This is a genomic window from Colwellia echini (assembly GCF_002843355.2).
GTDB classification, from domain to species: Bacteria; Pseudomonadota; Gammaproteobacteria; order Enterobacterales; family Alteromonadaceae; genus Colwellia; species Colwellia echini.
The window spans coordinates 57,672-115,342 of the sequence record NZ_PJAI02000011.1 but is presented as its reverse complement, the minus strand read 5'-3'; the positions used below and the strand labels follow the sequence as shown (position 1 = coordinate 115,342).

Sequence of the window (57,671 nt, the reverse complement as noted above, 5' to 3'; positions counted from 1 at the left end):
GCGGTGTCTTTGAGTTTATTAATTACTATAAGCTGGATTACGCCAACACAAGCAAATGAAAAAAATAACAGCACGGTTGATGTCGATGTTGAAAGGCGAGACGTACTTGAAGATATTCTTGATAATGAGAATTTTGAAGTAGGTGTGCAAATAGGCATCATGTCCATTGAAGACTTTGGCACTAACACGTGGGTGAGTGCTCACTTTAGTTATCACATTACAGAGTTTTTTTACGCTAAAGCACTTTACGGGCAGTCTGAAGCAGGCACAACTAGCTTTGAAAACTTGGTCAATGTACCGCCGCTACTTACAGATGAGCAACGTAAATTAAGCTATTACGGTTTAAATATAGGCTACAATTTAATGCCAGGCGAAGTGTTTTTGGGTAGAGACTTTGCGCTTAATAGCGTTTTCTCAATTGAGTTAGGTGGCGGCACAACAACGTTTGCAGGTGATGAAAAATTCACTGTTAACTTTGGCGTGAACCAACGGTTGTTTCTTAACGACTGGATTGCTTGGGACATTGGTATGAGTGATTATATTTTTGATACTGATATTGCTGGCGAAAATAAAACAACTCATAACTTAAACTTTACCACCGGCTTTGCTTTTTACTTTTAATTGCTGACTTATACGGCACTAAGTTTTCAATATTTAAGCATTGAATAGCTTAAATCACTTTGAAGGATATAAATTTAATGATGTCATTTTCTAAAACAAAAATATTGGTTTTAAATAGCTTACTTGCCTGTGTACTCTTTCTTGCAAGTACGGCTAATGCCCTAGAAATAGGAAAACCAGCTCCCGATTTTACCTTAAAAAGTTTAACTGGCGAAAACCTTAAATTAACTGAACAGCGCGGTAAAATTATTGTGCTTAACTTTTGGGCTTCATGGTGTGGTCCTTGTCGTGTCGAAATGCCAGTTTTACAAGACTTCTACGTAAAATACCAAGATCTAGGTGTATCTGTTTGGGGGGTTAATGTTGAACAAGAAAACCAAGCAGGACGTGATTTTTTAAAAGGGTTAGAGCTAACTTTCCCAATTCTGTTTGATAGCAGTAATACCATTTCTGATGTGTATGATGTTGAAGCCATGCCTACTACCGTTATTGTCGACAGAGATGGCGTAGTTAGATACGTGTATCAAGGCTATAAAGCAGGTTACGAAAAAAAATATGCTAAAGCTATTAAAAAACTAATCCGAGAATAAACCGTGTTTACTTGTCATAAATCATCTAATAAACCGCACAAACAGATATTCACCTCTATTTTTGCTGTTGTGTCTTTAATTAGCTTATCGGCATGTTCAAGTTTAAGTATTGAGCCTTGGGTGAAACCTTATGAACGTCAGAATTTGGCTGATCCTATTATGAGTAATGGTCGTCATCCAATCGCCGATAAACATGTTTCTCATGTATATGAAGCGCGGGAATCGTCACGCGGTGCAGAAGGTACTGGTGGCGGTGGTTGTGGTTGTAATTAATATGCGCTTATTTTTTCTGATAATGGTGGCAATCTTTATTAGCATAGCAACTCAAAGTGCTCATGCTGCAGTGTTGCAAGATGATAGAGTTGATGTGCTTTATCATGGCTATAACGGCGGCGGCATGGATATAAATGGGCCGGCAATTTTATTGCGTAAAAAAGCCACTGAATCCATTGCCGTACAAGCTTATTATTATGTTGATAGTATCTCATCAGCATCCGTTGACGTAATGAGTACCGCAAGCCCGTATGAAGAAGAGCGTAAAGAAGTACAGTTAGCCTTTGAATATTTACATAATAAAACCATTATTGATGTGAATGTCAGGCGTAGTGCAGAAGATGATTTTTTAGGTAACTCTATTAGTCTCAACATCTCTCAAGATACTTTTGGTGACCTAACTAATATCAGCATGGGATTAGCCTATGGTGCTAATGAAATTAGCCGCAACGGCGATGAGTTTTTTGCTGAAGAGAGTAAACAATACAGTTTAAATTTTGCCTTAAGTCAAATCTTAACGCGAAACTTAACCATGACTTTAAATGTCGCCGCCATAGCTGATGAAGGGTATTTAAATAACCCGTATCGAACTGTTCGTTATGTTGATAATAGTCAACCGTCTGGTGTTGGTTATCAAAGCGAAGTTTATCCAAATACACGTAACTCATTTTCAACCAAAATTTCTGCTAGTTATTTTTTATTTTACCGAGCCGCGCTGTTTGCCAATTATCGTTATTTTAGTGACAGTTGGGGAATTGATGCCTCTGATGTCGAACTTGCTTACAGACACCCTATTGGTGAGTCGTTTGAACTTGAATTAAATGTTCGATATTACCAACAAACCGAAGCCAGTTTTTATAGTGATTTATTCCCATACAAAGATGCACAAAACTATTTAGCACGTGATAAAGAGCTAAGTACTTTTAACGATACAACGCTAGGTTTTAGCGTTACTTACTTGGTGCCACAGCAATATTCTTTTGGTGATTTACGCTCTGAAGCCTCCATTCAGTGGGATCATCTTATATTTGATTATGAAAACTTTAGAGACCCCACGGCAGAAGGTGGTGTAGGTAATGAACCTTTGTATGGTTTCTCTGCCAATGTTATTCGCGTTTTATATAGTCTGTATTTTTAAACTGAGCTCAAACAAGACTTTATTGTTATTTTTAGGTAATTAAGAAACATGAACAAATTTAATAGTGTAAAAGCAGTTACAACTTTCGTTAGGGTATTCATTGGTGCGCTATTACTGGCCATTAGTTTTACCAGTATTGCGGAACAGTCAGCGACGATTAATAACGAAACTAATACTGCATCCGATACTGAGTTGGCACTACAGCTTGAACATTTAAAGTCTCAAGTACTGCAACTTAATCGAGAGTTGTTTATTTTAGAGGAAGATTTACTGTTTCCTGCGAGTACGCAAATCGCTATTTTTATTTCGGTTGATACAGGTCAGTTTTTTGCCATAGATAGCGTGGAAGTTAAAATTGACAATAAAGAAGTCGCGGGATTTTTATATACCGATCGACAACGTAAAGCGTTAGAGCAAGGTGGCATTCAAAAGCTTTATTTAGGCAATTTAAAAGTGGGTGAGTATCAGTTAACCGCTATTTTTACAGGTATAGATCCTGAAGGCCGAACCGTTAAAAGAGCGGCTAGTTATGATTTTGAAAAAGATGACGATGCCCAAATGATTGAGCTTAAGGTTGTTGATGATACCAGTACCTACAGAAGCAAAGTAGTTGTTGAAGAGTGGGTTTTATAATTAACTATGCGTATTAATGTAAGCCTTTCATCTTTTCTTAAAACTTTATTGCTGACGCTAATGTGTCTAACAACTACTGTCTATGGGGAAAGTAGTACGGAAGATGAGCAAGATAAAAATAAACAAAATAAGCCAGTTATTAAAACTGACTTACAAGATAAATATTATCGCCAAGCGCTTTATTATTACTTTCAAGGCTATCCTGCTCAAGCACTAACCCAAGTAGAGCAAAGTAAGGCTAAACTAACGCAGCTAGACAGTCGGTCTGCTTTATTTGAAGCGGGTTTACAACTGTCAGCGGGTTTATTACAGCCTGCAAAAGAAACCTTAATTAATTTTGAAACGTTTTTGGAGCAAGAAAGAATAGCCGCTGAAAAAGCCAACCTTGAAGATGATAATGATGAGCACACTGAAAAACATCAAAAAAGAGCGGTGAAAGCCAAAGAATTACGCTTAATCGCGTTATTATCGCTCACCGATCAATATCTAGCACAAGGTGACATTAGCCAAGCAAAAGATACTTTAACTAAAATAACTACAGTGCCGGCTGTATATTATCCAGAGTATTATGTGCTTAATCAGCTTGCTTATTGGCCTGAGAAAAATAAAAACCTACTGGCTAAACCAGAAGATAGTACTAATGAAAACTCTCCTTATATTCAGTTAAATGAAGCATTACGCTTAATCGAATTAGCTCAAGCAGATGCAACACATTACGATTTGGCTATTAGCGCTTTACAGCAAATTAAAGTTACTCCATGGCATGAAGAAGAATCTAGTTTTTGGAAAACCTTATTCATTGATGATGCAAAACTAACGTCACCAGCAGAGAAGCTACAAATTGCTAAGTTACAAAGCCAAGCTATTCAAGATTATGCAAAGTTATTACTCGCACAAATATATATCAGCCAACAGCAGTACGATTTAGCTTTTGTTGAATTAAAAACATTCCCAGGGGAAAGCCCTTATCAAGAGTCAGCGCTATTTTTATTCGCTTTTGCTAGCCAACAAGTTAAACAATATACAATATCCCTTAATTTACTTAACTTATTGATTAAAGATTATCCTTACTCGCCGTTAAGTTGGCAGTCAGCTGAATTGATGGCAGCGCAAGTAAGTGAACAGCAATCTTTAGCCCAAGGAGTTAGCGCTTACCAAAGTGTAGAAAGCTTTTTCGTACAACGTCAGCAAGATTTGAGTGATTTTTCTCGTGAATTTAATCAAAGTCATAATTTACTGACATTTTCAGTTTCACAGCTATCTAATTTACAGTTATCAAATGAAGTATTGCTTGAACCAGCAATGCAGCACCCCCCTAACCAAGAAGTAATAAACATAGGTGACAGAGTTGATGTGGTTAATACAGTTGAATATTTTCCAAAATCAGTTTGGTTGCAGCAGGCGCTAGCGGATGTTGAATTGGCCAATTTATATCAAAGTTTAATAGATATTGATCAGCAAACAGCTAACTTACAATTATTAAAAGACAAAACGGCTTGGCTAGCGCAGATCATTACTCTTAATCAACAACGTAAAGCAAAGATTGTTACCAGTAAAAAACTACGTGAAGAGCAAGGCACTTTTGCTCTATTGAATAATGAACGGGATCGTTTGGCTGCAATACACGCACAGCAATTAGCTAATGAAGATAAAGCAGCCTTTGCCAATGAAGTAGAAAGAGAGTGGCTTAGCAGAATAGAAAACAGTTACAAGGCGCTAAATGCTATTGGCTCCCAGAAAAATACCGAAGAATATAAAGAGCGATTAGCGAGAGTTGAAGGTGTATTAGCATGGCAATTAGCACAGCAATTCCCGCAACGCTCTTGGGCTCAAACTAAGCAATTACAGCAACTAAATAAGGCTATTGATGAGGCGACAGCAAAACAAAAAAATATCGAGAGAATATCTAATACGCAAGACGCTATAGACCTGAGTATTAATAAACATAACCAAAGTGAAACTCAGCTTATCTCGTTATTATCACAGCTGGCGCAGTTACGAGAACAAATCAGTATAAAAATAAAAGCCAAGGTGAACGCTTATATCGAGGAACAAAATGTTACTTTAGCCGAGCATGTACTCACTACTCGCCAAAGTATGGCTAATGTTTTAGAGCGCATGGCAGTTGCCGACAAAAGACTTTCAAGTCAATTAATAACTTCTCCTGAAAAAACGTCAGCTGAAAAAGATTTTTCACAGCCGCCTTCTACAATGAAGGAGACTGATTAATGCCTTCATTTCTTAATTTATTGGTCAAGGAGCTAACTGCTAAGTTAATGGCTAAGTTAACAGTTAATCAAATTGCGCCATGCTTAAAAACCAACAACCTTATTATTTGTTTAATCGCCTTAGCAGGATTAGTTGGCTGTCAAAGCACCACCGATAATGAACAATCAAACCGCAAAACCTTGGCTGATTTAGCGAATGAACAAGGCAATATCGAAATTGAGAGTATTACCCTAAGCCAATCGCAACGAGCAACAAAATTAGCACAATTATATAGAACGATACTAACTTTAGAGCCGGATGAAGAGGTGAGGGCGCAAATAGAATATAGGTTAGTGCAAATGAATACCCAAGCCTATGAATTGATGGATGGGGAGCCGTTAAACGACGCTCAAAGTTTACAGAAATCAGATGAGGCATTGGCTGCTTTAGTGGTATCTTATCAAGATTTAATCACTCGATTTCCTGATCGTAGTGATAATGAGCTGATGCAATACCAACTAGCTAAAGCACTAGATCTTCAAGGTAAATCTAAACAGAGTTTAGTGCAAATGGAAGCACTCTTGGCTCAATACCCTAATAGCCAATATAGCGCAGAGCTGAACTTTAGACGTGGCGATATTTATTATAACTTTCAGCAGTATCCTCAAGCCTTAGCAGCTTATAACGAAGTTAGTTCAGTAAAAAATAATGACGCTTACTATGTAAATAGCCGTTATATGTCAGCTTGGGTATTATTTAAACTTAACCGTTTAGAAGAAGCAGATATTGAATTTATTGCATTACTTGATTATTTAGTTGGCCAAGAGTACAAGCAAAACAGTCAACATGATTTTACTTTTGCTCAACTAGACCCACGCTATGCCAGTCTGGTAACTGATATACAACGAGTGTTAAGTATCTCGTTAAGTCAGCAGCAACAATCTGAAACTTTAGTTGCGTTAACGGTTAAGCAAAAATCATTGCCGCATTTATCACTTTATCGACATATTTTATTTAAGAACTTAGCCGACTTTTTAGTTAATAATGAGCTGAAATATGATGCAGAGCTAACGTATCAAGCGTATATAAAAATGGAGCCTAATAATATTTGGGCGGCGCGATACTCTTTAATTTTGCTCGATTTACTTGAACAACAAGGTAAGTACACGGCAAGCAGAACGTTAAAACAAAACTACGTAAAGCAATTTGGTATTCATAGTCAATTTTGGTTACAGGCACATAAATCGAACAGTTCAGAACGCTTAACCGCTGACGAAATTAATCGTGAAATATTACCTAATTTATTACGCTTTAGTTATCAGCACAGTCGTCGACTCTATGCACATGCTCAGCAATTAAAAGCAGGTAAAGAAAGGCGTAAAGCATTTGCAGACACTAGTACCGCTTTAGCGACTTATCTTGAATTGGCTAATCTACCACAAAGTAATTATGAAAAAAACAAACCTAAATTGAGTAAAAGTTTGTTAGCTGATGAGTTACTTTTTGCTGATGCTAATTTTGAAGCAGAGCAATATGAAGAAGCATTAAATGCTTATGAATTAATTGCTTATAATAAGATTTTTGATGTTTCGTTAACTGATAAACTAATCTTGTTATCGCCGTCTGCAGTATCTAGTCTAACAAAGCAACCAACATTACAAATAAGCTCTGAATTAACGTATAAATTACGTTTAGAAGCCGCTTATGCAACCACATTAACGGCAAGGGCGATGTTAAAAGCGGCTAAGGTTAAAGCAACTGATTCGTTAAATAGCACTAGCTTAACGGATAGCCAAAAAACATTGTTACGCACCCGTAATCAGTTAGATCAATTGTTTGTTCAAACTTACCCCTATGACAGTCGTGTGCTTACCTTAGCTACTCAAGCCGCACAATACGCTTATTACGCCCAGGATTATTCGGCGGTTAACTATTACAGTAACTTTATTTTACAGCGACATTTGGTGATTAGGGAAACTAATGATAAACCTGCAACAGCAACAGACTCAAACGCTGATTCGGGTTTAAGTTCAGCTAACGGAATATCAAGTTTTGTGCCTGTTCAATTAAGTAAATTGTCACCACTTGCTTTGAAACAAGTACAAATTGCCAGTCAATTACAAGCCAATAGTTGGTATCAGCAAAAAGATTATGTACAGGCAGAAAGCGCTTATCAATTAGCGTTAGCTTATGTGCCACTAACAAGCAAAGCTAGAGCACAAACTAAAGCACAAACCAAAGCACAAGCTAAAAAGCGCAACGAAATGCGTGAGCTATTAGCATCATGTATCTACTTTCAAGCGCAAGGCTTAGTAAAAGAGCAACCGTTAATGGCGGTACAACATTATTTACGTGTCGGACAAGTTGTACCTGAGTCAACCTATCGACTTAATGCCGAGTTTGATGCAGGTAATATTTTGCTTGAGCAGCAACAATGGCAGCAAGGCATAGAAGTATTGTCTGCTTTTAAACTACGTTATCCAACACATGAATACAGTAAATCTATTTCAGCCAAATTAGCTAAAGCTTATGAAAATACCCAGCAATGGTCGTTAGCTGCTGCGCAATTGTTAGCGATGATTAATGGCCCTGAAGCGGCAAAATATTCAGAAGAGTTAAAACGTGAAGCACAATACACAGCCGCAGAATATTATCAAAAGGCAGGTGATACCGATAAAGCATTAAGTGCTTATCGAACCTACGCTCATAAATACCCTGTACCGTTTGTGGTAGCGCAAGAAGTTAGATTAAAATTAAGTGATTTTTACTTACAGAAAAAAGAAACCAATAAGCAATATTTTTGGTATCGAAAAATTGTGAAATATCATGATATTGAACTAAGGAATTCATCGAGCAATATTACTAACAGAGCTGAATACCTAGCATCTTATGCTGCGTTAGGCTTAGGTAAAGCACATCAGCAAACCTTTACTTGGACTAAGTTAACCTTACCGCTAGCGAAAAGCTTGAAACGTAAGCAAGAAGCGTTGAAGTTGGCGGTTGGTTATTATCAAAAAGTATTGTCGTATCAAATGGCTGAATTTGTACCGCAGGCGTCATATAACTTAGCAACAATGTATAGTCAATTAGCGAAAGATATTATGACTTCAGAGCGACCTAACGATCTTGATGAACTAGAGCTAGAAGAATATCAATTTGTACTTGAAGACATTGCTATACCTTTTGAAGATAAGGCCATAGAAATACATACCAATAACGCTCAACGTGCTTGGCAAGATGTTTACGATGATTGGGTTGAGCAAAGCTTTAGTGCGCTGGCGGAATTAAACCCAGCACAATACAATAAACAGGAGAGAGCAAGCGATGCTATTCAAGCAATTTACTAAAGCGGCTATTCTCGCAATAATCTTATCATTATGGCTAAGTGGCTGTTCTTCAAAGCCTGCTGTAGAAAGCACTGATGACATAGAAAACAGCAACTCTACAGCAAATGCAACTACAAACGCTGCGAAAAATAACACAACTGACGATGCAGATACGTTGCAAACAGATGCGGTGAAAGTAGGGCAAGATCCGGTAGAAGTAGGTAAGGCAGCTAAAGTTAAAGTTAAGCATATTCCGGCGATAAATCTATATGAAGAGCAACAAGCTAAAACGCCAGTAATTGTTCCAGATAAAGTGCTTGAAGATTATCAACAAGCAATTGCTTTGATGAAAGTTAAAAAGTGGCAGCAAGCGGACGCTTTATTAGATCAAGTGATCCTCGCGCAACCTAACTTATCAGGCAGTTATGTTAATAAAGCACTTATTGCACAGCAGCAAGGTGAGTTGGTTGAAGCGCAAGCATTACTCGATAAAGCGATTAGTATAAATAACCTCAACTTGTATGCTCATCATTTACAGGGACAAATTTATCGTTTACAGGGACAATTTAATAAAGCTGAACAAAGTTACTTAGCCGCACTCGCTATTTGGCCAGATTTCAACGATGCTCAAGTGAGTATGGCTATTCTATTAGAGCTTTATCGAGGTCGATTAATTGATGCACATGGTTATTATACTTCTTATTTAACACTCAATAGCGATGATGAAGAAGTTAAACGCTGGCAAGCGGGTTTAGAAATAAAAATAACTCGTGCAGGCTTAGAAATTCCAGTTGTTGAAGACGCAGCGACAGAAGATGTGATGACAGAGAGTGTCATTGATATAGAAACGGATTCAGTAGATGATCAACTAGATGAATCTGCAACTGTTACAGTAAATGAGCCAGGAAATATAAATACGGAGGCGGAAAATAATGAATAACTTACCGGTGCGTTATATTCAAACTGCTTTAAAACCTTTTTTATTATTTTTTACCGGATTGTTTACAGTATTATTTTTATTGTCTCAAATTGCGTACTCAGCAAAGGTAAGCTCAGCAGAAGTAGACACTGCAGAATCAGCACCGTTAATTATCCAAAGCCAAGTAAAAGGCTCACAAGAACAACCAAATGTGATTTATATTATGCCGTGGCAAGGGGTTGAACAAATTATAGAAGTGAAAGGTAAAGAGCGAACCATTAAATTACCAAAATTTTCGCCTATTCATCCAAAAGCATTTAAGCAGCAAGTACAGTTTTTTGCTAATAAACAATTAGCTGCGAAAACTGAGGTGGTTGAGATAGCGGAATAAAATAATTCAAACTGAGAAATTAAAGATACAAAATATAGCTAAAAAAATAACAAGAATACATAACAAAAAACTTTATCAATTTATATCAACATAGAAATTTAAAAGGAAAACGACATGGGTATCATCGACAGCATCATCACTTTTTTACAAACGGGTGGAACATTCATTTACCCAATCGCCTTAGTACTAGTCATAGGTTTAGCTATCAGTCTTGAGCGTTGGATTTACCTCAATTCAGCATTAAGAACTAACCGTAAAGCGTTTGCTTTATTAAAAGATTCACTTAAAAAAGGTGATATCGACACCATCAGTAAATACGCACAAACAAACTCAGCGCCAGTGCTAGATGTATTGCAATCAGGTATCGCGCGTTTATCATCAGTAAAACGTAGAGAAGACGTAGAATACGCCATGGAAGAAACCATGATGGAATATATGTTACGTCTTGAAAAACGTACGCCATTTTTAGCCGTGTTAGCTAACATTGCCACCTTACTTGGTTTATTGGGTACTATCATGGGCTTAATCGCTGCGTTCTCTGCGGTTGCAAATGCCGATCCTGCGGAAAAAGCCAACTTATTATCTTCAAGTATTTCAGTAGCAATGAACACCACAGCTTTTGGTTTGATTACCGCTATTCCGTTGATATTACTGCACACCAGTTTAATGGGTAAAACAGCTGCTATTGCTGACTCGTTAGAAATGGCGGGTATTAAATTATTAAACTCGCTTTCTTTTGGTCAGTCGTCTGACGAACACCGAGGCTAAGCAAATGAGACGTCGTCGTCGCGTAAATCCGCCAGAGGCAGAGCTCGACATCACCTCATTTATGAATTTGATGATAGTGCTAGTGCCGGTATTACTATTGAGCTTGGTGTTCTCTCAGGTGCGTATTTTAAATTTACAGCTGCCTGTTGGATCGCAAGCGGCTAGTGATCCTAATGATCAACCTAAAGTGTTGGAATTAGTTATTGATCAAACGGGCTTTGAATTGAATTATCCTGCGGGAGTTTTATTAAAGCGTTTTGATAAAACAGCCGAAGGTTATCAATTTGCTAATTTGTCTACTTACTTACAAGATTTAAAGCTAACCTTCCAGCAAGGTGAGCCAGAGAACCAAGACAAAAAAGATATTGTTTTATTGCTAACACCAGAGATTGATTATCAAACTATTGTTACCACAATGGACACGGTACGGTCATTTAAAGCCGTTGTTGCTGCAAACTTAGTTGATGCTGAGCTTTTTCCACAAATCTCTTTAGGTGATGCGCCAGAAGCTCAAGCAGACAATAATGTAGGAGCTAAGCAATGAAACAGTCATTTAAAGCAAAACGTTTAGCTAAACATCATAAACGCTTTAGTGCAGGCTCTAAATTGAACCTAGTTTCACTAATGGATATTTTCACTATTTTAGTGTTCTTTCTTATTGTTAACCAATCAGAAGTGCGCGTATTGCAAAACACTAAAGACATGAATATTCCTATTTCAATCGCCGAAGAGCTACCAGCTGAAAACATATTAATTAGCGTGTTACCGAACAGCATAATGATACAAGATCGTGTTATTTGGCAACAACAAAGCTCATTAACCGAGCTGAATGTTGTTATTGACTCAGGTCTAATTAAAGCGATAAATACAGAATTAACTTACCTTGCAGCTAAGCGCCCGGTTTTAACCGAAAGTGAATTAGAAAATGGCCGAGCAGTTACCATTATTGGTGATGCAACAGTACCTTATCAAGTATTAAAACAAATCATGGCAGCTTGTGCTGACAGTGATTATCGAAATATTTCATTAGCTGTTGAACAGGTAGCTAAAAGTAAAATTAAAGGAGGCTAAAGATGACATCAACACATTTAGCTTCTGGTTCGGCTTATGGCGCTTCGTCATCTAAAAAAGATGATAGCAATATATTTCAAGATACCGCGCAAGATCAAAAATTCACTCGAATTTTACAGATACTTATCGCGCTTTTTATAGTGGTTTCTGTGATAGTGCCGCTTATTGAACAAGTTGAAGTACCACGTGAAATAAAAGAAAAGGTACCAGTACAGCTAGCCAAAATAATGCTCAAAGAAAAAAAGCTACCTGAGCCTGAAAAACCGAAAGAAATACCCAAAGAAGAGAAAAAGCCAGAAGAGGTGAAAGACGAACCAAAGAAAAAACCTGAGCCACCTAAAACAAAGCGACAAGAAGCTAAACAAAAAGCACAAACGTCAGGGCTTGCAGCCATGAAAGATGAGCTGTTTGCTATGCGCGATGCGTTTGAAGTACAGCCGGCGAGTACAACTAAGTTAAATAAAGCCAATGCGACTGAAACAAAAGTTCAACGCAAATTACTGGCAAGTACTGCGAATACCCAAAGCGCAAAGCTTGCTGCGGCTAATACTACGCAAACAGTAGCAAGTGACGAGTTAAGTACGCGTGATACGCAACAAGTGCGTTTATCAGAAGAAGAGGTGTTAGCAAGTACTGACACGGCTGAAGCTGAATCGTTAGCTGCACAAAAATCAGGGCAACGTTCAGAGGTAGCCTTAAGACGAACACTTGAAGCGAACAAATCTCGCCTTTATTCTCGTTATAATCGTGCTTTACGCAAAGACCCATTCTTAAAAGGTAAAGTGTTATTTGAAATAGAAATTTTACCTTCAGGTAAGGTTAATAAGGTAATTATTAAATCAAGTGAGTTAAATAATCCGCAGTTAGAACGACAACTGGTTATTATTTTAAACGCCATTGAGTTTAGTGCTGAGCAAGTTGATACGGTTACCACTATTTGGGCAATAGACTTTTTGCCGAGTTAGTTTAAATCATTTAAGTTAATTGAAATAATTTATTAGCTATAGCTCTAATCCTAGCGTTAGAGCAATACAGACTATTTTCTTGGTCTATGCATGGCTTGAATAAGGTTAACAGGTAGAAAACACAAAAGGCCTTAGTTAATTAAAATTAGCTAGGGCCTTTTTATTATCTGAAAGTTGATTGATATTTTACTTCTTGAATTCAAGTATTAATAGTTCATAAAATTCAAATTAACTAGCTGGATTATGAACCTAATAAATCTATGATCTGATGGTCGCCAAGGTGATATTAACCTTAAAATTACAGGGGATTTGATTAGGTTTATGTCTTTTTCGTTTTAAAATATTGAGTTAAGAAATAACAATGTGTTTAATTAATAGCGAGATCTATATCTGTATAGCATGCGAAAAACATTAGATAAATACGTGAGTGTTATGTGTTTCTCTTAGTTACTTTAATACTACACCAATTGTAATTAATGATGATTATATTCATGAGGAACACTAATATATAAATAAAAATAATTATCATTCGTGGTTGTGAGTGGTATTATAATACTGTCTTATTTTGTTGCAACTTATTTAACCTGAGTTCGGGATAATGAAAGTGAGTAGAATAATAATATCAATCACTTAGGATTTTACCTTTACAATAGTTTTAATTATTCGTAGTACAAGGCAGGAAAGCGAAGCCAATAACGGGTTATTGGGAGCTTTCATAACGAAGTAATACGGGTCATTAAGGCTGTTGTAGCATTTTGCTTATCCCGAACTCAGGTTATTTAGCTTTAAATTGATAACGAATTTGGTTAAACAGATTTTCCACTAGGTAAATAACAAAGAGTAGACTTAATCACTCCAGTATTTAAACTCGATTTTAAGTAAGTATTTATGTCTAAATTTACAATATTATTAATTGAAGATGATAAAGTTTTAAACTGTCAACTCAACGACTTACTTATCGCTAAGGGATATAAAGTTGAACAATGCTTTGATGGTGAGCAAGGACTTATTCGTGCTTCATCACAACAGCATCATTTGATTTTATTAGATGTTATGCTACCAGAACGAGATGGATTTTCACTGTTAAAAGTGTTACGAAAATCATGTCAAACTCCCGTTATCATGGTGACAGCGAAAGATGCAGAACAAGAAAAAATATTAGGATTTAGCCATGGCGCTGATGACTATGTAGCTAAACCGTTTAATCCCACAGAGCTGTTATTTAGAATTGAAGCCATTCTACGTCGCAGCCATGATCGTAATACAGAAATAGTCAGTCAAGAGGTTAATATTGATGGTTTAACCATTAATTACCAACAACAATTGGCCTTTATCAAAGATGATGTTTTAGACTTAACGCCAATACAGCTTAAATTATTATGGGAATTAGCCATTAATAAAGGAGAAGTGCTGAGTAAAGCTTATTTATATCAACGGGTACTAAACCGAAATATTGGCGCTTACGATAGAAGTTTAGATATGCATTTAAGCCGAGTAAGGCGTCGCTTAAATGAAGCTAACTGGCAAGGAGAGCGTTTACAAACAAGTCATGGCAAAGGTTATTGCTTAGTATGACACATAGACTCTTCTATAAACTCTGCATCATTATTGCATCAGGCATAGTTGCACTTTTTTATATTTTAAATTTATTAATGTCTCACACAGAAGATGGTATGAGCCATTTATCTACCGACGATAGAGATACCCTAATTCAATGGGGAAAAGAAGCTGAAGCTATATACTCAACGGGTGATACTCTTGCGCTTGAAAAATATTTACAGCAACTAAAGCAGCAAGAAGAAACTTGGGTCGCCGTTGCTCGTTATAATATTAATCAAGTGGCAGGAGAGCCACTGGGAAGTCGTTTTTATGATGGCTACCACTTTGGCAGAAATGTTAATTGGAAAATTCATTTATACTTTGCCAACAACCCCACAATGGAAGTTCCTTTTGAAAATAAACAAGTAAGTTTTCTTATTCAATTACCCGATAGAATGAGGCCTGGCGTTTATTTTAAATATACAGAAGTGACAATGCAGATTATTTTGCCCAGTATTATATTGATGTTACTTTCTTACTTGCTCTATCGATATATTACGAAGCCTCTAGGACAACTTCAACTTGCTACCCGTGAATTTAGTAAAGGTAATTTTGAGGTGAGGGCGAGCTTATTGATGGGAAAGCGTAAGGATGAATTCTCAGAGTTGGCTATGTCTTTTGATCAAATGGCGATACGATTAAGTGAGCAACTTATTAACCAGCGTCAGCTTATTGCCGACTTATCTCATGAATTACGAACACCTTTAACACGTTTAGATATTGCTTTAGCCGAAGAAGAAACTAATCAAAACCCAAGTAAAAATATTCAACGCATTAATCGTGAATCTAAACATATACGTAAGCTGGTAGAAGACGTATTAAACCTTGCTTGGCTGGAGAATGAAAAGCCTAGTTTACAGCAGGAATCGTTAGAGTTAATCGACTTACTTGATGTGCTTATTGCTGATGCAGAGTTTGAATTTCCAGATCGGATAATTGAATGCCATTTGCCTAATAATGCGCTTATTCAACATTCTAGCCATCGTGCGGCAGCACAAGCGTTAGAAAATATATTGCGTAATGCACTGCGTTATACTCCAGCAGGACAAAAAGTCTTTATTTTTATTGAAGAAACAATCACTCATTTTATTCTACATATTGACGATCAGGGACCTGGTGTTCCACCTGAATATTTGGAGATGATTTTTAAGCCGTTCTTTAGAGTAGATAAAGCTAGAAAAGCAAATAGCGATAGTTTCGGTTTAGGTCTCGCATTAGCGCAAAGGCAATTATTTGCTATTCGATCAACTGTTAGTGCACACAATGTTAGTGGTGGTGGTTTATCTATGAGAATCTCTTTTCCAAAAACTTAATATTACCGTTTTTTATTATATTCAGTATTTACAAATTACAGTCGATTGATACGAATAAAATCAGATAGCCTTGATATAAAAATGAAATGTAACAATTGTAAAAATGCTATCAATCACTCATCCTTTAAATGATAATGATTTCTATTAAGCTTTCATTCAACATTTAGAGAATAATTATTAATGTCATCATTAAATGTAAAACACACATTATCACCCATTGCTTTGGCAATTTCTTTATCAATCACTACTTCCTATGTGCAAGCTGCAGAAATAGTAAATGTTGATACCGAAGTAAAAAAAGTAGAAGAAACAGAAAAAAAAATAAAATCAATTGAATCAATAGTAGTAGTAGGCCAAACCACTAACTCGGTTATTTTGCCTGAAGAATTAGAAAAATATCAAGCTAACGACTTAGCAGACGTATTCAGACTAGTACCTTCCGTAACGGTGGGTGGCTCTATTGGTATTGCTCAAAAAGTATATATTCGAGGTATGGAAGATACACTGTTTAATGTAACAGTTGATGGCGCGCCTCAAACAGGTACTTTATTTCATCATATTGGCCGAGTATCTATTGAACCAGAATTACTCCAAGAAGTAGATGTACAGGCCGGTGCTGGTGAAGCAACAAGTGGCTCTGGCGCCATTGGTGGAGCGTTACGCTTTAAAACTAAGAATGTTGATGATTTATTGACTGCTGGCGATAGATTTGGTGGTACTTTGCAAGCAGGTTATTTTACTAATGCGGGCTATAAAACAAGTGGAACATTTTATGGTGCATTAACTGATGACTGGGGGCTTCTTGGCTCTTACACCTATATAGACCGCGATGATATGGTTGATGGTGACGGTAACGATTTATATGGCACGGCAGCTAAACAAAGTTTAGGTTTCTTTAAACTAAACGGTAATTTAACTGACAATCAATCTATAACGCTAAGTTACGAAGATCGAAACGAAAACGGCGACTTTTCTCAACGTCCTAATTGGCCTGCATTGGAAGCAGACACACTTTTTCCTTTAGAAGCTGAGCGTCAAACTATAATTTTTAATCATCATTATGCAGGTGGCGATTTAGTACAGTTAGAAACAACACTTTATCAAACTAAATCAAGTGTTGAGCAAGACGTTTTTACTCGCTGGGGACGTTATGGCGGTGATATGAAGACTATTGGTTTTGATATCCGTAATTCGACAATAATTGATAACCATGGACTCACTTACGGTATTGAATATCGTCAAGACGAAGTAACGGCGCAATCGCTAGAAATAGATGCAGATCCTGCAATTTCTGAAAAAGGAACGGTTGGCGGGATTTACTTTCAAGATCATTGGCAGTTATCTGCAGACTTATTGCTAAGTTTTGGTTTACGTTATGATCAATATGACCTTAAACAAGTTACTTTTGGTTTGGAAACTGATAGTGATGGTTTTAGCCCTAATGTAGGCTTAACTTATGATATTAATAACAATTGGCAACTGAATGTGGGCTACGCCCAAGCAATGCGTGGTAAAGAAGTCGGTGATTCATTTACTATTGAATCAGGTGATGGCGCTATCGATCCTAACTTAAAACCTGAAGAAGTTGAAAACACCGAAGTTGCGTTAACATACCATAATGAAAAATGGCATCTAGTAGCTACTATTTATCAAAGTGATGTTGATAATGTTGTATTTGATCAAATAGGCCAAGGTGTTTATTTTGAAAATATTGGCACTTTAGCGACAAAAGGCTTTGAACTAAAAGCCGGCTATAGTTTTGAAAACTTAACAGTTTTAGCTAATTACACCAATAATACCTCTGAACTAAATGGAGATACGGTTGAAGGGTATGAACATAATGGTTTAGCAAATGAACGCGGTGATACCTTTGGTTTTAATCTTAATTATACGCTATCTGACAATATAGAGCTCGGTTGGAATTATACTTATGTTGCTGAATTAAATGATATTGAGGTATTACAACGAGCAGTAGATATTGGCTGGATAGATCAAACTTACACTATCGATAAACCAAGTTATCAGCTAAATGATATTTACGTGCAGTGGCAACCATTAAACTCAGATACATTAACACTTAACTTAACGGTTCAAAATGCATTTAATGAGCAGTATCGAGACCATTCAAGTGTTGGAGATTATGGCGACATTCCTGGCTGGGAAGGTATAGCAGGTTTATACGAAGCAGGCAGAGATATTCGTATTGGGGCAAGTTATAAGTTTTAAATAGTAACCATGCAATCAATACAATGATTTTATGGTACTTAGTGCAAGTAGATAATGGCAGTGATTGTTGCCAGATCAAATAAAGCCTGAATTTTTGCTGTTTTTATATTCAACGTATAATAACAGCAAGGGTTTAGGCTTTTTTACAACAGAACACTTTTGGGCTAACTAATTGGCTAGACCCTGTAACAGATATTGTTACAGGGTCGGTTGTATTATGATCTACTGAAATGTTCTTCACACAAAGAGTACCCTAAGTGAATCATTTCATCAGCCCTATCAAACTCCAACGTACCACAAGCATTACGGGCTATTTCTATTAATATATCCGGTGGATATGCTGCTAACTTTTGTCTTGATATACTACTTTGCATAGCGTCAAATGCTTGGTTGGCAATATCATAACCGCCCCATTTTTCATTTAAATTATTTTGAGTCGACTTATTAAAGCTATCGATAAATTCACCTATTTTGGTAGAAAATCTTGAATCTATCGTTTTTTTCTTAAATTTTATTTGTGGATCATTAGTGGGTATATTGGGACCACCAAGGTTTACGGCGATAGTCATGTATGTAGAATCACCAAAAGTTGGTGCTATTGGTACAGGGTTTAATACCCCACCATCTATTAATTGAATGCCATTGTGATTGTACGGAGTAAAAAATAAAGGTAGGGATATTGACGCTCTAATCGCATCAAATAGCCTGCCAGAATTTATCCATACTTCTTTCTCATTTTTAATATCTGCCGCAACTGCAGTGAAATTAATAGGCAGGTCTTCGATAGCTATATCACCTACAATTTCTGTCAGTGTATTTATTATTTTATCGCCTTTTACTAAACCACTACTTTGCCATGAAAGATCGAGTAAATTTACAATATCTACTTTGGTTATGGCTCTGATCCATCGTTCAAATTCATTAAGTTTGCCTGCAGCATATATTCCTCCAATTAAGGCGCCTATAGAGCAGCCCGAAATAGATGAAATGACATAATTATGTTCTTCTAACCAATGAATTACACCTATATGTGCTAAACCTCTAGCGCCACCACTTCCAAGTACTAAAGATATGTTTTTTTTATCTGTTAACGGCATAATAAATAAACCTACTTGAATAAAAAATTATTAACACTCACCTATCGCGTGAAACAAACAATATATGGTATCTGATATTGCCTCAATAATTATGAGTGATGCCCGCTTTACTTTACTTCCTTATTCCAATCCCAGGTTATTTATTTTTATCTATTAAAACACTCTGTTGCCATTCGCTGGGTTTTTTATCAGTTCTATGAATGCAACCGACCCAACAACATGGGCGTTTCTTTCCCTCGAGTAAGGCTTCTGCAGCCCTTGTAATTCGTTTTACTCTAGTTTTACTTTGTTTGGCGTCTTCAATCCAACATATAAATTCGTTACGCGCTATAGGGGTTAAATTCTCCCAAAGCTCTATTATATTGCTTTCAGTTAATGTTCTAGATAGATCTGCTGGTAATTCGTGTACAAGTCCGCCAGAAATTTTAAATGTCATACTGAGATGCCTATTTTAAAACGTATATATTAAGAAAATGTTATCGACAAATGATGTGAGCTGAAATTCAAACCTTTATTTAAATATAAGCGATGTGCAAAATGTCGTGCATAACCAGTATCTAAGTGAACTCCTTGTAATCCTAAGCTTTTGGCTTTATTAATTATTTGATCAAGTAGTTTACCGGCATAGCCTTTACCTCTAACCTCTTCAGCAGTAGATAAATCATCAATGTATATTATTTCTCCCCAAGCTAAAAATTCACTCTGCCTGTAACCGATAATACTTTGAACAATACCATTATCACTGAGCGCTAGTATTTTATATCCTTGGGCTTGCTGCCTTTTAACTTGAGGGACAAAATTTTCCACTGTCAGATGTGGTCTTAAAGCTTTAAATACAGAGAAACAATTTGCAATTTCATCTTCAGTTTTAGCTTCGTAAATATTAATCATGCGCGACTTTTCCTTTATTCGCCTAATGCTTCATTATGATGCAAAGAATAAAATTTAAAATAAACGACGATAGTACAAAAGCCAACTGTTATTTTTATTTATTCTGAAATGACTTATTGAACAGAATAATTCCTTATTACCATTATTCATATATTGTATTAGAGCAAATTTTCAGGGGCTTAGACTAAAAAATCATATTGAAAAGGCTAAAATAGTTTGCGAAGTATATTGCTTTGAGCTAAAAATATTTTTAGAATCTTTTTTTTTATTTTAGAGTTCGCCGAATGACTACTTTAACAGAATCAGCTATCAGTTTTGCTACTGACCGTCAGTTTTATGACGACAAAAACTATCCACGAGGCTTGGCTAAGTCTGGTGATTTTACCCTAAAAGAATCGCAAATTATGGAGCAATACGGCGTTGCATTGAGAGCATTGGCTGACCAGTCAAGAGCGCCAGTAACAGATGAAGAAATACAATTTGTTGAAGTATGTATCAATCAACTTGACCCTGTTACCCCAATTGAAAAAGCGTGGGTGAAATACCAAAATAAAACGTTAACACCTAAACACTTCCATACCTTATTTGGTAGAAGCAAAGTTGAAACGGATGATGAAGACGACGAAGTTGATCCGGATGATACTGATTTAGATTAAGCATCTTTTAAATTAAGATTAAAAAAAACGCAGTTAACTTATGTTATCTGCGTTTTTTATTTATATGATTTGGCGGTGAAATATTACTGCCAAACTATATTCTTACTAAAGATTATTACTGCCAAATTATATGGACAGATTTTTGGGTGCTAATTTTTAACCTTCAATTTCTTCGGCTACTATCTCAGCTTGTTTACAAATTTCAATAAAATGATTTGGATCTAAGCTAGCCCCACCTACTAATAAACCGTCAATATCTTCTTGGTTCATTAATTCACGCGCATTACTTTTATTAACACTACCACCATATAAAATATGTATTTTTTCAGCGCGCTCAACGCCGTAAATAACGCAAAGCTCTTGACGAATAAAGCCATGAACCGCTTGCGCATCTTCTGGTGATGCAGCTTGACCAGTACCTATAGCCCAGACCGGTTCATAAGCGATACAAATTTCTTTGTTTGTAATATCAGTATCCGCTAAAGCATCGTGCATTTGTCTAAATAATACATCGTTAGTAATACCTGCTTCACGTTGTTGGGCATTTTCACCAATACATAATACAGGCATCAGATCACTTGCTAGTGCTTGGTTAACCTTAATTTGACAACTTCCGTCATTTTCATTAAACATTTGACGACGTTCTGAATGACCGATTAAACATAAGCCAGCGCCTACATCTTTCAGCATTTGTGCTGACGTTTCACCAGTATAAGCACCAGAGCCAAACTTACTAACGTTTTGGCTACCAACGATGATTTCTGAATGCTGTAAAAAATTAAGCATATCTCGCATATAAATATAAGGAGGGCAAATCGCTATTTTGGTTGAAAAATGTTTACCAATAAAAGCGGCAACCGAGGCACAAAGTAGGTCAATGCCGCCGTTTAATTTCCAATTAGCGACAACGATAGGAATGCGTTTACTCATGTTTTTAATACCTTTTAAAAAGAACGTCTTGAGGAAAGGATAAACACCATTAAAGATTTAAGCAAGCACTAGTCATTGCGTAGATAAAACAAAATGAAAATTGTATAAAAAATAAGGCGTTTAAACTGTTTAAGGGGTTATTTACCAGTAAATAGTTCATTTAATTCGGTGCGGAGCTGATTCGTTATTTGTCTTTTAGTTTTAAGCGATATTTGATCAACATTAGTATTAAATAAATGATGTTGTAAATCGATAGATTGTCTGACTAATTTACAATGAAACAAATTATGGGTTGCCATTACACTGTCTTTTATTTGGTATGTTTGGTGTGTGTTAGAGCTTAAATGTTCACTTATTTGGTTGATATTATGATCACTAAAGTGTTTATTGCCTTGTTGATCACGGGTCATGCCGCGTATTCGATAATCTATATCGATTACATCTGCTGAAAAAGTGTCAATCACGTAATCTAATACCTCTAACGGTGAAATAACACCACAGGTTGATAATTCAATATCAGCCCTAAAAATAGCAATAGCTTGCTGAGGAGCCTCTTCAGGATAAGTGTGAATACACAGGTGGCTTTTGTCTATATGCGCAACTAATGATTCTGGTTTGGCTTCTTCTGAAATCATTAAGGTAACACTAGCGCCTTGTGGGGTGTAATCTTGGCTAGCAATATTTAATACATTCCCACCAATAGCATGGCAAATTTTAGTCAGTAGTAGTTCAAGCTGTTCGCTACTGTAGGCCTGATTAATGTAGCTATGATAATGCTCTTGGCATTGTCTATTCAACGTAGCGCTGTGCTCGCTATTGTCAGTAGTCTGCTTAGTGTGTAAATAATGCACACGATATAGCGAAAAACTTAAACTCTTTGTTAAGTTATTAAAGCCATAAAGTGGAATTTTATTTTTGGAGGACATCTACAACAACGCTTATTTATATCTTTTTATTGCCACCTACATGGTAACAATAAATTAATCGAGACAATTTTATCTTAAACTACTTATCCCGAGCTCAGGTAACTTAACAATTTACCGTAAGTTGATAGTTTAGTCTGCATTAATAACACTATCGAATAGATTTTTAATTAAAGCTGCAAACTCAATAATAAAGGCATGTTGTGCGGCGTTTACTGGGTTATCCATAATGCCAGAGAATAGTTCTTGTAAATCACAAAGAATGGCATCAACTTCACGAATAATAGCGTTACGCTGATTAAACGTTAAATTTTTATTTTGACTACACACACTAATGATTTGTTCGCCTAATTCTATTTCAATAACAGACATGACTGTTTCGTTAGATTGCGCAGGCGCGGTCGAATTTTCAAATAAACTAAGGTGCTCTGTAAGATATTCAATAATGTGAATATAACCGTCAGTATCTGTAACCATAATTGATTTATCGACCCTTGCTGATGATTGAGTTGTAGGATTTTTTGAGTATAGCATTTAGATTTAGTATTATTTTAAAATTTTTAGTTTAAGTAATCTGAGTTCAGGATAATTAAGGCTGTTGTAGAAGAAAACTTACTTTGAGAGAATTATTAAAGTTAATTAAGCCCATAGGTGAGTTAATACCTATAGGCTAATTTAATATTAGTTGTATTTTTTATTGCTGAGTGAAGTTCGCAATAGCTTTTTCAAAGCGTACTAAACCTAATGCAATATCTTCATCAGGAATAACTAATGACGGCGCAAAACGTATAACGCTTGCACCAGCAACGAGTACTAATAAACCTTCGGCCATGGCTGCATTTAAAAAGGCTACCGCTTTACCTTGGTATTGCTGGCCTAATTCAGCGCCAATTAATAAGCCTTTACCACGAATTTCAGTAAATACATTATATTTAGCGTTAATTGCGTTTAAACCATCAATAAATAATTGCGACTTTTTATTGATATCTGCTAATACAGTTTCAGTGTTAACAATATCAAACACCGCTTCTGCAACAGCACAAGCTAATGGGTTTCCGCCATAAGTGCTACCGTGCGTACCTACGGTTAAATGTTTCGCAATGTTGGTTTTAGTTAGCATTGCACCAATAGGAAAACCACCACCTAAACCTTTAGCCGACGTTAAAATATCAGGCGTAACACCTAGCCCCATATAGGCATAAAATTCACCTAAACGACCAAAACCGGTTTGCACTTCATCAAATATTAATAAGGCATTATGTTGGTCACATAACTCACGTACACCTTTAATAAATTCAGCATCAGCAGGTACAACACCGCCTTCACCTTGTAGTGGCTCAATCATTACCGCACAAGTATTGTCAGAAATTAATGCTTTTAAGCTTTCAAGGTTATTGTATTCTGCATGGGTAATATTACCTGGTTTAGGGCCAAAACCATCTGAATAAGCGGTTTGTCCGCCAACAGTTACGGTAAAAAATGTACGGCCATGAAACCCTTGCTTAAAAGCAATAATTTGAGACTTATGTTCGCCATGAACCTCAAGCGCCCAACGACGTGCTAGTTTTAATGCGGCTTCATTCGCTTCCGCGCCTGAGTTACAAAAATAAACTTTTTCAGCAAAGGTACTATCAACTAATTTTTTAGCTAAACGTAGGGCTGGCTCATTGGTTAATAAATTTGATACATGCCAAATTTTCTCACCTTGATCTTTAAGTGCGCTAACCAAAGCAGGGTGACAATGGCCTAAAGAGCTAACCGCAATACCACCGGCAAAATCAATGTATTCATTGTCTTGTTGATCCCACACTCGAGAGCCTTGACCGCGAACGGGTATAACCGCTGAAGGTGAATAGTTTGGTACCATCACGTCATCAAATAAGCCGCGTTCAACTGAAAAGTGTTCTGACATTTTCTTTATCCTAATTTATGTGGGTAACGTTTTTAAATAGCTTACTGCAAAAGCAGATAAAGCTTAATGAAAATTTTTTGTATTGTAAAAATAATATTTATTTTAGTGGTGAGCATTAATATTAAGGCGAATTAAAAGCAATAAATAAATGTACGACAACACATTAATTAAAGTTTAGTTTAATGTGGTCAATATCACTTTTTTTCAATAAGGCAATTTCGTCAGCAGTTAATTGTACAGCACCGAGTAATTGTTGAGCTTCTTCGGTATTGATTAATGATTCTTTATCTAAGGCTCGATATGCCACATAAGCTTTAGCTTTGGCCACTACCTGAGCAATGGGATGCATTTGTTCGAAACTTGTCGCGTAAGCTAAATCAAAAACAGGCTCTGTGATATTAAGTCGCTTAAAATTCATTTGTTCAATTAAATCGGCTGATAACTGTGAACTACGCATTACTAATTGCTCAAGCAGTATTTCTTCATTAGCCTCTATTTTTGATAATACGTTATGCAAACGCTTATCTTTTTTATCAAAAGCGTCTCGTAATTCTTTTTTATACATGTCACTAAAAATGTTTAAATAACAGCGAGTAACGGCAAGTCGACCAATATTCGATAACATTCCATTAGTAAACGCGGTAAATTCATCAAGGCCGTGCTCTTTACCTAAAACACGAGAGGCGAGGGCAATAGATAAACTATCGTTCCATAACTTTCGTTTCATTAAACCATAGGGAGCTGTACTGGTTGGCAGCCAATGCTTAAGCGTAAAGGTTGGCATAACCAGTTTTAAATTATCTAAACCAATGTAGCTTAACGCTAATTTAGCATCAGTAACTTGTACGTCGGCACGTTTTCGATATTGCGGTTTATTCACTAAACTGATCAGATCAATACTTAACCATGATAGTGAAGCGGCAAGCTCTTTAATTTGGTTCACCGAAGCTGCACGGGCAGATAAAATGTCTATAATCGCGGGACAAGCATCTTCAATACCCAGTACGTTGTGGTATAGATGTTCTTTATTGTCAAAGTCGCTGTTAACTTTAGTGCGAACACGATTAAAGAAACTTTGCTTTGTTTGATTTCGAAAATGCTCTTCACCATGTTCGGCAATTATTTTTTCTTGCTGCGCTTTAACTTCGACAGATAATAGCTCTCGGCGACGATTTTCTTGCTCGCTACCTTGATGACTTACCGTCGGGATTTTACCGCATTGCTTTTCGGCAAAATCTTTACTGATAGAAAGACTAATAGCGCGTTGATATAATATTGCGGCTGCTTGATTGTTTTCAAAAATTTGCATAAAAAGTTTATTGCTTATCTGAGATATAAAGTGAGTATCGAATTCGTTAATTCAGGTTTTCACTGAACGGCTATTTTCTAGATAAAGTAAACACCTACTTTATAGGGCTTTAAACTAAAAAGCTTCTATTTTAGAGCGCTCTTTTTAAATTCTGTATTCTTATTTTTTACATTTAATGTAGAGGGAAATTATTATATTGCTTAATAAAATTAGCTAATAAGTCTTGCCCTTGCTCAGTCATAATCGATTCAGGATGAAATTGTACACTAGTTATAGGTAATGTTTTATGTTCAAGCGCCATAATTTCATCAATACCTCCTTGTACATCTTCACTCCAGGCCGTTATAGTTAACTCTGCAGGTAATGACGATTTATTTACAATTAATGAATGGTAGCGCGTAACCTGTAATGGTGAATTCAGTCCAGTGAATAATCCTTGCTGAGTATGACGAATCAGTGTTGTTTTACCATGCATAACTTTTTTGGCTTTTTCTACCTTAGCGCCAAAGTGCTGGGCAATACATTGATGGCCTAAACAAACGCCTAGTAATGGAACTTTACCCGCAAATTCTTTAATTACAGCAAGTGATATACCTGCAGCATTAGGATCACAAGGGCCTGGTGAAATCACAATATATTGCGGAGATAGCCGCGAAATGTCAGCTAAATTAATTTCATCATTTCTAAAAACAACTACTTCTTGACCTAATGCTTGAAAATAGTGCACTAAGTTAAAAGTAAAAGAGTCGTAATTGTCGATCATTAATAACAAAAAGTTTCGCCTAACAACTAAAGAAATTCGCCGCTATTCTAATGCTTTTATTGTAGCGGAGCAATGCGCGGGAAGATAAATGCATTAAACCCAATGAATTAAAGAATTAATCAAAACGTAATGGGTATAATACATTTAGCTAAGTTGTGATAACAAAGTAAAGCTCCCTACAATTACCTTTATTGATACTATTATTTTTTAATTAAAAAAATAACCTGTTTACCCAGAGATAGTAGCATTTAACTAATGCGAACCGTCAATACCATTATTCAATATATGAGAGTAGAAAAAAATGAAAAAAGTAGTTTTATATACCATGGATAAGTGTCCGCACTGTCAAACCGCTAAACGTTATCTTGAACAACAAGGTATTGCGTTTAGATTGTGCAATATTAAAACCCCTAAAGGTCAGAAAGAATTTGCAAGCACGCGCTTGCGTGGTGTGCCAGTATTGAAAATTGGCGACCAGTTACTTAATGGTTTTTCAATTAAAGGCTTTACTGAAATGTATAAAAGCTAACAAATACATTCTCATATCGCGGTGAATTATCAACTTAAGTGTTAGTGAACACACGGCCGTTGCACCAGATATTTACAGTTGCCCAGCTTTGTGCGCTAAAAAGGTGCATAGTAAAGGGTGGTAAAATACGCACATCAGTTAAGTTGTTGTTTTAATTGTTTAAATAATTTTGGCATGTGAATTGTATTATCGAAGTTAATATAATTTTAAAACCACAACTAGGGGTTAACATGAAACTGATAAGCGTAATTATAAAACCATTTAAATTAGATGATGTCAGAGAGGCCATTTCTGAAATTGGCGTTGAAGGTATCACGGTAAGTGAAGTAAAAGGTTTTGGTCGTCAAAAAGGTCATACTGAGCTATACCGCGGTGCGGAATATCAAGTAGACTTTTTACCTAAGGTAAAATTAGAGATTGCAGTAAACGACGATATCGTTGAGCGTTTAGTTGAAACAATTACTAAAGCGGCTTACACCGGTAAAATTGGTGACGGTAAAATATTCGTTTACAACCTAGAGCAAGCGGTACGTATTCGTACTGGTGAACTTGATTCTGAAGCTTTATAAGGGGCAACTATTATGGAACAAAATATATTTCAACTTCAATATGCGATGGACACATTTTATTTCTTAATTTGTGGTGCATTAGTAATGTGGATGGCTGCGGGTTTCTCAATGTTAGAAGCTGGCTTAGTTCGTGCTAAAAACACAACTGAAATTTTAACTAAAAACATCGCACTTTATTCAATTGCTTGTGTAATGTACTTAGTGATTGGTTATGACATCATGTACGGTGGTGGTGTATTTTTAAATGGTATCGGTCTTGATGGTGCTTCTGACGCTGAAGCGCTTGTTGGTGCAGTATTAGCAGAGTCTGCTGAAGCTGGATTTGACGGCGGTGCAGTTTATTCAAACGCTTCTGACTTCTTCTTCCAAGTAGTATTTGTTGCAACGGCTATGTCTATTGTTTCAGGTGCGGTTGCTGAACGCATGAAGCTTTGGTCTTTCCTAGCATTTACTGTTGTTTTAACTGGTTTCATCTACCCAATGGAAGGTAGCTGGACTTGGAATGGCGATGCTGTATTTGGTTTATACACACTAGGTGACCTTGGTTTCTCTGATTTCGCTGGTTCTGGTATTGTTCACATGGCAGGGGCTTCTGCAGCATTAGCTGGTGTTTTATTACTAGGTGCTCGTAAAGGTAAATACACTAAAGATGGTAAAGTAAATGCTATCCCAGGTGCTAACTTACCAATGGCTACTTTAGGTACATTTATTTTATGGATGGGTTGGTTTGGTTTTAACGGTGGTTCTGTATTGAAACTTTCCGATATCAACAGCGCTAACTCAGTTGCAATGGTATTTTTAAATACTAACGCAGCAGCAGCAGCGGGTGCAATTGCAGCACTTATTTTTGCTAAAATCTTATTTAAGAAAGCGGATTTAACAATGACTTTAAACGGTGCGTTAGCTGGTCTTGTAGCAATTACAGCTGAGCCTTCTACACCATCTCCATTACAAGCAACTATCTTTGGTGCAATTGCAGGTATTATCGTTGTGTTATCTATCTTAGCGTTAGATAAAGTTAAGATTGATGATCCAGTAGGTGCTATCTCTGTTCACGGTGTTGTTGGTTTCTTTGGCTTAATGATTGTTCCAATCACTAACTCTGGTTCTAGCTTCAGTGGTCAGTTAATTGGTGCTGCAACTATCTTTGTATGGGTATTCTCAACTAGTTTCGTAGTTTGGTATGTACTTAAGAAAGTTGTTGGTATTCGTGTTAGCGAAGAAGATGAGTACGAAGGTGGCGATATCACTGATTGTGGTATGGAAGCTTACCCTGAGTTCACTCGCGGTTAATCTTAGTATTAGTACCTAGTATTCTAGAATTTAGAAGCTAGGTATGAAATTAATACCTTTATTTATACTTCATTAAATATAAATTGATGACAAAAAAAGCAGTTAATCATTAAATGATTAACTGCTTTTTTTATTACTTGTTGTTGTTGTTTGAACTCTAGATTATTGTTAATTCATTTGGCGTTAAAACCTAATACCTAGCCCTCAAAGCTAAAGAATATTAACCTTTACTAAAGCGTCTTCTTAATGCTAATAACGAAAGAGCAACAAGTGAAAATAAGGTCGTTGAACCGCCATCATCTTCATCATCAACAGGATCAGCTTCTGATTTATCAGGATCGCTTGGGAAAGCATCATTAATATCTTTTACGCCATCACCATCACTGTCTGGATATTTAGTGAGTAGAGGGTTTAAATCGCTATCGGTTACTTCTGAGCTATCAAAAATAACAACTTGCTCAATAGTCACAAAATTTTCAACACCTGGTGCTGACATATCTGAACACACCTGATCTTCGTCCATTACCATCGGGATACCGGTTAAACTTTGATAAGTACAAAGTTTCAGTTGCGCTATTTTATTAATGATATCCATACCGTCACCAATAACTTGACCAAAGACAGTGAAACCACCATTTTGAAGGTCTAAGTTTTCACTGTTATCTGCTAAATTAAAGAACCATTGATCGGTTGCGCTATTAACGTCACCGCCTACTTTTGCCATGGCGATGGTACCAGTAACATTCGAATATACAGGCTCATTAATTACTGCGGCATTTGGCGAAAGACGAGTTAACGGCCATGCATCTTCAAATTCATAACCACCGGCTTGAACAACAAAGTCTGTTGCTACGCGATGTACAACAGTATTGGTATAATACCCATCGTTAACATAACTGAGAAAGTTTTCAACCGTTTTAGGCGTGGTTTGATCGAATAAATTTACTTGGAAATTACCTTGTGAAGTTTGAAACTCAACAATTGTGGCACTAGCTGTATTGGTAAAAGCTAAGCTAGTTGTTGCCAACGCGATAAGAGATAACATCGCAGTGGTATTTTTTTTGGTTATTTTTTGAAACATGAAAAACCTACTTTGCATAAATTGCTTGAAAAATGTGCTTCATAGTAAATGCTGTAGCAATGCTAAACAAGTAGTTGTAACACTTTAGTAAAAGCTGCAAGTTATAAAAATTAAAGTAGTCGGTATTACTTTTTCGAGATTTTAATGCAACATAATGAAAAATATATTGTTTTATGTTTTTTCGATGAAGTAGCCTGTGGCGATCATCTTTTTATTTATAATAAATTGTTACTTTAAAGTTAAGTTAGAAGCACTTCAGTGCTAAGTAAAAGCTAGGTTGATAATTAGTATTTATCTATGCCAACACTTGCTTTACAGTTGATAACAATTACAATGGCGGCGTTTAACTACAACCCTTTCTAATATTAAGGAATAGAAATGAAAAAAGTCTTTTTAGTAAGCATTTTGATGGTATTAGTATCACTGTCTAGTTTCGCACAAGCTAAGCCTAAAGTAGGTGTTGCGATAGATATGGGTTTAAGTATTGTAGCTGAAGTTGATCGTTACAATATTGTGTTGGGCGATACAGGTGTTGCGGTTGATTATAAAATTGTTACAGGTAAGTTTGATGATACTACACCATTAACTTGGTATGTTGCAGGCGGCGGTTGGGCTGGTTGGGACCATGGCTTTGGTCTACGTGTGCCATTAGGTGTTACTTGGTTTTTTGCTAAGCGCTGGGATTTATATGGTCAAGTACAGCCAGTAGCTGATTTTGACAACGAGTTTGATTTCAGTGTTGACGCTGCAGTAGGCGTTCGTTTCGCATTTTAGAAAAGAAATAATTTAGATTTAATTACTTTCACTGTTAATTGATTGCAAATAAAAAGAGCTTTAGGCTCTTTTTTTGTATCAGCTATTAGGGCCTGTTGAACTTTTGAGATTACTTTTACAATAACTTGTTTGGTATTTCGACAAGGCAGAGCCATGTGACCTGTAGTTGGCTATTGAGCGTAAAAGTCACGCTGAAAACGAGAAAATAGCTTTTGTTGTGTAACATTGTTTATCCAGTGTTCAGGTTATTTAACCTGAGATCGGAATAATGGAATTGTACAGTATAACAATATCAACTATTTGAACTCATGCATCTATAATAGTTTTAGTTATTCCTAGTTCAAAGCGAGAGCGGAGCCAATAACGAGTTATTGGGAGTTTTCTTAACGAAGGAATACGAATAAATAAGGCTGTTGTTGAACTTTGCTTATCTCGAACTCAGGATCTTTATTAAAAATTAATGCCATAATATGTTAATTAACTTTAGTTGAGGTTAAATAGTTAGGTGATGGGACTTATTTTATCTGCCGACTAGTTGATTAAAATCCGGTGATATATTCAATTATTGCTGTTGAATGGTTGCACTCAATGTTATTATCTAAATAGTAGTAATTATCATTAACTCTTAGATTAGGTGCAGTTGATATGTTTTATATTCAACTTGTTCATTAAACTTGTATTTTCAAACTGAATGTTCAGCTTGGATTAGTTCAGGTCTATTTATTGAGTCAATTAATTTTTGGAACCATGTCATGACACTAGCCGAACTTCCTCTTAATAAACCCGCGAAAATTAGTGCATTGCCTAAAGATGAAGCTATTGCCGCTCAATTAATTGAGCAAGGCTTTACGCTACGATCACATATATCTTTAGCACATAAAGCGCCGTTTAATGGTCCTATGGCATTTAGGTTACACAATACCAAAATTAGCCTTCAACGTGATATTGCTAAACAAATTAGCGTTAGTTTTTAGACTGAAAGTACTAAATTAACTAAACAACATAAGTAATACAGCAATTTTTTATTCAGCAACTTTAAAAAGAATTTTCCGTGAAACAATTAAAGCATTTCGCACTGGTTGGCTTTGCCAATTCAGGCAAAAGTACATTATTCAATTTATTATTATCTGATGAGCAAAACAGTCAGCATAAGGGGAAGCAAAATGTCGGTAACTGGTCAGGGGTAACTGTTGCCGCTAAAAAGTCACATTTCATATTAAACGCCCAAGAGAGCTATTTATCTGATTTACCAGGGATAAGCACCTTAGACAGCCATGCTGAGCAAGGTAAAGATCTGACAATATCGCAATCATTTTTACAAGAAAATGATATAGATTGTTTAGTGAACGTCGTAGATGTTAATCAACTTAGCCGTCAATTGTATTTAACTAGCCAGTTATTAGAGCTAGGTGTACCAATGATAGTGGTACTTAATAAAACCGATAGACAAAAAAATCTAGATATTGATATTGAACAACTGACACAAGAGTTAGGCTGCCCTGTTATTGCAATAAGCACACAACAAACTGATGCGCTACCAGATGTTCAACAAGCGTTAGCGAAAATGACAAATAAAACGCCTGTTGATCACAATACTATGGTTGATAACGCAAAATATAAATCGGTAACTAAGCCAAGTGTTGGTGCTATGCAAGCACGTTATGATTACATTACTGATATGCTAGCTCGGGTAAGTAGCGTTGATGCTAATAATGCGGCTTTTGCGACCAATATTGATAAAACCTTCTCAGAAAGAATAGATACGATAGTTTTGCATCCGTTAACCGGTATTCCTGTTTTTCTAGGTGCAATGTACTTGTTATTTATGTTTGCCATTAATGTTGGTAGCGCGTTTATAGACTTTTTCGATATTCTTAGTGGCTCTTTGTTTGTTGAATATCCTCTACATTTTCTTGCACCATTAGATTTACCACAGTGGATCTTAACTATTATTGAAGGGCTAGGAAGCGGTTTACAAACCGTTGCGACCTTTATTCCTGTTATCGCTTGTTTATTTATTGGTTTATCACTACTGGAAAGCTCTGGCTATTTAGCTCGAGCGGCGTTTGTCGTTGATAGTGTAATGCAAAAAATAGGTTTGCCGGGTAAAGCTTTTGTTCCTTTAATTGTTGGTTTTGGTTGTACAGTACCCGCGGTAATGTCGGCTAGAATTTTAGATAGCGAACGCGAGAGAATTACCACAGTAATGATGTCGCCCTTTATGTCTTGCGGCGCAAGATTGCCTGTATATGCGTTATTTGCGGCAGCTTTTTTTCCTGACAACGGTCAGAATTTAGTGTTCTTATTGTATTTGGTAGGGATTGCTGCAGCCATTGGTACCGGTTTCTTATTAAAGAAAACTGTATTGTCGGGTGGTGCGTCATTAAATATTATGGAATTACCTAATTATGAAATGCCAAAAATTACTGATTTGAGTAAACGTGTTTGGCAACGTACCCGTAGTTTTGTTACAGGCGCAGGTAAAACCATCGTAATTGTTGTCTGTTTGCTTAATTTCGTAAACTCTATTGGCACCGATGGTCAATTTGGTAATCAAGACAGTGAAAGCTCGATATTGAGCCAAGGCGCTAAAGTAGTTACACCATTATTAGCGCCTATGGGGGTTCAAGAAGATAACTGGCAAGCAGGTGTAGGTATTATCACCGGTATTTTTGCTAAAGAAGTTTTAGTAGCGACCTTTAATAATTTATATTCACCGCATGATAGTGAAGCTGCAGAAGCGCCATCATTATCAAAAAGCTGGCAAGAAGCTGTTGATACTATTAAAGAAAATTTATTAGGTATTGCGCCTGATGACCCATTAGGTATTAGTGTTGGTGAAATAACCGACTTAAACTTGGCGGCAGAAGATCAGGGTGTTGAGTTAACTACTTATGAGCGTATGCAAGTTGCCTTTATTAGCCAGTTAGGTGCGTTTAGTTATTTATTGTTTATTTTACTTTACACTCCTTGTGTTGCTGCAATGGGCGCAATTAAGAATGAAGTTGGCACTAAATGGGCAACATTTGCTGGAGTATGGAGTTTCGTTTTAGCTTACCTAATGGCGACTTTGTGTTATCAAATAGGTAATTTTATGGCTGCACCACTCACGGCTAGTATAACAATTGCTATTTCAATACTAACGTTTGTGCTGATTTACTTTTGGTTGAAACACAAAGGTAAGCAAGTGCTAACTATTCCTATAAAGGTTAGTTACAGCTAATAATATTTTATATCAATTATTAGTATGGTAAAAAATCAGTTGTCACTTCAAATTTTATTGTGACAACTTTACCGTTTTAGCATTTGGTAGAAATACAGTGTAAAGCACTCTAATTTTTGCCTTTACCTTTTATCTTTATTAAGTGATAACACCATGGCAATGACCGCTTCAACAATGATGGAATTAGGTACACAAGCACCTTTTTTTGAATTAAAAAATACAGACAATACATTAACATCATTAAATGACTTTGCTGATAATAAAGCGCTTGTTGTTTTGTTTATATGTAACCACTGTCCGTATGTTATTCATATAGCACCAGCGCTCGCTAAATTAGCAGTAGAATATCAAGATAAAGGCGTCGCCTTTGTTGCTATCAATAGTAACGATACTGACACTTACCCTGCAGATAGCTTTGAAAATATGGTGAAAGAAAAAGCAGCAAGAGGTTATACTTTTCCTTATTTATTTGATGAAACACAATCTGTTGCGAAAGCCTTTGATGCAGTATGCACACCAGATATTTTTGTTTTTGATGCACAGAAAAAATTAGTTTACCGTGGTCAGTTTGACAGCTCACGGGTTCGTCGTATTTCGTCAGGTAATTATGACTCGTCGCAATCAGCTGCAACAGGAGAGGATTTAAAAGTTGCGTTAGAAGCTTTATTGCAAGGTCAATCCGTGGATGAAAACCAAATAGCGTCTATTGGCTGTAATATTAAATGGAAACAAGGTAATGAACCGACATAAGTTCTGATATGATTAATCGCCAATGCCTATTGGCGATTAATCTAGGATTTTATCTTTCGTTCGCTTATTAGCTCAGTTATTAGCTCAGATGATAGTTTAGATATTAAGGTAGTAGAGGAATAGATAACGAAAATATACTGCCATCACCTAACTCACTTTTAACCATCAGTTCTGAATTGATCACTCTTGATAATTTTTGGCTAATAGCTAAACCTAAACCTGCATGTTGAGTATTATCTTCTATCGCGTTACTCGCTCTGTATCTAGCGTCAAATATATAGGCAATATCTTCTTTACTAATACCGCTCCCATTATCCGTCACACTCACTCTCACTTCGGTAATTAAATGCGTTACAGTTATGGTTATTTCACCTCCATCAGGCGTGTGTCTTATGGCATTTTCCAATAAATTAGTCATTATGCGCTCTAACTTGGCAATATCTGAGAAAACCATGAATTGGCAAGGTTGAGGCTGTAAGGTTAAAGTAATTTTTTTACTTTCAGCTTTTAAGGTAAACTTAGCCATAATGTCATGCAATAATTCACCGATGGCAAAGGCTTCTAGGTTAACCGTTACTTGGCCATTTTCTAAATGCGCTAATTCAAATATCTGGTCGATTAAGCGTTTTAATTGCTTAACGTTACGTTGAACCGTCGCTAAATAATCTTGTTTTTCTGCGCTCGATAAGTCATCACCTTTTATTGCCAAAGTTTCTATATAGCCCTGCATGGTTGCTAAAGGTGTGCGTAAATCATGGGAAAGGTGGGCTAATAATTCTCGACGCACTCTATCGTTTTCCGTTAATAAGGATAGTTGCTGATTAATTTGTAAAACCATGTCATTGAAACTGGCACCAAGAAAGTTAACTTCATTATGTTCAATACCGTGATTTGACTTATTACCCCATTGTTTTAGTTGAACTTTTGTTTGATCATATCCCACTGCTTTTAAAGCTTTCATTTGCTCTGCAAGTGCTTTTATTGGTCGAGTGAAATAGTGAAATACCGCTAATAGAATTAGTAATAGTAACGCTAAGCTGGCGAGCACAAACGCGCCATATTTTTGTAAATTTTTATCGTCTTGCACTTGGCTGAAAATTGAATCATAAATTTCCCCACCAATAATAATATATAAATAACCTTGCAACAGATCGCCTTGATAAACAGGGGAGGCTGAAAATATTTTACTGCTGTTAATGCCACGAGGATCATCACCAAAAACGGGTGTTTTTTGTGGTTTTTCAATCAGTTTTTTGATCGGTGTTAATGAAACAGAGCGACGCTTTATTTTCGCGGGATCAGCAGAGTAGGTTAAAATGTTGCCTTGCGTGTCTAAAAAGTAAAATTCAAAAGCAGGGCCGAGTAACATCAAGGTATGAAAAAGATTTTCTAAAGCCGCTTTATCGTAAACACCATCTTGTAATAGCGGGTTATCATGGGCCAAATGTTCCGCTAAGTGTAAGTGCAATTTCTGCTCAGCTTGATATTTTGATTGTTGTACCAACGAATTACTCCACCAAATCAGTAATGACGCCATGATCATGAAAGCGGTACAAAGCGTTATCGCGAGTCTTTGGTAAAGTGAAATTTTCATTGCGAGAAATTCCTTACTGAATGAATAGTTTGGTGGTTAAGCAAAATGCAACGCAATCTATATTTTAGATTTGTCATACATTCGCGGGCATTACGCCTGCAGAGTTTAGTTTGTAACCTACTCCCCAAACCGTTTGAATTATTTGGGGAGCAGTGCAATCTTCTTCAAGCTTGTTTCTAAGGCGATTAATATGCGAATTAACCGTGTGTTCATAACCGCTATGATGGTAACCCCAAACACCGTCAAGCAATTGTGTTCGTGAAAAAACTTGATCGGGGTGTTTACAAAAAAAATCAATCAATTCAAATTCGGTTGCCGTTAAGTTGATGGTTTTATCTTTATAAGTTACTTGATGGTAACGATGATCAACTTGTAATTGTCCAATTGTTGTAGCTGTTTGCTGATTATTGGGTTGTTCAGTAAGTTGGTTATTAATTTGAGTGCTTTGCTGTGCTTGTGTTTCTTTTATGTCATTATTTACTTGCTGATTGTTTTTGATCGAAGCTGTTGATGTATTGTCTATATTGTTTTTGTTTGGCGATTCGTTGAGTGAGTTTTTTGCCTGCACAGCATGCACTCTCCGCAATTGACTCCTAACCCGAGCTTGTAATTCTCTAATGCTAAATGGCTTGGTCATGTAATCATCTGCCCCTAATTCAAGCCCTAATATACGATCAATCTCAGAGGCTTTAGAGGTAAGCATAATAATTGATTGTAATGGTTTTTCTTGCCTCACTTGTCTGCAAATATCTAAACCGTTAATATTTGGTAGCATGATATCCAATAAAATAAGTTGGTAATTTTGACTTAATGCTTGCTGCAATCCTTCATCGCCTTGTGTACAAATATCACAATGTAAATCAAGTTCAGATAAATGTACTTTAATAAGTTTGGCAATATCAATTTCGTCTTCAATGATTAAGATCTTATCGTTCATAGTTAAGCCAATGAGTGAAAATAGTAGCACTATCCGCTCATTGGCTTGAGGCGCTACTTAGTTCTAGTTATGGTTACTTTAACCGCAGGGTTATCAAAACGATGTGCCTGTGTTAAAACTGAGTTAGATAAACCATCATCTTTACTAACAATGCCAGTATGATAACTAACTAGATTAGTGTCATCTCTGCTTGCATCAAAGCCAACACCGCCATCTGCAGGACCAGGAATTGTACCTGCTGCTTCGGTGTTTTTTTCTGTACCAGCATCATAAACACTTAAGTTCCATGATTTTTCTTGGCCGATAGTTAAAGTTGATATATCTACTCCAGTAAGACCCGAGAAAGCATCATTTGTATTCACTAACATGGTGGAAACTGTTAAATAAGTTGCCACAGGGTCTATCGTCATAATGTCTAACATTACGCTAGCACCTGGTGGTAGAGGGCTTTCACTAGATGTAGATACAATATTATTTTCAGATGAAAGAAAATCGGTATTGTCACCGCCTTCTGCTAATTTCTCTAAAGCTATAGAGGCGCTTTCACCTATCATCCACATTTTAGTATCGTTATGAAGGCTTAGGGCAATAGGCGATAATGGTTGTGCATAAGTTAAGTTAGTTATCATTACTGAATAACTATATTCCATAGGCTCTTCAACGTCAGGAATTGCGGGAGTATCATCATTATCACCACAAGCGAATAATCCTAATGAAAGTAAACTAACAAAGAACAATTTAATGGGAAAACGTTTATGTTTTTGCGTTATTAAAGTTGACATACAACCTCCTTATTGCACTGTAATGATAAGTTTAGCAACTGGGTTTAACCAACGTTGCACGCTATTATTGATATCACTTTTTCCTGTTTCCATATCATCATCGCCTAAACTACCACGGTGAATATGTACTTTGTCGTTAGACTCCATATCAGTTACCCCTGTACCATTCATACCAATGACATCTTCAAGCGGTGGCGGCACAGGCATACCAGCTTCACCAGGTGCACCACTACCTCTTACTTCGTCATTCGCTTCTGTACCAGCATCGTAAGCATTTAAAAATACCGTGTAAGTACCTGCTTCAGTAGGAATTTCCCAACTATTTAAACCTGCAAAACCATCATTTGAAGGTAATATCATTGCCGCTAGCGATAAATGGGTATTAGTACTGTCTGTGCTTAAATCAAAGCTTGCTGAAGTCGCTGGCGCCAGTAAACCCGCTGCAGGGTTTTCATTTACGTTGGCATCTGCATTCATTAATACGCTTGATAAACCTGAAATGTCACCACCTTCAGCCATTGCTTGCAGTTCAGCGCTAGCCATTTCGCCAGGCATAAAAATGTAACTGTCGCTAGTATGTGCAGCTGTTATTACCGGCGTAAAATACAAGCCTTGTGTTAAGTTGGTAACTGTTACTGATAACTCTTGTGCCATTATTGTTGAACTAGCAAGTGCGATTGCTAATACGCTTAATGTTGATTTAATAGGTGATTGTTTAAATACTTTCATGGTCTTTCCTTTTCAGTGAATGTTGTAATGGTTTGTCGTTGTGTTTTTATTTAACGGAAAGAGATTATGAATTGGAAATATCGCGGTGATATCACGCATTTATCACCTTTCTATGGTGAATTTGTCACAGAAGTATCACGCCCTCTGCCTTAAAAAGGCTATTTAAGTAAGAGGTTTCTTTTATAGAAATGGTTTTATCTGTTTTATCTTCGTTGTTGTTTAATCATGAAATTCGTGGAAGCGCGGCTTACTTATACAGTTGAGTATTCTCTATCAAAGACGGTAATAGCCTAAGTTAATCTCTCATATTGATTGTTGGATAATATTTTAATAATGTTATACAAATGCCGTGTTCTAAGGGGGCATCAGATCAGGTTAGCTGATAATTTCAGTTTAAATTACAGTAAGTTTGTTTGATTTATATTAGTGCGTTAAAATAGATTTATACGCCACTATTGATAGCGATTATTGGTAGCGATTTTTGGTAATAAAGAGGTTGTCTATGCAAGCTGAACAAATGAGCTCTAAGTTAGATCTGGTATTACTCGATGATTACTTGGATAGATTGGGCAAGGTTATAGTTGAGAAAATGTTCACTTTATATACTCAGCAAGTGGTAATTTATCTTAACGATATAGAAAATGCGCAATTAAGCGAATCAAGCACTGATTGGCAGACTCATTGTCATAAAATGAAAGGTGCAGCTGCTAGTGTTGGCATGAGTCAATTGCATGCTCAATTGAAAGTGTTAGAAAAAACCGATGCCTCTACCGCAGAAAAAGCAGTTTTATTGACCGAGTTGAAAGTGTTAAATGAGGACGCAATTTTTACTTTTAAAAATTGGCTAGCAAGCAAGTAGCTAAGTAATCTGAGTTCAGGTTAAATAATAAAGCAAGTACCTAAACGTTAAGGTACTTGTTCTTTATGATTTTTATATATACCTTTTATAAAAATTTATTCTAAAGTACCTACAAAGCGGTAGCCTTCGCCGTGAATAGTATTAATCAATTCAGGTGTGCCTGAATTCAGTTCAAAGTGTTTACGTAAACGGCGGATAGTTACATCAACGGTACGGTCATTTTCACGTAAATCTCTACCTGTCATTTCTTTAATTAATTCTTGGCGAGTAATTATTTTACCCGCGTTTTTGATCAATAAGCTCAATGCTCGGTATTCACCACGAGGAATAGCGATCACTTCACCTTCAGGGCTAGTCATTTGTCTTGAGTTACTATCTAAAGACCATTCATTAAATTTAATGATACTTTGAACTTGTTCAGTTTCAACTCCAGATTGACCTATTCGGCTTAAAATGTTGCGAGCACGAATAGTGAGTTCACGTGGATTAAAAGGTTTGGTTAAATAATCATCGGCGCCAATTTCTAAACCTAGAATTTTGTCTATATCACTGTCTCGACCAGTTAAGAAAATTAAACCTAAGTCTTTGTTAGCTGTTAACTCTCTTGCTAATAATAGACCATTTTTACCCGGTAAATTAATATCCATGATAACTAGGTTTATTGAGTTTAATCGTAATTGCTCAGCCATGCTATTGCCATCAATAGCTTCGAAAACATCATAGCCTTCAGCTTCAAATAAACTACGTAAGTTAAAACGAGTGACATCTTCATCTTCGACAACTAAGACTTGATAAGTTTGCATAGTGGAAATTACCTAATGTTTTTTTTAATGGCTATTTTGAATGACAATGTTAATAGATATTGAGATTGTAAGAATGAATAAATATTGTTATTCAAATACAATTATCCGTCTATTTTAGTCAAATGGTAACGAAAAAACAATTTATTACTGCTTTAATTCATTAACTTGCTGCTAATTCAACTGGAAAAGTGATCTCAAAGCTCACACCCGGTTTATTTTCTTCCTCAATACTAATATGTCCACCTAATGCTTGAGTAACTAAGTTATAGACTAAATGCATCCCGAGACCGCTACCGCCGCTGCCGCGTTTGGTGGTTGTGAAAGGGTCAAATATTTTAGTTTTCATTGTTTTATCAATACCTACGCCGTCATCACGATAATTAAAGTGTATTTGATCACTTAAGTTCATAATGCTGATGGAGATATTACCTTGCTCAAGACCATCAAAACCATGATAGATTGAATTAAGAATGAGGTTAATTAATATTTGATTGATAGGTCCAGGCTTGCTGTTAATAATTAAATCGTCAGGGCAATCCATGGTGATAATCACGTTGGCAGATTGTATTTTAGCTGAGAGCGTTAAAATAACTTCGTTAATTAAATCGCGCATGTTAAATGTTCTGTTCTCAACACTTGATTGATCTACAGCCACTTTTTTGAAACTTGAGATCAATTGTGCGGCACGCTCTAAATTGCGAAGTATGATGGATATATTTTCATTGCCGTCATTTAAGAATTTTTTCAATTGACTGGATCTGAGAGTCTTATCTTCAAAGGCTGTTTTTATTTCGTTTAATTTATCGGCTAATAAACTCGAAGCAGTAACACCTAAACCTATTGGAGTGTTAACCTCATGAGCTATGCCCGCAACCATATCCCCCAGAGAAGCCATCTTTTCTGTTTCAACTAACTGACCTTGAAACTCATGTAGTTTTTCTAAGGTTGAAAGTAACTCTTGATTAGACTCTTTTAATGCATCAGTTCTAGAGCTTAAACGATGTTCTAGCGCTTTGTTTTTAGTCTGTGTGTGTTGGTGCTCTTCAATTAAACTATTAATATGTTTTTCTACGCGAAGCAGTAATACATTAATATTGACGGTTAAAACATCTAACTCTTTAATCGGGAGTTTTGATAACTGTGTTTGATAGTTTCTGCTACGAGATATTTGACCTAATTCATCAACAATACTGTCAATAGGTTGATTAATGTTATTAAACAGTGATTGAGCAACACCAAAAGCAAGAATTAAAGAAAATAATAAGAAGGCAAGTAATACGTAAACTAGCCTATCGGTAAAAGCTTGTTTTTCAAGCAGACTAGTTTGAATAAATAAATAGCCGATAGTTTCTTGCGCTTGGGTTATTTTAACAATTAATTCTAAATGATTGGCTTGGTGTTGAACGGTACTTAATTGAGCTATTTCAGAAATTCTATCACTAATGGGAGGGTAATTATGATTGCGATTGTAACTGCTAAAATATTCAATGCTATCATCTTGGTTAGTACGATAAACATGTATATGGTTAATTAACGGCGTTGTTATTAATTTTTTTAGTTGATTTTTTAATCTAACTTGACCATTGTCACTTTGCAAATATTGAGCGCTATTATTGGCAAGTAAATTTGCCCATGCACGTGTTTCATCAGCAATTACATGAGCACCTTGTTTATCAACCATAAAAATTATAGCAGCAGAAGAGGTAAGCATAATTACCGCAGCTAAAGCCATGATACTTCGCACTAAGCGGTTATGTAATGAAATACTCTGTTCTGATTTTTTCATGGCAGCCAATAAATTATCCCTTAATTACCTTGATAATAGCTGAGCATGATAAATAGTAAACCCTTTATCTTTAGTGATAATACTCGTATTACCTATATGTGCTTGCATAATCGGCTGATAACGTAAGAAACTATTGGCGACAATAATGATATTTCCACGCGGAGCTAACTTTTTATTTATGCCTGTTAAAAAGTCTTCGCTGGCTTGATAATGAGTTTTAATGCCTTGATGAAACGGTGGGTTTGACACTACGTGCTGATATTGTTCGTTAACATCAGATAAACTGTTTGACGCAAATACCTGCCCAGTTAAACCGTTTAAACTTAAACTTTCTTGTGCAGAAGTTAATGCTAGCGCACTCACATCAAGTAATGATAATTCTGTATTGGTAAATTTCTTACCAATAAAACAACTTATTACGCCTGTACCACAACCAAAATCTAGTACCTTACCTGACATATTATTGGTTAAATTATTCAGGAGTAATTCGGTGCCAACATCCAATTTTTGCTGACTGAAAACACCGGGTAATGAAGCAATTTTTAACTCAATACCGTCAACAGTAATTTGATATTGCGTAAACCAGTCTTGCAGAGTAAATGTTGTAGATAATTTTTCAGGTTGAAATAAACCTACATAAAGTAGGCAGTGGCGCGCCGCATCTTCTTTTCGGCAACACAATAAAATACTTTTTGTTAATTTTTCAACCGATTGAATTCCGCCTTTTTTCTCGCCAACGAACAATATTTTGGTTTTTTCATCTATACAATGAGCAATCATAGCAAGAGTGAAGTTAAGCTCGGCTTTACTTTTAGGAAAAGCGATTATGACTAAGTCGTGATAGATAGTTACTTGATAGTGACTTGAAAATGTTGTTTTTATTTTATTACCGTATTTCAGATTAAGGGCTTGATAGTCAATAAAGTTGGTATTGAAACAGTGAATGCTTTTAGGGGCATGAAGTTCAATATAAGCATCAATAAAACCATCTTCAGGTAAATTAATAAGTAATGGGGTTTGTGCGCTAAGTAATTCGCTATTTCGTAATAATAATTGGCTAGGATTTGATAAAGACATAAGAGACAAGGCAATAAATAGAAAAATAAAGATTATGCCCATTCTACGGGAATTAAGTATAAGCGAATAGGCTTATTTTACGTGGTATTAATTGTGCCGAAGTTAAAAAAATGGTTAAATAGCGCCCGTCATTAATTCCTATTAAATCACCCTAATAGGTTCTATAGGTGAAGAGTTTCAGATTATTGTACCGTAGTTATTATATATTTACCTTAGGTAGGCATTTACTACATTGTAAGTAATAGAAACTCCACACTAAAATATTTAGTTTTATCAATTAACTAGTGTATATGTTCATTCCAACAGAATCATAAATGTTCAAGTGGGTTGAGTATCAATATACGATTGGAAAAACTGACTATCAATTTTTATAAAATTTTCAGATAATCGGAGTAATAAATGGACTGGCAAGATGTTATAGCGCAGTTAGAAGCGGGTACTTTACGAGCGGCAAACCAAGATGAAGCCGGTAACTGGCATGCAAATGTTGAAGTAAAACAAGGCATTTTAGCTGCATTTAAAGCAGGTGAAAACATCTCTTTTGGCGACAACTATTTAGGTTTTGTTGATAAACATAACTTACCAGCTCGTCAATTTTCACCTGAAGACGGCGTACGTTTAGTGCCTGGTGGTTCATCAGTACGCGCTGGCGCTCATGTTGCTAAAGGCGTAATCATCATGCCACCAGCATATATCAACGTTGGTGCTTTTGTTGATAGCGGTACTATGGTTGATAGCCATGCGTTAATCGGTTCATGTGCACAAGTAGGTAAAAACGTTCACGTTTCTGCTGCTGTACAAATTGGTGGTGTTTTAGAGCCAATTGGCGCTAGCCCAGTAATTATCGAAGATAACGCTTTCTTAAGTGCAGGTGTTGTTATCGTTGAAGGTATTGTTGTGAAAAAAGGTGCAGTATTAGCACCAGGCGTATCACTTTCTAAATCTGTGCCTGTATATGACTGTGTTAACCAAGTTATGCGTGAAAAAGGTGCTGAAATTCCAGAAAACGCTATTGTTGTTCCTGGTACTCGCCCAGTTAAAGGCGAATGGGCAGAAGCGCAAGGCTTAAACATGGCTTGTGCATTAATCGTTAAATACCGCGATGAGCAAAGTGATGCTGCCCTAGAACTAGAGTCAATTCTAAGATAATTACTAGGGGTAAATAACCTCGTCGTTGTAAAGCTCAACTTATGCGGCAAAAGTACTCATTGACATGCGTCAATTCCGTGCTTTTTTCTTTAATTTGAACTGTACAACTTAGATGTTATTTACCCCTGAATTGATTCCCTTTCGTTTACTGTTTTATATTGAGAGTTTAAATTAATCAAGACGTTAAACGAAAGAGAATGTACACACTATTTCACCAATTCAGAGCAACATAAAGAATCCTATCATGACAACTTCCACTTGGTTTGACAGCAGTATTGAAAACGCCTTAGTTCAACATCAATCACCTGAAGATGAACAAGCTTATTTTGTGTATAACTTAGACGCACTTAAAGAGCATTTAGCTAGGTTACAGCAGCAAGATGTAATTAAGTTATGGTTTGCAGTGAAAGCGAACCCGTTGTCAAAAATTATTCAAACCTTAGATAGCGTTGGATTCAACTTTGATGTTGCTAGTACGGGGGAATTAAACCAAGTATTAGCGCAAGGTATTAACCCTAACCGTGTATTGAACACTGGCCCTGCAAAAACTAAAAAACAGTTGGCTGCTTTTGTTAAAAAAGGTGTTAACACATTTGTGGTAGAAAGCTTAAACCAATTAACTTGGTTAAATGAAGTGATTGAAGAGCAAGCGGCTGACTCTGGGTCAATTAGTGATGCTGAAAAGCCACAAGTTCTATTGCGTGTACAACTGCAATGGGACGAAGGCGAGAAGAACCCACTTGGCGGCAACAGCTTAACGCCTTTTGGTTTATCGGTTGCACAGTGGCAAAGTATTCATGTTGATAACTTCCCAGCGTTAAATCTATGTGGTTTACATATTTTCCAATGGGGCAATATGCTGAGTAATGAAAAAATGTTTTCATTATGGTCACAAATGGTAGCACCATTAACTGAACTTGCTAATAGCATAGGCATGACTTTGGATGTACTCGATTTAGGTGGCGGTTTAGGCATAGATTATTTAGGCGAAGGTAACATCTTATCTTGGGATAAAATTATTGAAGATTTAGCTGTTATTAAGGCTAATGCCGGCGTGAAAGAGTTATGGCTTGAGCTTGGCCGTTTCGCGGTAGCTGAATGCGGTTATTATGTGGTGCCAGTTGTTGATAGAAAAATAAACTACGGACAAGAGCAGTTAGTACTTGCTGCAGGTATTAATCATATTATTCGCCCTGCAATTACCGACCAACCTTTCCCAGTACGTATTTTACGCGAAAATTTTGATGAGCAAAATACGCCGATGGAGAAATTTGATCTGCATGGGCCGTTATGTACTAGCATGGATAAATTGGGGCATTTATCTTTACCGTCTAATACAGCAGTTGGCGAAAGGTTAGTCTTTGGTTACACAGGCGCTTATGGTTTTACCGAAAGCATGCCATTTTTCCTGTGTCATGAATTAGCTGCTGAATATGTATTTCAAGCGGGTAAATTAATTGAAGTAAGAGCAGCAAAACCTGCATCTTCTTACTTGGCTTAACATTAAGCTTCACTTGTAAAGTTAGTTATTAAATTCGTCATTAACTTTGTTATTAAATAGGCTAATAGTTACTAAAGCTAGTAACTGCGAGAAATACAATTATGAATACCTTTACTAAAGAAATAATGTCTGTTGGTGAAATGGCCTGTGGCACTAAACTGACAGTACCTGTTTTTTCATTTAAAGCTGAAGAAAATAGCTCAGAAGATAACTTATCAGCAGTGAATACTGCAGAGCAAAGCATTGCACCGAATGTTTATATACAAGCGAATATGCATGGTGCTGAAGTACAAGGTAATGCAGTTATTTTTCAATTACTTGAATTACTACAGCATAGTGAACTTAAGGCTAATATTACTTTAGTACCTTATGCTAACCCTATTGGTAATAGCCATAAAAGTGGCGAGTATACCTTAGGTCGTTTTGATCCAATTACCGGTGAAAACTGGAATCGTATGTACCACTTCGATCAAAGTATTATTAAACCTTTTGCTGAGCAACACCTTACCTCGAGTGAAGAAGAGATCAAAGCTAGGTTTGAGCAACTTGTAGCTGAGCAAATTGATGCTAAGTTAGCGCCTTCTGTGTGGGGCTTATCAACAGGTCAACGCATTGCTTATCAATTGCAGCGTTTAGCGCATAAAGCCGACATTGTTTTAGATTTACATACAGGGCCTATTTCGAGCAAACATTTGTATTGTGCTGAGTATTCAAAAGCGAGCGCAAAGTATTTCAATATTGAACACACGTTACTTATTCCTAATGGCTTTGATGGCGCTATGGATGAAGCTAATTTTTGTCCGTGGTGGTATTTACAAGAGGCTTTTGTTGATTTAGGTCGTGATTTTACTATGGGGCAGGGCATTTTTGATAAAGAAGCTTACACTGTTGAACTTGGCTCACAAGAGCAAATTGATTTAGACGTAGCCAAAGAAGATGCCCGTGATTTGCTTACTTATTTACAATATAAAGGTGCAATTGGCGGCAGTGAATATCAACCCAAAGAAATGACACGTTATGCTTGTCATCTTAAAGACTATAAAACCTATTATGCGCCGATGGGCGGAATGGTTGACTATCTTGCTGGTTTTGGTAAGCCGCTTGCTGCAGGTGAGCCATTAGCAAGAATTTTAAGAATGGATGTTTATGGTGATAGTAGTATTAATAAGGAGAATGAAAGTAAGGCATTACACTATGTATCATTGGATCAAACCGTTCTACCTATTTTGCATTTCGCTTCAGCGAATGTTACTCAAGGCTCAGAATTGTATAAAGTATTTACCAATTACTTTGAGTTTTAACTTAAGCTCTTAGGTTCTAGGTTCTAGGTTCTAGGTTCTAGGTTCTAGAGGTTTAGGTGCTAGGTTTAACTCCTAGCACCGAATAGCTAGCTTCAAGGAGTTGATTATAACTTCAAGCTTAGCTGTAACGCGCCACCTATTGTATCGTTATCACCAGCGAAGGCTGCAAAATCTACCGCAAAAACATCCCAAGGTGAAATACCAATACCGGCAGTGTATATGTTTTCTTCAACATCATTTAAATCAGCACGGTAACCTAAACGAAATTGAAAATGTTCATATAAACGAAACTCTGCCCCAATACCTGCAAACTTTGAAGCTTGTAAATTTTCAAAGCCTTCTCTGTCAGTTAAGTCTATTTCTGTTGCTAGGCTAACCCAAGTATTTTGATAACTTAAGCCTAAGGTTGCGCTGCTGTCTAAATCAAAACTAACATTCTGTTCAGGAAGAAGTACTGATTGTCCCATTAAATTATTTAGCACTAAAGCTGCAGTCCATTGGCGCTCGTCACCCCAAGAAGTGTACATACCTAAGTCAACATTCGTCCCACTTTGATCTGTTAGGTTATCGTCTGTGGTTAAATCGTAATCATCGTCATCAAAATCACTAACCGCGGCTTTATTATAATAAAGGTCAATGCGTTGATATTTTAATTTTGCGCCAATACTCAAGTCATAGTTAGCATGATTAATAACAGGATAAGCAGCCATAAAGCCTACTTCGGCAATAGAGTAACCTGCGGCTAATGTTGATGAATCAAGGTCATCTAAGTTAAGGTTACAATTAGCGTTATTAACAGAGTCGATACAATTATTAATCGCGTTATCTAATACGTTTTCATCGTCTTGGTTATAATCGACAAAACCACCATAACGGCCATATTGATTGGTAAATAACCCGAGGCTGAGATATTTGTTTGGAATAATAACTTGTAAATTTAAGCCATTACTAACACGAACGATTTTCTCATCAATCTCATTGAAATCATCAACAATAACATCTACTTGCTCATACAAACTGTCATAATAAGCTTGTTTTTGAGCATCATTTTGAAAATTTTGGTATGGAAGATCATTAATCTCATCAACGAGATCGTCAAGATCATCCACTACATCGCCAAGCGTTTCGATAACTTTATATTCAGAGCCTATAGCACCTAAGTTTAACGAAAGAAAAACATCGTCATCATCGTCAAACTTAGTTAATAATGCAGGGTTACTTAACGATGAAGTAAAGTCTTGAGTTATTCCTGTAAAACCTTGACCAGCGCGTTTAGCGGTAAAGCTTTCAGCGTAACTTGGTAATGAAATTGCCATTAATGGCAGTAATAAAAGGGCATTTTTAATTGCTCTTGCGCTAGTTTTTAGTGGGTGAGGTGTTGCCGCAGGGCTCATATATATATCCTTGTAATGTTAAATATTGAAACAAATTATAACACTTTAGTTGTACAGTTGAACAATATTGCACAGCATTTATTAGCGTTTTACGGTGAGGTAAATATTCAAATACAAGAGTAGTATAGTGCAGGGGCTTTATTTCAGAGATGTTTTTTGATGTAAATTTACAATATTGCTAATTTACATCATATGAACGAAAGTCATCACCTTATGATTGAAGCTTGTAATTAAATGTTATATTATAACATTTAATTCCTCGGTGATATGTCAAGTCATGCTAAAAAATAAACAATTGATTCAAAGTGCTATAATACTACTGCTCTTTTGTACGACATTTTTTGCGCACAGTGGTCATTACGACGTACCAGGGACACCAGAAAAATCGATGTCGTTCGATCAGCACGACTGTCATTTATGTCAACAAAGCATTGATACACCAACAAAAATACCAGCTGTTTTTCCTGTATTTCAAGACGTATATAGCGTTAATAAAGTTATCACAACTTTTCCTCTTTTTAGCTTTCAAGCTTATATTTTTCCTCGTTTAAGAGCACCGCCAACATTTTATATTGTTTAAGTTTCGGTGCTAGATTATTTATCTGGCAATTGAACTTATTGTGTTCATTTACTATTAATTAGAAATTTAAACAATATCAACGATTTTTATTATTAAGAGCAGTGCTAAATAATAGCAGCGTCATTAATAATGCACCTTTTAAATTAGTTATCTCTATATTTACTGTTTATAGAGAAATAACTTAACGTTTTTTCAGAATATCTTGTCGGAAAATTAATTATGTATTCCAGGGTAAATAAAGTGAGCTTTACAGCTCACGTAAAATATTTTTTTAAAGCAACAGCTAGCTTTAGTTGTTTGTTATGGTTAACCTTATTGTTTTTTAGCTCAAATGTTTTTGCCAAACAGATATCAGGAGTTGTAGTAAATGAACAAGGTGAACCTATTGATAATGCCGCTATACAAATAGACCATGATACAACTAAAGTATTCACCAACGCCCAAGGTGAATTCAGTTTTACAGATGTTAAGGAAGGTAAAGTAGAACTGCATATAAGCTCTAAAAAGTACAGCCATAAAAATCAAACCGTTACGGTGACGGCTGATGAAATTAGTAAGGTAAATGTAGTTTTATTTAAATCGGTGATGGAAGTGGTTGATGTATATGCAACACCACTGCATGCCTCTTCTATTGAGTCAGCGTTACCTATTAATGTGGTCAGTGCTGATGAATTAAAAATGAAACAAGCAGCGACTTTAGGTGAGACTTTAAAAAATGAAGTGGGTATCAACTCAAGTTATTATGGCCCAGTGTCAAGCACACCGGTTATTCGAGGTTTAGATGGCCCGAGAGTACTTATTACGCAAAATGGTTTAGATGTAGGTGATGCGTCACGTGTCGGTCCTGATCATGTTGTTGCCGCTGAAACAACAACGGCAACGCAAATTGAAGTATTACGTGGTCCAGCAACATTATTTTATGGTAGTGGCGCTATTGGTGGGGTGGTTAACATTGTTGACGGTCGTGTGCCAACTAGCAGCGATACTGAAGTCGATTACTTGTTACAATATAACGATGTATCTAATGAAAGACAGGCCTCAGCAAATCTGCAAACTGGAACTGAAGATGTTGCCTTTCATGTTGATGGTTATTGGCGTGATTCTAAAGACTATAAGCTTGCTGGACCTGCAGAAACAGAAGATGAAGAAGGTGGTTACGATGAATCAGCAGACTATAAATTAGCAAATAGTTCTTCAACAGGTAATGGCGCAACGTTTGGCTCGAGCTATTTACTTGATAATGGTTTTATCGGCCTTTCATATGGCTTTATGAATCGTGAATATGGCATACCTGGTCATAGCCATGCTGGGCATGATCACGACCACGATGATGATGACCATGCAGATGAACATAGTGATGAAGAAGAGCATGCCGAGGAAGAGGTTTATGCCAAAATGCATCAAGACAGATGGCAAATGCTAGGTGAGTATAACTTTGAGCAAGGTTTTATCACTAAAGTAGCTGGCAAATTTGCATATAGTGATTATAATCATCAAGAGATAGAAGAAGGTTTTGTTGGTACAACATTCACCAATAAAAGTACTGAAGCACGTCTTGATTTATATCATCAAAACTACTTTGATTGGCAAGGCGCTTGGACAGTTCATTATAAGAACTCAGATTTTGCCGCACAGGGTGAAGAAGCATTTTCTCCGCCATCTAAATCAACAATGTTGGCACTTGCTTGGTTAGAAGAAAAACATTTTGGCTCCGTCTTATTACAATTAGGTGCAAGGCTAGAGCAAGTTAACATTGATGTAGAAGACAGTATTGTTGGCTTTGAAGGAGATCATGACGACCATGATGATCATGGCGATGACCATGACAACATGTTAGCTTCATTTGACACTCAAGACTTTACACCTATTAGTGCTTCTACAGGCTTAGTTTGGGATTACCAAGAAGGCTATAATATTGGCATGTCATTGGCATTTTCACAACGTGCACCTTCAGCAGGTGAATTGTTTTCATTCGGCCCGCATATAGGTACAAACACCTTTGAAGTAGGGGCAGGGTTTGATATTCACGAAGAAGATGGAGAAATACATGTTGAAAGCCCAGAGCAAGCACCAAGGGTTGAAACATCATTAAATTTTGATCTGACTTTCCGTAAGTTTAATGGTGACTTTGGCTATGTATTAAGTGCCTTTTATAATCAAATTGATGATTACTATTATCAAAATAATACCGGCTTATTTTATCACGATGACCATGTTGACACAGCTGAGCATGAAGGTGCTTTACCTATCTACATTTATCAGCAAGAAGACGTGGTAATGTATGGTGGTGAAGCCGAGTTTATCTATCAAGTAACATCAGGTTTTACCGCAACAGTATTTTCTGATTATATAAGAGCTCGTTTAGTAAACGCAGAGGTTAACGATAATTTACCACGTATCCCGCCATTACGACTTGGTGGTATATTAGATTATCAAGCAGAGTCGTTTGATACTGAGCTAAGCTTTACGCATTACTTTGCGCAAGATGATATTGCAGAGCGTGAAACAAGTACCGATAGTTATACTATGGTTGATGCTTATTTTAATTATTATATCGATGGCATTGGCGATGATTTTATCGTGTATATTAAAGGTCAAAATTTAGCGAATGTACATGCGAGAGTGCATACTTCATTCCTTAAAGATGTTGCTCCATTACCAGCGCGTAATATCAGTGTGGGTATTCGTGGTAGCTTTTAACTTTTACAACGATATTTTTAATAAAATTTAATCGCTATAAAAAAGGGTCTGTAACAATGTTACAGACCCTTTCATTAAAACCGTCAACGTATTTCAGGACGAGACACTAATTCAATTTTACTCTTTCAAGTTCAACTCCATTCTTTCAAGTTCAACTTAAATGTCACGAATTAAACTAATTTAATCCCTTCTTTTACTAACTCAATTTTACCGTTTTTCAGTAAATTACCTACAGTCGCTTTGAAGGTTTTTTTACTCACGCCTAATGTTCTTTGAATTAATTCAGGAGCACTTTTATCATTTAATGGCGTAATGCCACCACGGTCGGCAATATGCGCTAATAACTTTTCAGAAAAATCATTAACCTTATTTTTACTGCCACGCGATAAAATCAGATCTATGCGACCATCTTCACGGACTTGTTTGATATATCCAATCATTTGTTTACCAACACGTAAATGTTGGAAAATCTCATTTTCGTAGAGTAGCCCCCAATGCAAATCATTAATAATAGCCTTGTAACCTAAATCAGTTTGTCCGCCTATAATTAAGTTAACTTTATCACCTGTTTGGTAATCTGCTGGCCAAATATCAATAAACTTATCAAGCTTACTTGAGGCAGCAATACGGTCTGTACTTTGATCAAGATATACGCGAACTAGGTAATATTTACCTACTTCCATTTCGGTATGTTGTTGATTATAAGGTACTAATAAATCTTTAGGTAAACCCCAATCTAGAAAAGCGCCCATTTTATTGACTTGTACAACTTTTAACGAAACAAACTCACCTACCTGTGCAAGAGGCGTTGTTGTTGTAGCTACAAGTCGATCAGCAGAATCAACATAAAGAAATACCTTAAGTAAATCACCGACTTTACAAGCTTCTGGTAAATAACGTTTAGGTAGTAATATCTCACCTAGCTCACCGGCATTTAAATAAGCACCGTTGTCCATAAGGGCAATAACTTTAAGGTTATTAAATTTACCAATTTGTGCATGTGTGGTGAGCTGAATAGCTTGCTGTTCAGTATTTTTCTCGGATGTTCGTTGATCAGTCATGTGAAGGCCGTAGGAGAATTTTTCATTATTAATTTTAGCTATTATAGCTTATTCAATTGCGTATACCCAACGATTTAACGGAGCTTACACAGCTACCAAAAAGTTAACATGATAATGTAATTTATAAATAACCTAAAAAATGGTTAAAATAACTAAAATGTTATTTAAATAGTTATTCTGTTAAGTGACTGATGTAATGTTCTTAGCTTATAATTGGTGAATTATTTAACTAATACTTAATAACACTCAATGAAAAATAAATTTAAATCACTGATTAATAAGATATTTAAGTTTAAACAGTATTAAATGAAATATTTAATACTAATATGGTGTGTATCTTGTAATAGCAAATACATACCATATTAAGCGTCAGTAAATAATACTCATAGAACATAACAGCTTGTTCGCATCTACAATAAAAATATAAGGGATTATAGTGGTTACTAAAAAACAAATTATCTTACCTCTCGTTATCTTAATCATTGGCGCTGCAGCCATGGTTGGTTTTACTAGTTTGAAAAAACCACCAGCAGAAAAACCACTAGAAGATAACAGACCTATTGTTGAGGTAAGTGAGGTATCAATAACGCCTTTAGTCTTAGAGGTTAAATCACATGGCGTTGTTAATGCTAAATATGAAACCGAATTGGTCGCTCAAGTCAGTGGCGAGGTGGTTGAATTAAGTGATGCTTTTCTTCGCGGTAGTTTTATAAAGAAGAATCAATTATTGGCGCGTATTGATCCTAATGATTATCAAGCAGCATTAATTGAAGCGCAAGCCGCGATGGCCACCGCAAGAGCGGCACTTGAAACTGAAGTAGCACAAGGTAAAGTCGCAGAGCGTGAATGGCAAAAAATAACAACTTCGTCACCAACTGAGCTAAGTTTACGTAAACCACAGCTTGCCCAAGAGCTTGCTCGTGTTAAAGCAGCACAAGCCGCAGTATTACGTGCAAAGCGTAATTTAGAACGAACAGAAATAAGAGCACCTTATGATGCGATGATCAATAGCCGTAATATTGGCTTAGGAACTTTTGTGGCAATGGGTACTAAGATAGGCCATTTGTTGGCAACCGATACCGCAGAAGTTCGTTTACCTGTGGCTGATAATCAACTTGAATTTTTAGCCAACCAAGGCGTTAACAGTAAAGTGATTTTGCTGGGAAATTTTGCCGGCAAAGAAACACAATGGAATGCAACAATAAGTCGTAGTGAAGGTGTTATCGATAACAAAAGCCGTATGAGCTACTTAGTTGCCGAGTTTGATGATCCTTATTTATTAAGCGCAACTAAAACAGCAAGCAATGTACAGTCACCTCTACGTTTTGGTAGTTATGTTAATGCTAAAATTATTGGTTATACACTACCTCAAGCTACTATGGTTCCTCGTTACTTAGTCAACAATGGGAAAATAGCTATTCTCGCTGGTGATTCAAGCTTGCACTATGCAGCCATTGATATTGTTCGCGAGCAAGATAGTAATGTTATTGTTTCCAAAGGATTAGCCGATGGTGATCGGTTAATTATTTCTGCCTTAGACTACCCCGTTGACGGTATGAAACTTAAATTGTCGGATGAAATAATTGCCACTGCCGAAGTGACTGATGCCGATACTGATAATAAGCAAGCCGCAATCACAGCTGTGCAAGATTCAGGAGAGTAACAATGTCTTCTGAACAACATATCAATAATGACCATAAACGTGAAAATATTGATACCAATAGCGGTTTAATCGCTTGGTTTGCTCGCAATAGCGTTGCCGCAAATTTGTTAATGATATTTATTTTAGTCGCCGGATTTTTAACAATAAATACCATTAACAAACAAATGTTTCCGCAAGTAAAAATTAACTGGATATCTTACGTTGCTCCATATCCAGGTGCTGCACCACAGGAAGTTGAAGAAGGCATAACCATTAAAATAGAAGAGGCACTAGAAACAGTGCAAGGTTTGAAGCGAGTGATTACTTACTCTAACCGCAACTATTCAAATGGTTGGTTTGAAGTTGATTTAGATTATGATCCACAGGTTGTACTTGAAGAAGTGAAATCAGCGATAGACTCTATTCCTAGCTTTCCTGATGGCATGGAACGTATCAAAGTTGAGCGCGAAAAATTTCGCCAAGAAGTGATGTATATCAGTTTATATGGTGACTTAACCAACGGCGAATTAAAAGAGCTTGGTCGTAAAATTCATGACGAAGTACAGCAATTACCCTTCGTTAATATTTCTGAGCTATTCAGCGGTTTAAATTACGAGATTTCAATTGAAGTTAGCAAAGACAAATTACGGGAATATAACTTAAGCTTTAATGATATTGCCAATGCGGTTCGTGGTCACTCTCGTAATATGTCAGCGGGGCAAATTAGAGCTGAAAATGGCTATATAAATCTCAGGGTAGAAGAGCAAGCCTACCGCGGTTATGAATTTGAAAACATACCGGTACTAACCCTTGAAGATGGCAGCAAAGTATTGTTGGGACAATTAGCTACCGTTATTGATGGTTTTGAAGAAGGTTTACACTACTCCAAGTTTAACGGTAAAAACTCTGTCACTATTTTTGTTGGGGCAGCAGATAATCAAAGCATTACCGACATTGCCACAGTAGTAAATAATTACGTTGCCCAAAAAAGTACACAATTACCCCAAGGCGTAAAGTTAGAAACTTGGGTAGATATGACTTACTACCTTGAAGGGCGTTTATCTATGATGATGGATAACATGCAAAGTGGCGCCGTGTTGGTGTTTTTAATGTTAGCCATGTTTTTACGAGTACGCTTAGCTTTTTGGGTGATGATGGGCTTACCGGTATGTTTTTTAGGGACATTATTGGTTATGCCGATGGAGTTCGTTAACGTTACTATCAACATTACTAGTTTATTCGCCTTCATTCTTGTACTCGGTATTGTGGTTGATGACGCCATTGTTATGGGAGAAAGTGCCCATGAAGAAATAGAAAAGTATGGTCACAGCACAGACAATGTTATTCGCGGTGTTAAGCGTGTTGCTATGCCTGCAACGTTTGGTGTACTAACCACCATCGCAGTATTTGTTCCATTTGTTATGGGAGATGGGCCAGAATCAGCTTTTGGTAAATCGATTGGTTTTGTGGTTATTTTCTGTTTGATTTTCTCGTTAATTGAATCCAAGCTCATTTTACCTGCTCATTTAGTCACAATGAAAATTAAGCCCATTAATCCTAAAAACCCGTTAGATAATGTGCGTGTCTGGATTGATAAAACTTTACAGCGTTTTATTGAACACTCTTACCGTCCAAGCTTGTCGGTATTTCTAAAGTATCGTTATGCGGTGTTAATGTTTTTTATCAGTATCATGCTGATCAGTGCAGGATTATTTAATGGTGGTTTGGTGCGTTATGTTGGTCAACCTAAAATCCCACATGACTTTCCGCAAATTTCGCTAGAAATGAATGTTGATGCGTCGGAGCAATCTACTTTAAATACGTTACTCACTATTCAGAGCATAATTAAAGATATTGATCAAAATATTGAAGCTGAGCAAGGGCAGTCAATGATCTCAGATCTGCAAGTTGATCTTCGTAGCCGCACTGAAGGACAAATTATGGTTAAGTTAGTCGATCCTGAATTACGGGTAATGGATACTTTTGCTTTAGCAGATTTGTGGCGTAATGCGATCCCTAGCTTACCTGGTGTGAAATCGCTAGCCATCTCTGACAATCTCTTTGGTGGGGGGCGTGATGATGGTGATATTGCCTTTCGTTTAGAAAGTAAAGATGACGCTCAATTACTCGCTGCAGCGAAAGAGCTAAAAACAAAGCTTAATAGCTTAAAAGGTGTAGGCGATGTTAATGATTCACGTCAAACCAGTGCTAAAGAAGTGCAGTTTGAACTAAAACCACTGGCCTACTCAATGGGGTTAACCTTAGCTGATATCGCTTCGCAAGTAGGTAATAGCTTCTATGGCTTAGAAGCACAACGTATTTTACGCGACAGTGAAGAAGTTAAAGTTATGGTACGTTATCCTTTAGCTGAACGTAGCTCTGTAGGTCATGTTGATGATGTAAGGATTAAATCCCCTAATGGCGCAGAGTTGCCGTTATCTGAACTGGCTAACATTATATTAACTGATGGCGTTACTCGTATTCGTCGTGAAAATGGTAATCGTACTATTAATGTTTGGGCCAGCGTTGATGCCGACCAAGTAGAACCATTTGAAGTCACTAAAGAAGTTCGTGATAACTTTGTGCCAGATCTTTTGCGTAAATATCCGTTAGTTAAAAGTGAAGTAACGGGTAAGATTCAAGAAGAAATGGAAAGTACAAACGATAAGCTGCGCGACTTTATGATTTCATTAATGGTGATATTTTCATTGTTAGCAATTCCATTAAAATCTTACGCCCAAGCGGTGATGATCATGGTGGTGATCCCGTTTGGGGTTATTGGCGCGGTATTTGGTCATTTAATATTGGCTATGGATTTAAACATGTTTTCAGTGTTTGGTATTCTGGCGGCTGCAGGCGTGGTAGTGAATGACTCATTGGTCATGGTTGATTATGTTAATACCGCAAGAAAACGTGGAGAAACGTTAAAAGATGCTGTAGTTCATGCAGGCACAAAACGTTTTCGCGCTATTATGCTTACTTCGATAACCACCTTTGTTGGTTTAGTGCCAATCGTCTTTTTTGAAACTAGCATG

Annotated in this window: 52 protein-coding genes (3 of these 52 running past the window's edge); 33 read left to right on the top strand and 19 right to left on the bottom strand. The window is 36.6% G+C overall.

Going from position 1 to position 57,671, the window contains the following annotated elements; all coding sequences use genetic code 11:
* Position 1 carries a 1-nt sliver of an SH3 domain-containing protein gene (locus CWS31_RS11140; RefSeq protein ID WP_101345318.1) on the top strand. 848 nt of this gene lie to the left of the window's left edge, so only 1 of the gene's 849 nt is visible here; the start codon falls outside the window, past its left edge; only part of the stop codon is in view: it crosses the left edge, with 1 base visible at position 1.
* Positions 1-621, top strand: the 3' portion of a protein-coding gene (locus tag CWS31_RS11135) for an outer membrane beta-barrel domain-containing protein (protein WP_101345319.1). 30 nt of this gene lie to the left of the window's left edge; only the last 621 of its 651 coding nucleotides appear in the window; its start codon lies off the left edge, out of view; the stop codon is at positions 619-621. The genes CWS31_RS11140 and CWS31_RS11135 overlap by 31 nt, the downstream gene beginning before the upstream one ends.
* A gap of 77 nt (positions 622-698) precedes the next feature.
* Positions 699-1,211, top strand: a complete 513-nt coding sequence (locus CWS31_RS11130; protein WP_246143491.1) for a TlpA family protein disulfide reductase — start codon at positions 699-701, stop codon at positions 1,209-1,211.
* Positions 1,212-1,256: 45 nt separating this feature from the next.
* The gene (locus CWS31_RS11125; RefSeq protein ID WP_101345572.1) at positions 1,257-1,484 is read left to right on the top strand and encodes a DUF4266 domain-containing protein; all 228 of its coding nucleotides are present in this window, start codon (positions 1,257-1,259) and stop codon (positions 1,482-1,484) included.
* A 1-nt stretch (position 1,485) separates the two neighbouring features.
* Positions 1,486-2,622: a DUF3570 domain-containing protein gene (locus CWS31_RS11120; protein WP_101345573.1), complete on the top strand. Its 1,137-nt coding sequence runs from the start codon at positions 1,486-1,488 to the stop codon at positions 2,620-2,622.
* 48 nt (positions 2,623-2,670) lie between these two features.
* A complete protein-coding gene (locus CWS31_RS11115) occupies positions 2,671-3,255 on the top strand; it encodes an AraC family transcriptional regulator (protein ID WP_101345320.1) in 585 nt (194 codons plus the stop codon).
* A gap of 60 nt (positions 3,256-3,315) precedes the next feature.
* Positions 3,316-5,484, top strand: coding sequence for a tetratricopeptide repeat protein (locus CWS31_RS11110; protein ID WP_148747760.1), 2,169 nt, complete (start codon positions 3,316-3,318; stop codon positions 5,482-5,484).
* Positions 5,484-8,810 carry a tetratricopeptide repeat protein gene (locus CWS31_RS11105; protein WP_101345322.1) on the top strand — a complete coding sequence of 1,109 codons (3,327 nt, stop codon included), beginning with the start codon at positions 5,484-5,486 and terminating at the stop codon, positions 8,808-8,810. The genes CWS31_RS11110 and CWS31_RS11105 overlap by 1 nt, the downstream gene beginning before the upstream one ends.
* Positions 8,788-9,729, top strand: coding sequence for a tetratricopeptide repeat protein (locus CWS31_RS11100; protein ID WP_101345323.1), 942 nt, complete (start codon positions 8,788-8,790; stop codon positions 9,727-9,729). The genes CWS31_RS11105 and CWS31_RS11100 overlap by 23 nt, the downstream gene beginning before the upstream one ends.
* Positions 9,722-10,099, top strand: a complete 378-nt coding sequence (locus tag CWS31_RS11095) for a hypothetical protein (protein WP_101345324.1) — start codon at positions 9,722-9,724, stop codon at positions 10,097-10,099. Before CWS31_RS11100 ends, CWS31_RS11095 begins: the two co-directional genes overlap by 8 nt.
* Positions 10,100-10,213: 114 nt before the next feature.
* The gene (locus CWS31_RS11090; protein ID WP_211355826.1) at positions 10,214-10,867 is read left to right on the top strand and encodes a MotA/TolQ/ExbB proton channel family protein; all 654 of its coding nucleotides are present in this window, start codon (positions 10,214-10,216) and stop codon (positions 10,865-10,867) included.
* Positions 10,868-10,871: 4 nt separating this feature from the next.
* Positions 10,872-11,411, top strand: coding sequence for a biopolymer transporter ExbD (locus CWS31_RS11085; protein WP_101345325.1), 540 nt, complete (start codon positions 10,872-10,874; stop codon positions 11,409-11,411).
* Positions 11,408-11,938: an ExbD/TolR family protein gene (locus CWS31_RS11080; RefSeq protein WP_101345326.1), complete on the top strand. Its 531-nt coding sequence runs from the start codon at positions 11,408-11,410 to the stop codon at positions 11,936-11,938. The genes CWS31_RS11085 and CWS31_RS11080 overlap by 4 nt, the downstream gene beginning before the upstream one ends.
* Before the next feature lie 2 nt (positions 11,939-11,940).
* Positions 11,941-12,903 (top strand): AgmX/PglI C-terminal domain-containing protein, encoded by a 963-nt coding sequence (locus CWS31_RS11075; protein ID WP_101345327.1) that lies wholly within the window; start codon positions 11,941-11,943, stop codon positions 12,901-12,903.
* Positions 12,904-13,791: 888 nt separating this feature from the next.
* Positions 13,792-14,478 (top strand): response regulator transcription factor, encoded by a 687-nt coding sequence (locus CWS31_RS11070; RefSeq protein ID WP_101345328.1) that lies wholly within the window; start codon positions 13,792-13,794, stop codon positions 14,476-14,478.
* Positions 14,475-15,815: a histidine kinase sensor domain-containing protein gene (locus CWS31_RS11065; protein WP_101345329.1), complete on the top strand. Its 1,341-nt coding sequence runs from the start codon at positions 14,475-14,477 to the stop codon at positions 15,813-15,815. Before CWS31_RS11070 ends, CWS31_RS11065 begins: the two co-directional genes overlap by 4 nt.
* A gap of 180 nt (positions 15,816-15,995) precedes the next feature.
* The gene (locus tag CWS31_RS11060; protein ID WP_101345330.1) at positions 15,996-18,041 is read left to right on the top strand and encodes a TonB-dependent receptor; all 2,046 of its coding nucleotides are present in this window, start codon (positions 15,996-15,998) and stop codon (positions 18,039-18,041) included.
* A gap of 215 nt (positions 18,042-18,256) precedes the next feature.
* On the opposite strand, the gene CWS31_RS11055 is transcribed toward CWS31_RS11060, so the two are convergent.
* The 3 genes from CWS31_RS11055 to CWS31_RS11045 all read right to left on the bottom strand — a co-directional run bounded on the left by CWS31_RS11055 (position 18,257) and on the right by CWS31_RS11045 (position 20,029).
* Entirely contained in the window at positions 18,257-19,138 is an 882-nt protein-coding gene (locus tag CWS31_RS11055) for a patatin-like phospholipase family protein (protein WP_101345331.1), read from the bottom strand.
* A 136-nt stretch (positions 19,139-19,274) separates the two neighbouring features.
* Complete coding sequence (locus CWS31_RS11050; protein ID WP_101345332.1) at positions 19,275-19,574, bottom strand: YdeI/OmpD-associated family protein; 300 nt, start codon at positions 19,572-19,574, stop codon at positions 19,275-19,277.
* A gap of 29 nt (positions 19,575-19,603) precedes the next feature.
* Positions 19,604-20,029 carry a GNAT family N-acetyltransferase gene (locus tag CWS31_RS11045; RefSeq protein ID WP_101345333.1) on the bottom strand — a complete coding sequence of 142 codons (426 nt, stop codon included), beginning with the start codon at positions 20,027-20,029 and terminating at the stop codon, positions 19,604-19,606.
* Positions 20,030-20,313: 284 nt separating this feature from the next.
* Here CWS31_RS11045 and CWS31_RS11040 point away from each other — a divergent pair, with 284 nt between their 5' ends.
* Positions 20,314-20,685 carry a MaoP family protein gene (locus tag CWS31_RS11040; protein WP_101345334.1) on the top strand — a complete coding sequence of 124 codons (372 nt, stop codon included), beginning with the start codon at positions 20,314-20,316 and terminating at the stop codon, positions 20,683-20,685.
* A gap of 156 nt (positions 20,686-20,841) precedes the next feature.
* Here CWS31_RS11040 and tpiA read toward each other — a convergent pair whose 3' ends face one another.
* The 6 genes from tpiA to CWS31_RS11010 form a co-directional block, all read right to left on the bottom strand.
* Positions 20,842-21,615, bottom strand: a complete 774-nt coding sequence (tpiA, locus tag CWS31_RS11035) for a triose-phosphate isomerase (protein ID WP_101345335.1) — start codon at positions 21,613-21,615, stop codon at positions 20,842-20,844.
* Between the two features lie 137 nt (positions 21,616-21,752).
* Positions 21,753-22,541, bottom strand: a complete 789-nt coding sequence (gene speD, locus CWS31_RS11030; protein WP_101345336.1) for an adenosylmethionine decarboxylase — start codon at positions 22,539-22,541, stop codon at positions 21,753-21,755.
* 129 nt (positions 22,542-22,670) lie between these two features.
* Positions 22,671-23,015, bottom strand: a complete 345-nt coding sequence (locus tag CWS31_RS11025; RefSeq protein WP_101345337.1) for a DUF3802 family protein — start codon at positions 23,013-23,015, stop codon at positions 22,671-22,673.
* A 217-nt stretch (positions 23,016-23,232) separates the two neighbouring features.
* Positions 23,233-24,450 carry an aspartate aminotransferase family protein gene (locus CWS31_RS11020; RefSeq protein ID WP_101345338.1) on the bottom strand — a complete coding sequence of 406 codons (1,218 nt, stop codon included), beginning with the start codon at positions 24,448-24,450 and terminating at the stop codon, positions 23,233-23,235.
* Between the two features lie 163 nt (positions 24,451-24,613).
* The gene (locus CWS31_RS11015; protein WP_101345339.1) at positions 24,614-25,759 is read right to left on the bottom strand and encodes an HDOD domain-containing protein; all 1,146 of its coding nucleotides are present in this window, start codon (positions 25,757-25,759) and stop codon (positions 24,614-24,616) included.
* A 172-nt stretch (positions 25,760-25,931) separates the two neighbouring features.
* Positions 25,932-26,531: an anthranilate synthase component II gene (locus CWS31_RS11010; protein WP_101345340.1), complete on the bottom strand. Its 600-nt coding sequence runs from the start codon at positions 26,529-26,531 to the stop codon at positions 25,932-25,934.
* Positions 26,532-26,823: 292 nt separating this feature from the next.
* Between CWS31_RS11010 and CWS31_RS11005 the strand changes: the two genes are divergently transcribed.
* The 3 genes from CWS31_RS11005 to CWS31_RS10995 all read left to right on the top strand — a co-directional run bounded on the left by CWS31_RS11005 (position 26,824) and on the right by CWS31_RS10995 (position 28,913).
* A complete protein-coding gene (locus tag CWS31_RS11005) occupies positions 26,824-27,051 on the top strand; it encodes a glutaredoxin family protein (RefSeq protein ID WP_101345341.1) in 228 nt (75 codons plus the stop codon).
* A 230-nt stretch (positions 27,052-27,281) separates the two neighbouring features.
* Positions 27,282-27,620, top strand: a complete 339-nt coding sequence (gene glnK, locus CWS31_RS11000; protein WP_101345342.1) for a P-II family nitrogen regulator — start codon at positions 27,282-27,284, stop codon at positions 27,618-27,620.
* Between the two features lie 12 nt (positions 27,621-27,632).
* Positions 27,633-28,913, top strand: coding sequence for an ammonium transporter (locus CWS31_RS10995; protein ID WP_101345343.1), 1,281 nt, complete (start codon positions 27,633-27,635; stop codon positions 28,911-28,913).
* Between the two features lie 220 nt (positions 28,914-29,133).
* Here CWS31_RS10995 and CWS31_RS10990 read toward each other — a convergent pair whose 3' ends face one another.
* Entirely contained in the window at positions 29,134-29,994 is an 861-nt protein-coding gene (locus CWS31_RS10990; RefSeq protein ID WP_101345344.1) for a peptidylprolyl isomerase, read from the bottom strand.
* A 378-nt stretch (positions 29,995-30,372) separates the two neighbouring features.
* Here CWS31_RS10990 and CWS31_RS10985 point away from each other — a divergent pair, with 378 nt between their 5' ends.
* From CWS31_RS10985 to CWS31_RS10970, 4 genes are all read left to right on the top strand, one after another.
* Positions 30,373-30,768, top strand: coding sequence for an OmpH/Skp family outer membrane protein (locus tag CWS31_RS10985; RefSeq protein WP_101345345.1), 396 nt, complete (start codon positions 30,373-30,375; stop codon positions 30,766-30,768).
* Between the two features lie 752 nt (positions 30,769-31,520).
* Positions 31,521-31,742, top strand: a complete 222-nt coding sequence (locus tag CWS31_RS10980) for a FeoA family protein (RefSeq protein ID WP_101345346.1) — start codon at positions 31,521-31,523, stop codon at positions 31,740-31,742.
* Between the two features lie 77 nt (positions 31,743-31,819).
* The gene (gene feoB / locus CWS31_RS10975; protein ID WP_101345347.1) at positions 31,820-33,991 is read left to right on the top strand and encodes a ferrous iron transport protein B; all 2,172 of its coding nucleotides are present in this window, start codon (positions 31,820-31,822) and stop codon (positions 33,989-33,991) included.
* Positions 33,992-34,150: 159 nt separating this feature from the next.
* Positions 34,151-34,741 (top strand): thioredoxin family protein, encoded by a 591-nt coding sequence (locus CWS31_RS10970; RefSeq protein ID WP_246143489.1) that lies wholly within the window; start codon positions 34,151-34,153, stop codon positions 34,739-34,741.
* A 103-nt stretch (positions 34,742-34,844) separates the two neighbouring features.
* On the opposite strand, the gene CWS31_RS10965 is transcribed toward CWS31_RS10970, so the two are convergent.
* The 4 genes from CWS31_RS10965 to CWS31_RS10950 all read right to left on the bottom strand — a co-directional run bounded on the left by CWS31_RS10965 (position 34,845) and on the right by CWS31_RS10950 (position 38,783).
* On the bottom strand, positions 34,845-36,335 hold the full coding sequence (locus CWS31_RS10965) for a sensor histidine kinase (protein ID WP_101345349.1): 1,491 nt from the start codon (positions 36,333-36,335) through the stop codon (positions 34,845-34,847).
* Positions 36,336-36,408: 73 nt separating this feature from the next.
* A complete protein-coding gene (locus CWS31_RS10960; RefSeq protein ID WP_101345350.1) occupies positions 36,409-37,272 on the bottom strand; it encodes a response regulator transcription factor in 864 nt (287 codons plus the stop codon).
* A 53-nt stretch (positions 37,273-37,325) separates the two neighbouring features.
* Positions 37,326-38,054: a spondin domain-containing protein gene (locus CWS31_RS10955; protein WP_101345351.1), complete on the bottom strand. Its 729-nt coding sequence runs from the start codon at positions 38,052-38,054 to the stop codon at positions 37,326-37,328.
* Between the two features lie 9 nt (positions 38,055-38,063).
* A complete protein-coding gene (locus CWS31_RS10950) occupies positions 38,064-38,783 on the bottom strand; it encodes a spondin domain-containing protein (protein ID WP_101345352.1) in 720 nt (239 codons plus the stop codon).
* 502 nt (positions 38,784-39,285) lie between these two features.
* Between CWS31_RS10950 and CWS31_RS10945 the strand changes: the two genes are divergently transcribed.
* Positions 39,286-39,642 carry an Hpt domain-containing protein gene (locus CWS31_RS10945; protein ID WP_246143488.1) on the top strand — a complete coding sequence of 119 codons (357 nt, stop codon included), beginning with the start codon at positions 39,286-39,288 and terminating at the stop codon, positions 39,640-39,642.
* Positions 39,643-39,737: 95 nt separating this feature from the next.
* Here CWS31_RS10945 and arcA read toward each other — a convergent pair whose 3' ends face one another.
* From arcA to CWS31_RS10930, 3 genes are all read right to left on the bottom strand, one after another.
* On the bottom strand, positions 39,738-40,445 hold the full coding sequence (gene arcA, locus CWS31_RS10940; protein WP_101345354.1) for a two-component system response regulator ArcA: 708 nt from the start codon (positions 40,443-40,445) through the stop codon (positions 39,738-39,740).
* Positions 40,446-40,605: 160 nt separating this feature from the next.
* A complete protein-coding gene (locus CWS31_RS10935; protein ID WP_170252855.1) occupies positions 40,606-42,231 on the bottom strand; it encodes a sensor histidine kinase in 1,626 nt (541 codons plus the stop codon).
* A 24-nt stretch (positions 42,232-42,255) separates the two neighbouring features.
* Entirely contained in the window at positions 42,256-43,308 is a 1,053-nt protein-coding gene (locus CWS31_RS10930; protein WP_246143487.1) for a methyltransferase, read from the bottom strand.
* 399 nt (positions 43,309-43,707) lie between these two features.
* Here CWS31_RS10930 and CWS31_RS10925 point away from each other — a divergent pair, with 399 nt between their 5' ends.
* The 3 genes from CWS31_RS10925 to CWS31_RS10915 all read left to right on the top strand — a co-directional run bounded on the left by CWS31_RS10925 (position 43,708) and on the right by CWS31_RS10915 (position 47,259).
* The gene (locus tag CWS31_RS10925) at positions 43,708-44,457 is read left to right on the top strand and encodes a 2,3,4,5-tetrahydropyridine-2,6-dicarboxylate N-succinyltransferase (RefSeq protein WP_101345355.1); all 750 of its coding nucleotides are present in this window, start codon (positions 43,708-43,710) and stop codon (positions 44,455-44,457) included.
* A gap of 244 nt (positions 44,458-44,701) precedes the next feature.
* Positions 44,702-45,958, top strand: coding sequence for a PLP-dependent decarboxylase (locus tag CWS31_RS10920; protein ID WP_101345356.1), 1,257 nt, complete (start codon positions 44,702-44,704; stop codon positions 45,956-45,958).
* Between the two features lie 101 nt (positions 45,959-46,059).
* On the top strand, positions 46,060-47,259 hold the full coding sequence (locus CWS31_RS10915; RefSeq protein ID WP_101345357.1) for a succinylglutamate desuccinylase/aspartoacylase family protein: 1,200 nt from the start codon (positions 46,060-46,062) through the stop codon (positions 47,257-47,259).
* 104 nt (positions 47,260-47,363) lie between these two features.
* On the opposite strand, the gene traF is transcribed toward CWS31_RS10915, so the two are convergent.
* Positions 47,364-48,653: a conjugal transfer protein TraF gene (gene traF, locus CWS31_RS10910; protein ID WP_101345358.1), complete on the bottom strand. Its 1,290-nt coding sequence runs from the start codon at positions 48,651-48,653 to the stop codon at positions 47,364-47,366.
* A gap of 277 nt (positions 48,654-48,930) precedes the next feature.
* Here traF and CWS31_RS10905 point away from each other — a divergent pair, with 277 nt between their 5' ends.
* Positions 48,931-49,233 (top strand): hypothetical protein, encoded by a 303-nt coding sequence (locus CWS31_RS10905; protein WP_148747759.1) that lies wholly within the window; start codon positions 48,931-48,933, stop codon positions 49,231-49,233.
* Positions 49,234-49,473: 240 nt separating this feature from the next.
* On the top strand, positions 49,474-51,933 hold the full coding sequence (locus CWS31_RS10900; protein WP_246143485.1) for a TonB-dependent receptor: 2,460 nt from the start codon (positions 49,474-49,476) through the stop codon (positions 51,931-51,933).
* Positions 51,934-52,103: 170 nt separating this feature from the next.
* On the opposite strand, the gene CWS31_RS10895 is transcribed toward CWS31_RS10900, so the two are convergent.
* Positions 52,104-52,994 (bottom strand): CvfB family protein, encoded by an 891-nt coding sequence (locus CWS31_RS10895; RefSeq protein WP_101345361.1) that lies wholly within the window; start codon positions 52,992-52,994, stop codon positions 52,104-52,106.
* Positions 52,995-53,430: 436 nt separating this feature from the next.
* On the opposite strand from CWS31_RS10895, the gene CWS31_RS10890 reads away from it, so the two are divergent.
* Positions 53,431-54,657 carry an efflux RND transporter periplasmic adaptor subunit gene (locus CWS31_RS10890; protein ID WP_101345362.1) on the top strand — a complete coding sequence of 409 codons (1,227 nt, stop codon included), beginning with the start codon at positions 53,431-53,433 and terminating at the stop codon, positions 54,655-54,657.
* Positions 54,658-54,659: 2 nt separating this feature from the next.
* Positions 54,660-57,671, top strand: partial view of an efflux RND transporter permease subunit gene (locus CWS31_RS10885; protein WP_101345363.1) — the 5' portion only. Its footprint extends 165 nt past the window's final position; the window shows 3,012 of its 3,177 coding nt (coding positions 1-3,012); it begins with the start codon at positions 54,660-54,662; its stop codon lies off the right edge, out of view.

Excerpts from the sequence above, each read along its gene's own strand:
- CWS31_RS11130 (WP_246143491.1), top strand. The coding sequence starts at position 699 with ATGATGTCATTTTCTAAAACAAAAATATTGGTTTTAAATAGCTTACTT.
- CWS31_RS11050 (WP_101345332.1), bottom strand. The coding sequence starts at position 19,574 with ATGACATTTAAAATTTCTGGCGGACTTGTACACGAATTACCAGCAGAT.
- CWS31_RS10960 (WP_101345350.1), bottom strand. The coding sequence starts at position 37,272 with ATGAACGATAAGATCTTAATCATTGAAGACGAAATTGATATTGCCAAA.
- CWS31_RS10990 (WP_101345344.1), bottom strand. The coding sequence starts at position 29,994 with ATGTTTCAAAAAATAACCAAAAAAAATACCACTGCGATGTTATCTCTT.
- traF (WP_101345358.1), bottom strand. The coding sequence starts at position 48,653 with ATGAGCCCTGCGGCAACACCTCACCCACTAAAAACTAGCGCAAGAGCA.
- CWS31_RS11015 (WP_101345339.1), bottom strand. The coding sequence starts at position 25,759 with ATGCAAATTTTTGAAAACAATCAAGCAGCCGCAATATTATATCAACGC.
- tpiA (WP_101345335.1), bottom strand. The coding sequence starts at position 21,615 with ATGAGTAAACGCATTCCTATCGTTGTCGCTAATTGGAAATTAAACGGC.
- CWS31_RS11110 (WP_148747760.1), top strand. The coding sequence starts at position 3,316 with ATGTGTCTAACAACTACTGTCTATGGGGAAAGTAGTACGGAAGATGAG.
- CWS31_RS10995 (WP_101345343.1), top strand. The coding sequence starts at position 27,633 with ATGGAACAAAATATATTTCAACTTCAATATGCGATGGACACATTTTAT.
- CWS31_RS10920 (WP_101345356.1), top strand. The coding sequence starts at position 44,702 with ATGACAACTTCCACTTGGTTTGACAGCAGTATTGAAAACGCCTTAGTT.
- CWS31_RS11095 (WP_101345324.1), top strand. The coding sequence starts at position 9,722 with ATGAATAACTTACCGGTGCGTTATATTCAAACTGCTTTAAAACCTTTT.
- CWS31_RS10985 (WP_101345345.1), top strand. The coding sequence starts at position 30,373 with ATGAAAAAAGTCTTTTTAGTAAGCATTTTGATGGTATTAGTATCACTG.
- CWS31_RS11065 (WP_101345329.1), top strand. The coding sequence starts at position 14,475 with ATGACACATAGACTCTTCTATAAACTCTGCATCATTATTGCATCAGGC.
- CWS31_RS10915 (WP_101345357.1), top strand. The coding sequence starts at position 46,060 with ATGAATACCTTTACTAAAGAAATAATGTCTGTTGGTGAAATGGCCTGT.
- speD (WP_101345336.1), bottom strand. The coding sequence starts at position 22,541 with ATGTCCTCCAAAAATAAAATTCCACTTTATGGCTTTAATAACTTAACA.
- CWS31_RS10945 (WP_246143488.1), top strand. The coding sequence starts at position 39,286 with ATGCAAGCTGAACAAATGAGCTCTAAGTTAGATCTGGTATTACTCGAT.
- CWS31_RS10955 (WP_101345351.1), bottom strand. The coding sequence starts at position 38,054 with ATGTCAACTTTAATAACGCAAAAACATAAACGTTTTCCCATTAAATTG.
- CWS31_RS10970 (WP_246143489.1), top strand. The coding sequence starts at position 34,151 with ATGACCGCTTCAACAATGATGGAATTAGGTACACAAGCACCTTTTTTT.
- CWS31_RS10895 (WP_101345361.1), bottom strand. The coding sequence starts at position 52,994 with ATGACTGATCAACGAACATCCGAGAAAAATACTGAACAGCAAGCTATT.
- CWS31_RS10965 (WP_101345349.1), bottom strand. The coding sequence starts at position 36,335 with ATGAAAATTTCACTTTACCAAAGACTCGCGATAACGCTTTGTACCGCT.
- CWS31_RS10925 (WP_101345355.1), top strand. The coding sequence starts at position 43,708 with ATGGACTGGCAAGATGTTATAGCGCAGTTAGAAGCGGGTACTTTACGA.
- CWS31_RS10950 (WP_101345352.1), bottom strand. The coding sequence starts at position 38,783 with ATGAAAGTATTTAAACAATCACCTATTAAATCAACATTAAGCGTATTA.
- CWS31_RS11075 (WP_101345327.1), top strand. The coding sequence starts at position 11,941 with ATGACATCAACACATTTAGCTTCTGGTTCGGCTTATGGCGCTTCGTCA.
- CWS31_RS11045 (WP_101345333.1), bottom strand. The coding sequence starts at position 20,029 with ATGATTAATATTTACGAAGCTAAAACTGAAGATGAAATTGCAAATTGT.
- CWS31_RS11115 (WP_101345320.1), top strand. The coding sequence starts at position 2,671 with ATGAACAAATTTAATAGTGTAAAAGCAGTTACAACTTTCGTTAGGGTA.
- CWS31_RS10905 (WP_148747759.1), top strand. The coding sequence starts at position 48,931 with ATGCTAAAAAATAAACAATTGATTCAAAGTGCTATAATACTACTGCTC.
- CWS31_RS11100 (WP_101345323.1), top strand. The coding sequence starts at position 8,788 with ATGCTATTCAAGCAATTTACTAAAGCGGCTATTCTCGCAATAATCTTA.
- CWS31_RS11005 (WP_101345341.1), top strand. The coding sequence starts at position 26,824 with ATGAAAAAAGTAGTTTTATATACCATGGATAAGTGTCCGCACTGTCAA.
- CWS31_RS10980 (WP_101345346.1), top strand. The coding sequence starts at position 31,521 with ATGACACTAGCCGAACTTCCTCTTAATAAACCCGCGAAAATTAGTGCA.
- CWS31_RS11040 (WP_101345334.1), top strand. The coding sequence starts at position 20,314 with ATGACTACTTTAACAGAATCAGCTATCAGTTTTGCTACTGACCGTCAG.
- glnK (WP_101345342.1), top strand. The coding sequence starts at position 27,282 with ATGAAACTGATAAGCGTAATTATAAAACCATTTAAATTAGATGATGTC.
- CWS31_RS11120 (WP_101345573.1), top strand. The coding sequence starts at position 1,486 with ATGCGCTTATTTTTTCTGATAATGGTGGCAATCTTTATTAGCATAGCA.
- CWS31_RS10930 (WP_246143487.1), bottom strand. The coding sequence starts at position 43,308 with ATGTCTTTATCAAATCCTAGCCAATTATTATTACGAAATAGCGAATTA.
- CWS31_RS11080 (WP_101345326.1), top strand. The coding sequence starts at position 11,408 with ATGAAACAGTCATTTAAAGCAAAACGTTTAGCTAAACATCATAAACGC.
- CWS31_RS11105 (WP_101345322.1), top strand. The coding sequence starts at position 5,484 with ATGCCTTCATTTCTTAATTTATTGGTCAAGGAGCTAACTGCTAAGTTA.
- CWS31_RS11090 (WP_211355826.1), top strand. The coding sequence starts at position 10,214 with ATGGGTATCATCGACAGCATCATCACTTTTTTACAAACGGGTGGAACA.
- CWS31_RS11055 (WP_101345331.1), bottom strand. The coding sequence starts at position 19,138 with ATGCCGTTAACAGATAAAAAAAACATATCTTTAGTACTTGGAAGTGGT.
- CWS31_RS11020 (WP_101345338.1), bottom strand. The coding sequence starts at position 24,450 with ATGTCAGAACACTTTTCAGTTGAACGCGGCTTATTTGATGACGTGATG.
- arcA (WP_101345354.1), bottom strand. The coding sequence starts at position 40,445 with ATGCAAACTTATCAAGTCTTAGTTGTCGAAGATGAAGATGTCACTCGT.
- CWS31_RS11070 (WP_101345328.1), top strand. The coding sequence starts at position 13,792 with ATGTCTAAATTTACAATATTATTAATTGAAGATGATAAAGTTTTAAAC.
- CWS31_RS11060 (WP_101345330.1), top strand. The coding sequence starts at position 15,996 with ATGTCATCATTAAATGTAAAACACACATTATCACCCATTGCTTTGGCA.
- CWS31_RS11085 (WP_101345325.1), top strand. The coding sequence starts at position 10,872 with ATGAGACGTCGTCGTCGCGTAAATCCGCCAGAGGCAGAGCTCGACATC.
- CWS31_RS10935 (WP_170252855.1), bottom strand. The coding sequence starts at position 42,231 with ATGAAAAAATCAGAACAGAGTATTTCATTACATAACCGCTTAGTGCGA.
- CWS31_RS11025 (WP_101345337.1), bottom strand. The coding sequence starts at position 23,015 with ATGGTTACAGATACTGACGGTTATATTCACATTATTGAATATCTTACA.